The sequence below is a fragment of the Klebsiella scottii genome (genome assembly GCF_036561945.1).
GTDB lineage: Bacteria > Pseudomonadota > Gammaproteobacteria > Enterobacterales > Enterobacteriaceae > Klebsiella > Klebsiella scottii.
In genome coordinates this window covers 228,444-284,838 of record NZ_JARXNI010000020.1, presented here as the reverse complement: position 1 = coordinate 284,838, position 56,395 = coordinate 228,444, and the positions used below count along the sequence as shown (strand labels likewise).

Here is a 56,395-nt window from a genome sequence, read left to right as displayed (position 1 = left end):
AAACGGCAAAATGGTATCCGCCGTTTCGTCGGTTGCGCCGATAGTCAACGTGCCCTGCAGGCTGCTGAACATTAGCGACATGCAGGCTTCATCATTAAAGCGCAGAATTTTCCGCGCATAGCCGAGCAGCTGAATGCCCTGCTCAGTTAATAACTTATTCCGCCCGTGGCGGGCAAAGAGCTCTTTTCCGACCAGCTGTTCCAGCCGCTGCATCTGCTGGCTCACCGCAGACTGGGTACGGCATACCGCGGTTGCTGCGGCAGCAAAAGTACTCAGATCGGCGACGGCAACAAACGTTCTCAGCAGATCGAGGTCGAGATTTAGTATTGGACGATTTGCATTTATCATGTTGCTTCACTCACAGGTGGCTATCGCTTACCTGCCTTGTTGATGCTGTGCTCCAGGTTTCCGGCTATTCCTTGAGCCTCGTGTCATCCGCAAAATGGAAACGGGTGACAGCTGGAAGAACGTTATTGCATTTGAAAGTACTCGTCCGCGTCAATTGTGCGGAACCTCTGAGTCATATTTTGTTCGTACGCCTAAGCTTTTTCTAATTACGGTGACCCGCTTTATGTGACCTGATTCAAAAAAGCCATCAATAGCGCTGCCCTGCACATCAATACGCAGTCAGCCTCTGCCAACGCTCGCTGAACGACAAACAAAAAGCCTGCAATAACAATATATTAATAAGAAAAACCGCATTATTTACGAGGTTTATTTGATATTAACAACGACATCCTAACCGAAAACAGAATTATTTATAAGGGCAAATTAGTATTATTAAAGATAATTTTAAGCATTTTTTCAGGACTTTAATTAAATTAACAAAACCAGGATTATTCATTGTCAAAAAATAAGGGTCATTAATCTCTTAGATGTTTTTATTAAGTATATTTAACATTACCGCTACAGTCTTCCACTATCAGTTAAAAGCATAGTGCTTTTTTGTGAGCAAAAAAGTATCAACGCAGGCCCTTCCCGCAGCTTCAAACCAGATAAAGATTCATCATATAGCGATAAAACCACGATATTTGACCAATAAAATACAACTTAAAGGCATATTCTATAAAGACAAAAGCCAATCAACAGATAAATCGATTACCCTAAAAAAAGAGTAATAGCAAAATCTTCTCCTGTTAACCCTTCAAAACAGCGGGGATGAAGAGTACATTGTTCCGAGCTGACTTCCACGGCAGGGAGTGGCGATAACAGCTAAAAAGGTCAAAGATTCATGTCCCCTATCGAAAAATCCAGCAAGTTAGACAACGTCTGTTACGACATCCGCGGCCCGGTTCTGAAAGAAGCGAAGCGCCTTGAAGAAGAAGGCAATAAAGTCCTCAAGCTGAACATCGGCAACCCGGCACCGTTTGGCTTCGATGCCCCGGATGAAATCCTCGTTGACGTCATTCGTAATTTACCGACCGCGCAGGGCTACTGTGACTCTAAAGGCCTCTACTCGGCGCGTAAGGCTATCATGCAGCACTATCAGGCTCGCGGCATGCGCGACGTGACGGTTGAAGATATTTATATCGGCAACGGCGTATCGGAACTGATTGTCCAGGCCATGCAGGCGCTGCTGAACAGCGGTGACGAAATGCTGGTCCCGGCGCCGGATTATCCTCTGTGGACGGCGGCGGTATCGCTCTCCAGCGGTAAAGCAGTGCACTATCTTTGCGATGAGTCCGCCGACTGGTTCCCGGATCTCGACGATATTCGCGCAAAAATCACCCCGCGCACCCGCGGGATCGTGATTATCAACCCCAACAACCCGACCGGCGCGGTCTATTCAAAAGAGCTGCTGCTGGAGATCGTCGAAATTGCTCGTCAGCATAATCTGATCATCTTTGCCGATGAAATCTACGACAAGATCCTCTACGACGAAGCCCAGCACCACTCGATCGCCGCGCTGGCTCCCGATCTGCTGACGATCACCTTTAACGGCCTGTCAAAAACCTATCGCGTTGCCGGCTTCCGCCAGGGCTGGATGGTGCTCAATGGCCCGAAAAAGCACGCCAAAGGTTACATCGAAGGTCTGGAAATGCTGGCCTCTATGCGCCTGTGCGCCAACGTTCCGGCGCAGCATGCCATTCAGACGGCGCTTGGCGGCTATCAAAGCATCAGCGAGTTTATTGTTCCCGGCGGGCGCCTGTATGAACAGCGTAACCGCGCCTGGGAGCTGATTAACGAGATCCCAGGCGTCTCCTGCGTTAAGCCGAAAGGCGCGCTGTATATGTTCCCGAAAATAGACGCAAAGCGTTTTAACATTCACGACGATCAGAAGATGGTTCTCGACTTCCTGCTGCAGGAGAAAGTGCTGCTGGTTCAGGGCACCGCCTTTAACTGGCCGTGGCCGGATCATGTGCGTATTGTTACCCTGCCGCGCGAAGACGATCTGGAAATGGCCATTTCGCGGTTCGGCCGCTTCCTCTCTGGCTATCACCAGCTCTGATAAGTCGAACCCGCCGCCGGTATTTGCATCCGGCGGCAATCCCTGCGCACAATGGAACCCGATGTTGTCACTGATTAAGGGTCCTTATGAGTCAGAGTCATTTCTTTGCCCACCTCTCCCGCCTGAAGCTGATTAACCGCTGGCCGCTGATGCGCAACGTGCGCACCGAAAACGTGTCCGAACATAGTCTGCAGGTCGCTATGGTCGCCCATGCGCTGGCGGCAATTAAGAATCGCAAGTTTGCGGGCAACGTTAACGCCGAGCGGATTGCGCTGCTGGCGATGTATCATGATGCGTCGGAAGTATTAACCGGCGACCTGCCAACGCCGGTTAAATATTTCAACTCGCAGATCGCCCAGGAGTATAAGGCCATCGAGAAAATCGCCCAGCAAAAGCTGATTGATATGGTCCCCGACGAGCTGCGCGATATTTTTGCGCCGCTGATTGATGAACACCGCTATAGCGAAGAGGAAAAATTAATCGTCAAACAGGCGGATGCGCTCTGCGCCTATCTGAAATGCCTCGAAGAGCTGTCGGCCGGCAATAACGAATTTTTACTGGCCAAAGGCCGGCTTGAGAAAACGCTGGAATCCCGCCGCAGCGATGAAATGGATTACTTTATGCAGGTGTTTGTTCCGAGCTTTCATCTCTCTCTGGATGAAATCAGCCAGGATTCCCCGCTGTAAATCGACGCCAGCCCGGCCAGCGGCCGGGCCATGAGGAACCGGGGTTCAGAACGGGAACAGGACCGGGATCAGCAGCACGCAAACCACCATCACCAGCACGGTAAAAGGTACGCCGATCTTCACAAAATCGCTGAACGAGTATTTACCGGGGCCAAGCACCAGGGTGTTAACCGGTGAAGATACCGGGGTCATGAATGCCGCCGAAGCCGCCATCGCCACCACCATGGCAAAGGGATAAGGCGACACGCCCATTGAGTTCGCCGCCGCTAGCGCAATCGGCGCCATCAGCACCGCCGTTGCGGTGTTTGAAATAAACAGGCCAATTGTCGCGCACATCACAAACAGGCAGCCCAGCATTAAATATGGCCCTTTGCTGCCGGCAACGTCCATCAGTCCCTGGACCACTAAATCTACGCCGCCGGTTTTTTGCAGCGCCAGCGCAAAGGGCATCATCCCGACGATCAGAATAATGCTCGGCCAGTGAATCGCTTTGTAAGCGCTCTCGGCGTTGATACAGCGAAACTTCCCCATCAAAAGGCAGGAGATAATAGCGGCGATGGGATTGGGGATTTCATCGGTGAGCATCAGGGCCACCATCAGCACCAGGCAGAAAATAGCGTGCGGCGCCTGGCTGTGGGCCGGTGACGCATCGTTAACCTCGATCGGCATATTTAACACAACGAAATCACGCCCGCGTTTCGCCAGCAGGGCAATCTGCCGCCAGTTGCCGACGACCAGCATGATATCCCCAAGCTGCAGGGACTCATCCACCACCGCTCCATCGAGGGCTTTACCATCCCGCTTCAGACCGACAATATTGAGCCCAAAGCGGGTGCGGAAGGCAATTTCACGCACCGTTTTGCCGATAAGCTCCGAGTCGGGGATCAGCGTCACCTCCGCCATGCCGACATCCAGCGCCTGGTCGGAGAAATACTCCCCGCGAAGCACCATCGGCTCAAGCATTTGCTCTCCGCAGAACTGGCGTAAATCGACGTCCGATGCCGACATGTCAATCAGCAGGACATCGCGGGCGCGGAACTCGGATACCCCGTTAACGTTCACAATCACCCGCCGAAAACGGCGCCAGCGCTCCACGCCGATAACGTTAGCGCAGTAGCGCTCGCGTAGCTTAAGGTCGTCCAGCCGCTGGCCAATCATCGGTGAGCCGGGGCGGATCGCCAGGCGACGCGCCCTGCCGGTTAAATGGTACTCTTTGATTAAATCGCGAAAGGTGCTTTTCTTACGCCCGTCGCGCGCCAGCTCGCTCTCATCGCCTTTCAGCATAAAGCGGACCGCCAGCATATAGAACACGCCCAGAACCAGAACCACGAGGCCAATTGGCGTCACGCTAAAGAAGCTAAACCCCTGGAGCCCTTCGCGTATCAGCTCGCTGTTCACCACCAGGTTGGGCGGCGTTGCCACCAGGGTCATCATGCCGCTGATCAGTCCGGCAAAGCTCAGCGGCATCATCAGGCGCGACGGGGAGGTATTCATACGGGCAGAAACGCTCAGCACGACCGGGATAAAGATCGCCACCACCCCGGTTGAGCTCATAAAAGCGCCAAGCCCGGCGACGGTCAGCATCAGGTAGACCAGCATTTTTGTTTCGCTGCTGCCCGCCACCTTCACCAGCCAGCTGCCGACTTTACTTGCCACCCCGGTGCGCACGAGGCCGTCACCGATGATAAACAGCGCGGCGATAAGAATAACGTTCGGATCGCTAAAACCGGAAAACGCTTCGCTAAGCGTCAGCGTATCGCTGAGGACAAAGGCCACAATCACCAGTAGCGCAATAGCATCCATGCGCACTTTTCCGGTAGCGAAAAGCACAACCGCAACGGCAAGAAGAGATAACACCCAAATCAGTTCACCGTTCACAACTTATCCTTGTCTGAAGATGGAGCCGGAATTGTGGCACAAAAAAGCCCCGGCAGCGCGGGGCTAAATCATGAGATTATGCTTTAAGCGTGACGCTAACGTTGCCGTCTGGCTGCCGGACAATGATCAGATCTTCGAGGCTGGTCAGCACAAAGTCTGCTTCATCGAGACGCGGTGCGTCGGCAGGCACGTTTACGGCAATCGTACGGCATCCGGCGCTCAGGCCGGACAGTAATCCCGCCGGCGCGTCCTCAACCACCGCACACTCCTGCGGGGCCAGCCCCAGCAGCTCGGCCCCGAGCAGATAGGCATCGGGCGCCGGCTTGCCGTGCCTGACCCGCTCCGCCGTGACGAAGATTTTAGCTTCGGGCAGGCCCCCCGCGCGATGGCGCGCATGGGCGACGGGCACCGAACCCGAGGTGACGATAGCCCACGGAATGCCTGCATTATCCAGCTGAGTCAGCAGCGCAACCGCTCCCGGCAGCGCCGTGATGCCGTCGGTGTCCTGTGCTTCTACCGTTTCCAGATAGCGGAATTCTGCCTGAATCTCCTCTTCGCTGCGCCCGGGTAAAAAATGGCGTAAAGAGGTTATCGCCTGCTTACCGTGGATAAAGTTCAGCACTTCATCATGCGGGATACCGAAACGATCCGCCCATGTACACCACGAGCGCTCCACCACCGGTAACGAATCGACTAACGTCCCGTCAAGATCGAACAGGAAACCTTTACACTGCACGGAAACCTCCATCAGGCATTGATAATTTGATTAATTTCGTTGCTGCTCAAATGGTACTGGCGCGGGCATGAGTGCCAGGCGGTGAGCATACGCTGATATTTTTCCCACATCGGCGTTTGCGAATTGAAGCCGTGGGTGCCGGCGTCAAAGTGGCTGTAGCGCCCCTCTACGTTGACGATAAAGCGCACGTAGCCGAGGAAACGCGCTTCGGTGGCCACGTCGAATCCCAGGAAGGTCACCCGACGTTCGTCGATTTCGCTGCCGTCCTTGAGGTTAGTCCAGGAGACGTGCATCGCATGATACATTTCCATGACATCGATAACGGTACGGCAGGTTTCTTCAGTCAGCTCACCAAACTCGCGGTCCAGTTCGCGCATCTGCAGCCCGTATCCACGCTCGATGATGGTCTGCAGACGGCGATAGCGCTCAGCGTTGTCCGGGTCGAGCATCGTCATCATCTTGTACTGATTTGACAAAATCAGGCGCTGCGCATTGGTCATTTCCATTTCTTGACTCCTGTGGCACTTTACGGCGTGAAAAAAGAAGGCGCATTAATCATGCGCCTTCTTTTATATGCGTTTTCACTGGGGAATTACAAATCATCAAGGAAAGTTTTATCCAGTTGTTTGAAGGCGCGCTTAAGCGTGTCAGCTAAAGCCTGGTAATCCGGCTTACCGTCAACCGGCGCCAGCGCCTGCCCCGCCTCCTGCAGTTTGCCGCGAACTTCATAAAACCAGTTCAAAACCGACGGCGGCAGCGGCGTCACCGAACGTTTACCCAGCCACCACAGTCCCTGCATCGGCAGACTCAACGCAAACAGCGCCGTGGCGACCGCAGGGCCCAGCTGGCCGCCGAGGGCAATTTGCCAGCACAGGGTAAAGACGGCGACCGGCGGCATGATACGAATCGCGTAGCGGGTAGCGCGAATAATGCGGTTTTCAATAAACACCGGGGCGAGGCGTTTATCTAAAGGCCAGGTCTTTGTGTAGTGCTGCCCGCGGCGAAACAAGCTGAAAAAGCTAACGGGACGATTCTCGGGTGTCGACATGGCTGTACCTCAACTTTACATATAAATCTTAAAATATTCGTGCAAAACACCAACTGTGCATGACAACGTTCAAAACATTTTGGCAATGGGTGCGGCAATCAGGTATCCTGTGCCCACCTGAAAGGGCGTTAGACCCTTTTACCAGGTTAGTCAAATTATCGCATATTCTGCCATTGTCTGAAAATTATCCAAAATGGCATAAAATCAAATGTACTTATCTCATCGTGCCCGGAAACAGAACAAGGCATGATGTTAATCATAAATGTCGGTGTCATCCTGCGCTACGCTTTGTGACACAATGACGTTTTTTTAGCCACGTATTATAAAAGGTACTTCCATGTCGAGTAAGCTAGTACTGGTTCTGAACTGCGGTAGTTCCTCACTGAAATTTGCTATCCTTGATGCTCTCAACGGTGACGAATATCTGTCCGGTTTAGCCGAATGTTTCCATCTTCCTGAAGCGCGTATCAAATGGAAAATGGATGGCAGCAAACAAGAAGCAGATTTAGGCGCTGGCGCAGCTCACAGTGAAGCGCTTAACTTTATCGTTAACACTATTCTGGCACAAAAACCAGAACTGTCTGCTCAGCTGACCGCAATTGGCCACCGTATCGTTCACGGTGGTGAAAAATACACCAGTTCCGTGGTGATTGACGATTCCGTCATTCAGGGCATCAAAGACTCCGCCTCTTTCGCACCGCTGCACAACCCGGCGCATCTGATCGGTATTGCTGAAGCGCTGAAATCCTTCCCGCATCTGAAAAACAAGAACGTTGCCGTATTCGACACCGCGTTCCATCAGACCATGCCGGAAGAGTCTTACCTCTACGCCCTGCCGTACAGCCTGTACAAAGAACACGGCGTACGTCGCTATGGTGCCCACGGCACCAGCCACTTCTACGTGACTCAGGAAGCGGCAAAAGTCCTGAACAAACCGGTTGAAGAGCTGAACATCATCACCTGCCATCTGGGTAACGGTGGTTCTGTTTCCGCGATCCGCAACGGTAAATGCGTTGATACCTCTATGGGTCTGACCCCGCTGGAAGGCCTGGTAATGGGTACCCGCTCCGGCGATATCGACCCGGCAATCATCTTCCATCTGCACGACTCCCTGGGCATGAGCGTTGATGCAATCAACAAAATGCTGACCAAAGAGTCCGGCCTGCTCGGTCTGACTGAAGTCACCAGCGACTGCCGCTATGTTGAAGACAACTACACGGATAAAGCAGACGCTAAGCGTGCTATGGACGTTTACTGCCACCGCCTGGCGAAGTACATCGGCTCCTACACCGCGCTGATGGACGGTCGTCTGGACGCGGTTATCTTCACCGGTGGTATCGGTGAAAACGCGGCGATGGTTCGTGAACTGTCTCTGGGCAAACTGGGCGTACTGGGCTTCGATGTTGATCATGAACGTAACCTGGCGGCCCGTTTCGGCAAGTCCGGCTTCATCAACAAAGAAGGCACCCGCCCTGCTCTGGTCATCCCGACCAACGAAGAGCTGGTTATCGCGCAAGACGCCAACCGTCTGACCGCCTGATTCCACACCGCCAGCGATAAGCCTAAATAATTCGGGTTACAGGAAGGCGGCGACGCAGCGAATCCCCGGGAGCGTATGAGTAGTACGTGACCGGGGTGAGCGACAAATCTGTCCGAAACAGATTTGATCGTGGTGTCGCAGCGGCCCGCAAGGGCGAGGCTCAAGGATGAGCCGGGTAACAAAGCCAACGCGCATGCAACCTGAAGTATGGCGGGAAGCTGGTGGTGCAGTTTTGCATCCCGCCTGATACTGGCGGTAACGAAAGAGGATATATCGTGTCCCGTATAATCATGCTAATCCCTACCGGAACCAGCGTAGGCCTGACCAGCGTCAGCCTCGGTGTTATCCGTGCTATGGAACGTAAAGGCGTTCGTCTGAGCGTCTTTAAACCTATCGCGCAACCGCGCGCTGGCGGCGATGCGCCTGACCAGACTACCGCTATCGTTCGCGCTAATTCCAACCTTCCGGCCGCAGAGCCGCTGAAGATGAGCCACGTTGAGTCGCTGCTGTCCAGCAACCAGAAAGACGTGCTGATGGAAGAGATCATCGCTAACTACCACGCCAGCACTCAGGATGCTGAAGTTGTGCTGGTAGAAGGCCTGGTTCCGACGCGTAAACACCAGTTTGCCCAGTCGCTGAACTTCGAAATCGCCAAAACGCTGAACGCTGAAATCGTCTTTGTGATGTCTCAGGGCACCGACACCCAGGAACAGCTGAACGAGCGTATCGAACTGACCCGCAACAGCTTCGGCGGCGTGAAGAACACTAACATTACCGGTGTTATCGTCAACAAGCTGAACGCGCCGGTTGACGAGCAGGGACGTACCCGCCCTGACCTGTCAGAAATTTTCGATGACTCTTCGAAAGCGAAAGTGGTCAAGATCGATCCGGCTCAGCTGCAGAACGGCAGCGCGCTGCCGATTCTCGGCGCGGTGCCGTGGAGCTTCGATCTGATTGCCACCCGCGCAATCGATATGGCGCACCACCTGAATGCCACCATCATCAATGAAGGCGACATCAATACCCGCCGCGTAAAATCCGTTACCTTCTGTGCGCGCAGCATTCCGCACATGCTGGAACACTTCCGCGCAGGTTCCCTGCTGGTGACCTCCGCCGATCGTCCTGACGTACTGGTTGCAGCCTGCCTGGCGGCGATGAACGGCGTAGAAATCGGCGCTCTGCTGCTGACCGGCGCCTACGAAATGGACGCCCGCGTGAGCAAGCTGTGCGAACGCGCGTTTGCCACCGGCCTGCCGGTATTCATGGTGAACACCAATACCTGGCAGACCTCTCTGAGCCTGCAGAGCTTCAACCTGGAAGTGCCGGTTGACGATCACGAGCGTATCGAGAAAGTTCAGGAGTACGTGGCCAGCTACATCAACGCCGACTGGATCGAGTCTCTGACTGCGACCTCCGAGCGCAGCCGTCGCCTCTCTCCGCCGGCCTTCCGCTACCAGCTCACCGAGCTGGCGCGCAAAGCGGGCAAACGCGTCGTTCTGCCGGAAGGCGACGAGCCGCGTACCGTTAAAGCAGCGGCAATCTGCGCAGAACGCGGTATCGCGACCTGCGTGCTGCTGGGTAACCCGGATGAGATCAACCGCGTTGCCGCCGCTCAGGGCGTAGAGCTGGGTTCTGGTATCGAAATCGTCGATCCGGAAGTGGTTCGCGAAAGCTACGTGGCTCGCCTGGTCGAACTGCGTAAGAGCAAGGGTATGACCGAAGCGGTTGCTCGCGAGCAGCTGGAAGACAACGTGGTTCTCGGCACGCTGATGCTGGAACAGGACGAAGTCGACGGCCTGGTGTCCGGCGCGGTACACACCACCGCCAACACCATTCGTCCGCCGCTGCAGCTGATCAAAACGGCTCCGGGCAGCTCTCTGGTCTCCTCCGTGTTCTTCATGCTGCTGCCTGAACAGGTTTACGTGTACGGCGACTGCGCGATTAACCCGGACCCAACCGCAGAACAGCTGGCGGAGATCGCTATTCAGTCCGCAGATTCCGCGATTGCCTTTGGCATTGAACCGCGCGTGGCGATGCTCTCCTACTCCACCGGCACCTCCGGCGCGGGTAGCGACGTCGAAAAAGTTCGTGAAGCGACGCGTCTGGCTCAGGAAAAACGTCCTGACCTGATGATCGACGGCCCGCTGCAGTACGACGCTGCCGTTATGGCTGACGTGGCAAAATCCAAGGCGCCGAACTCTCCGGTTGCCGGCCGCGCGACCGTGTTCATCTTCCCGGATCTGAACACCGGTAACACCACTTACAAAGCCGTACAGCGTTCTGCCGACCTGATCTCCATCGGGCCGATGCTGCAGGGTATGCGTAAGCCGGTGAACGACCTGTCCCGTGGCGCGCTGGTAGACGATATCGTCTACACCATCGCGCTGACCGCGATTCAGTCGTCTCAGCAGCAGCAGTAACACTCTCCGCTGGCGCCTGCGCCGGTTGGTGAAAAAAAAGGCGACCTCGATGGTCGCCTTTGTTATTTACAGCAGCTCTCTCGCCGCCGACACAATATCATGCGCCGTCAGGCCATACTCCTTCTGCAGGAAATCCTGGGTACCGACCTGGCCATAACGCTCCTTCACCCCCACGCGGCGCATCGGCACCGGGCAGGTTTCCACCAGCACCTCGGCCACGGCCGATCCCAGTCCGTTGTGAATGCTGTGGTTTTCGCAGGTCACAATGCGCCCGGTTTTCTCGGCATAATTTTTCACCAGCATGCGGTCGATAGGCTTGAGGGTAAACATATCGATTACCGCCGCGCTGACGCCTTCCTGCTCAAGCTGTCGCGCCGCCTCCAGCGCTTCCGCCACCATAATACCGTTGGCAATCAGGGTGATATCTTCGCCTTCTCGCAGGACGTAGCCCTTGCCGATGGTAAACGTCGAGCCCGGCGCGTAAACGCTCGGCGCCTGCTTGCGGATGGTGCGCACCCAGTAGAAACCGTTGAGCGTCATCAGCTGACGCAGGATATCGTCGAACATCACCGCATCGGTGACCTCCAGCACCACCGAGTGCGCAAGGCCGCGAACGATCCCCATATCTTCAAACGACATATGGGTGCCGCCGTTATGGCAGGCGGTAACGCCGGCGTCGGAGGCAATGACCTTGACGTTGTTACGCTGATAATCCAGCGCCATAAACAGCTGATCGAAGCAGCGGCGGCTGGCAAAGGCGGTAAAAGTATGCACAAACGGCCGGCGCCCGGTCAGCGACAGGCCGGCGGCGGTCCCGATAACGTTGGCCTCCATAATGCCGCAGTTGATCACGTGCTGCGGATAATCCCGCGCCACGCCGTCCATTGCCATCGAGCTCATCAGATCGGCTTCGAGGGCGATAATGTCGCTCCCGGCCTCAATCTGCCGGGCGACAAATCCGGCATACACTTTACGCATTTCCACTGCGTCTTTTTGTCCTGCGGGTGCGACGTTAATCATGTGCGGCCTCCAGTTGACGAATTGTCTCGTTCAGCGCCGCTGTCATCTCATCCGTCAGGCGCAGGTGATGGGAATTGCTGAGCTGCTCGAGATACGGCACGCCCTGCCCTTTAATGCTGTCGAGGATCACCACCCGCGGGCGCGCATCGGCAGCCGGAACGGGCTGTACAGCCGCCAGCAGCCCGACGATGTCGTCCCCCTTCACGGTGATGGCGTCAAAACCAAAGGCGCGGAACTTCTCCTCGAGGTTGAAGGCGCGGATAATTTCGTCGAGAGCGCCGTCGAGCTGCAGTTTGTTCCAGTCAACAAACACCGTCAGATTATTCAGGCGGTGGTGGGCGATAAACTGAAACGCCTCCCAGCACTGTCCCTCATTCAGCTCGCCGTCACCGACAATGCAGAATACCCGATTCGAACGCCCGGCCAGCTTATGGGAGAGCGCCATACCGCCGGCGATAGAAATCCCCTGCCCCAGCGAACCGGTGGTCGCATCCACTCCCCGCGTTTTCAGGCGATCCGGGTGGCTCGGCAGACGGGTCCCGTTATGGTTAAGCGTGCTGAGCTCTTCCATCGGGAAATAGCCCTTGATGGCTAAGGTGCTGTACAGCGCCGGTCCGGCATGGCCTTTTGACAGCACAAAGTAGTCGCGCTCCGGCCAGTCCGGGTCGGCGGGATCGATTTTCATCACCGCGCCGTACAGCACCGCCAGCGTTTCGACGACCGACATGCTGCCGCCGTAGTGGCCAAAACCCAGATTCGTCAGCGATTTAAGCGTGGCGACGCGAATGTCGCGCGCCAGTTGGGTCACTTCTTGTACATTCATGATTTGGCTCCGGTATTCTCCTGCGCGCCATTGCCCGCAGATTTCTTCTTCGCAAAGACGTTGTACGCGACCAGCAGAGCGAACAGCGCCACAACAAGACCCGTAATCGCAAACGGCGACAGATAGCGCGCCAGGTTGCCGAGCACGATACCGATCGCGCCGAAATCGGCGTCTGAGAAGGTGGTATTGGCAAAACCGATCGCCCCCAGAACCGGCAGCAGCAGCACCGGCAGGAAGGTGATCAGCAGACCGTTAGCAAACGCGCCAATCATTGCGCCCCGACGACCGCCGGTGGCGTTGCCGAAGACCCCCGCCGTCGCACCGGTGAAAAAGTGCGGCACGACGCCCGGTAGAATCAGCACCAGGTTCATTTGCCCAAGCAGGAACAGCCCCACCAGACCACCGAGGAAGCTAAACAGGAAACCGATCAGCACCGCGTTGGGCGCATACGGGTAAACCACCGGGCAATCCAGCGCAGGACGCGCGTTCGGCACCAGTTTTTCTGAGAAGCCGGTAAACGCCGGCACGATTTCCGCCAGGATCAGGCGCACCCCTTGCAGGATGATAAACACCCCGGCGGCGAAGGTAATCGCCATGATGATGGCGTAGACCAGATAGTTCTGGCCGCCGCTGAAGGTGCTTTCCACATACTCACGCCCGGCGCTCACGGCCATGATCAGGTAGATAATCATCATCGTCAGGGAGATAGAGATTGAGCTGTCGCGCAGGAAGCTTAGGTTCTTCGGCAGGTTCATCTCTTCGGTGGAGCGGGAGCCTTTTCCGCAGACGCTGCCAATCCAGCCCGAGAGCACGTAGCCCAGGGTGCCGAAGTGGCCGAAGGCGATATCATCGGTTCCGGTAATTCGCTTCATATAGCGCTGCGCCAGCGCCGGGAAGAACGCCATCACCAGGCCGAGGATCAGCGAACCGGTAAACACCAGCCCGACGCCTTCGAAGCCCGCCACGGTGAGGATCACGCCGATCATACAGGCCATATAGAAGGTATGATGCCCGGTCAGGAATATATACTTCAGCCGCGTAAAGCGGGCGACGATAATATTCGCGACCATACCAAAAGCCATAATCAGCGCGGTTGACGCACCGTATTTTTCGAGGGCAATAGAAACAATCGCCTCGTTATTTGGAATAATCCCCTGGATATTAAAGGCATGTTCAAACATTCCTCCCAGCGGATTCAGCGAGCCAACTAATACCGTCGCCCCGCCGCCCAAAACAATAAAACCAAGAATTGTTTTAATCGTTCCTTTTACGACGTCAGAAAATGATTTTTTTTGTGCGACCAGGCCGATCAGCGCAATTAACCCCACCAGCACCGAGGGCACTTTCAGAATATCAACAACAAAATTCAGCGTTTCAAGGATAAACATATCCGCCTCGCTATATCCCCGTCATACTTCAGGTTGCATGGGCGTTGGCTTTGTTACCCGGCTCATCCATGATCCTCGCCCTTGCGGGCCACCGCGACACCGCGTTCAAACCTGTTCCGGACAGATTTGTCGCTCACCCCAATCGCTTACTTCAGTAAGCGCCAGGGGACTCTCTGCGTCGCCGCCTTCTGCCACCCGAATTATTTAGGGTATAAATAGTTATTGTTTGGCGAACCACGCGCGCAGCTGCGCTTCGAGTTCATTGATGTCGATGATGTTGGTGATCACCACCAGCTGGCTTTCCGGAACGCTGGCGCTGGCGGCGATGTCTTTAGCCATCACAAATAAATCTGCCGCCCCAGGCGTTGCCGATGAGAGATCGGAGTGTTCAACTTCCGCTTCTATTTCGAGCTTTTTAAGCACCTTTTTAATATTCATTTCAACCATAAAACTACTGCCCAGGCCAGAACCACAAATCGCCATAATTTTCATTGTTATCACCTTTTTTGGGTACAGTTGCTCCGCATCACGTCGGGCGTAATGGGTTATAAATCAGGTTATGAATTAGGTCAGAATCGCGCGATTATCGTTTTAATCTCCTCCAGGGTTTTCGCCTGATGTAATTGATCCATATCTTCATCACTGGAAAATAATTCAGCCAGCGCGGAAATCATCTCGATATGACTATGCTTGTCGGGTGCTGCCAGCATAATAATAATATCGACCGGGTCGAACTCTGCTGAACCAAACGACACGCCCTGTTCCAGCTTCAGCAACGATAAACCCAGGCCTTTGGCTCCTTCCTCCGGCCGCGCATGCGGCATCGCCAGCCCCGGCGCCAGCACATAGTACGGCCCCAGCTTCACGTGCTGTTCCACAATCGCGGTCACATACTCGGGCGCAATAACGCCAGCGTCGAGCAGCGGCCCGGCGCAAATCTCCAGAGCCTGAGGCCACTCTTCCACGCTCTGCCGGAGCGTGATAGTGGAATCAAAGATCCATTTACTGAGCATTTTATCTCCCCCGTCTTTTAGCAAAAGATGGGCAAACTTTATTCAAGCGCACAGCAGTTAGCTGCGATGGCGATCACAAAGATAGCGCTACCAACAGATAACATTCAAAATTGTGATAGCGCTATCAATTCGTAATCATCATATGAAAACGCAGCAAAAATGTGGATTTAAGGCGTATACTCCCTGAAACGTAAAGTGATGGATGCAAATGAAAAGCGTCTGTTCAGCAGGAATGTGTATGTCTCTAACCCGAAAACGGCGTAGTACCGGTAAGGTGACGATCGCCGATGTTGCCCAGCTTGCCGGCGTGGGCACGATGACCGTCTCGCGTGCGCTCCGCACGCCGGAGCAGGTTTCCGATAAGCTTCGCGAAAAAATCGAAGCCGCGGTGCAGGAGCTGGGATATATGCCCAATCTGGCCGCCAGCGCGCTGGCTTCCGCCTCCTCAAGAACGATAGCTATGGTGGTGCCAAATCTTGCCGAAGCGGGCTGCTCCGCAATGTTTGCCGGGCTTCAGCAGGTTCTGCAGCCGGCGGGTTATCAAATCATGCTGGCGGAGTCGCAGCATCGCCTCGAACAGGAAGAGAAGCTGCTGGAAACGCTGCTGGCGTCGAACATCGCGGCCGCCATTCTGCTTAGCGTTGAACATAGCGATACCGTACGCCACTGGCTGAACAACGCGTCGATTCCGGTGATGGAGATGGGCGCCATGCGCGCCGACCCTATTGACATGAATATCGGCATCGATAACGTTGCCGCAATGTTCGAACTCACTGAAATGCTCATCCACCGCGGCTACCAAAATATCGGCCTGCTGTGCGCCAACCAGGAGCAGTGGATTTTTCAGCAGCACCTGCAGGGGTGGTACAAAGCGATGCTGCGCCACCATATGTCGCCGAATCGGGTGATTAACGCCGCGCTCCCCCCCAGTTTTTCCACCGGCGCTTCTCAGCTACCGGAGTTTTTGCTGGCGTGGCCGGAGCTGGATGCGCTGGTCTGCGTTTCGGATGAGCTGGCGTGCGGAGCGCTGTACGAGTGCCAGCGTCGACGTATTAAAGTCCCGGACGATTTGGCGGTAGTCGGCTTCGGAGATAGCGATGTCAGCCGGGTCTGCCAGCCGCCGCTAACCACGATGGCCGTACCGCATCACAAGATTGGTATTGAAGCTGGACGCGCCCTTCTGGAGCGCCTTAATGAAGGCAACTGGAGCGGCAGGAAACCCATCGTCTCCAGTTTATGCCTGCGGGATAGCTGCTAGGCGGCTACTCTTCCTCTTCCTGCTTTTCCGGCTTTGCCGACTCGTTGTTGGCATTGCGGGTCATCCACAGCGCCAGCGCTTTTAACGAGTCCGGGGTGAACTCATCGCAGCGGGCGGTGATCTCTTCCGGCGTCAGCCAGCACACTTCGCTGACCTCCTCTTCCTGCAAAGCAAAGGGGCCGTGCGACACGCAGCTAAACAGGCTTCCCCAGACGCGGCAGTGCTTATCCTCGTAGTAGAACTGACCGTGGTCGGCGAAGGGGACGCCAGCAATGCCCAGCTCCTCTTCGGCCTCGCGACGCGCTGAATCCAGCAACTGCTCGTCAGCCTGCACCACGCCGCCGGCGGTCGCATCCAGCATGCCCGGCTGAAAATCTTTTATTTCGGTACGACGCTGCACCAGAATTTTGCCCATGCCATCATGAACGACAATGTAGGTTGCGCGATGACGCAGACACTGCGCGCGCATTTGCTCGCGGCTGGATTGCGCTATCACCTCATTGTTTTCATTAACGATATCTACCCATTCTGTGCTTGCCAAATCGTTCTGTTCCGCCATCAGGAAACCTTACTTTTTAAAGCGCTCTTGCGGCGCGTCTTTACGGTTGGGGGTAAATTACGGGTTAATTGCCACCTCTGCAATAACCTGATGTTCATCGAGCGCTAAAACCTGCAGCCGATCCCCTTCAAGGAGGCCATAGCTGGCGGGAAATCCCCCTTTGGGGATGCTCACGGAACCGGGGTTAAAGAGAAAAATATCGCCGCGCTTCTCGGCTACCGGAATATGAGTATGACCATAAACCAGGACATCGCCAGCGCAGAGCGGCGGCAATTTTTCGGGGCTGTACAGATGCCCGTGAGTCAGAAACAGCCGATGTTGTTCGGTCAAAACCTGTTGCCAGGGCGCGGTAATGGGAAAGTTCAGCAGCATCTGATCGACTTCGCTGTCGCAGTTGCCGCGTACGGCAATGATGCGCGACGCCGCGCCGTTCAGCTTCCCGGCGACCTCTGCCGGCGCGTAGCCTTCAGGGAGAGCATTACGCGGCCCGTGGTTGAGCACGTCGCCCAGAATAATCAGCCACTGCGCCCCACTCTGCGCAAACCGTTCCAGCACGCGCTCTGCGGCGGGCAGAGAGCCATGAATATCCGATGCAAACATCAGCCGCATTTTTTTATCTCCACGCATTACGATGCCCTATGATAGCGGAACCGCAGACGCGAATCAGCCGGCGCGTTTGGCCGACAGTGCGGCATAGCGCTGAACGGATGCACGCTGCCACTGGAAGGCGGCGTAATCTGCCAGCCTCTCCGGCACCTCATCGCCGTTAAGCGCCAGCCGGTTGAGCATAAGCGCAAGATCGGTATCGGCAATAGACCATTCGCCGAACAAATTGGTGCCGCCGTGGGCCAGCAGCCCGGAAGCGGTCTCGAATAATTTTTCCGCGCTCCTGCGGCCCGCCGCGCTAAGCGCGGGTTTCTTTTGCCCGGCGAAAATCACGTCGGTAGAGCGCTCTTCGCGAATGGGCAGCAGATCGCTGCGCAGCCAGGCCTGAACCTGACGGGCACGGGCTCTCTTTTGCAGATCGTGAGGATAGAGCCGCTCCCATTCCGGCGGCGCAAAGCGCTCGTCGAGATATTCGCTGATAGCGGACGATTCGCTGAGGGCAAAATCGTCAACCTCCAGCAGCGGCACGCGCCGGGTGGCGGAGAATCCTTTCCAGCCCGCCTGCAGGTGCTCGCCGCTATCCAGATTGACGGTTTTAAGGGTGAAAGGCAGGCTCTTCTCCTGCAGGGAAACATACGCTGACATCACGTACGGAGAGAAAAAATCGGCATCGGACCACAGGGTAATAACCGGCTGGCTCATGGCATCCTCGACAAATAATGGGGCGATAAATCAACATATCCTGTCTTCTGAGGGATGTCACTTATCGCACCATGAGGATTTCGCACTAGCCGACGAGCAGCGTTTTCGGCTCCAGATAGGCCTGCATTCCCCATTTCCCCATCTCGCGCCCCACCCCGGATTGCTTGAACCCGCCAAACGGCGCCTGCGGCTCATGTTCGAGAGTGTTGACCAGCACGCGCCCGGACTCAATCGCCAGAGCCACCTCCGTACCGCGCTGACGATCGCCGCATAACACCAGCGCGCTCAGGCCGTACGCGGTGTCGTTGGCAATCGCAATCGCCTCGGCCTCATCCTGATAAGGAATAATGACCAGCACCGGGCCAAAAATCTCTTCCCGCGCAATACGCATCTGATTATGCACATCGCTGAACACGGTCGGCTTAACGCACCAGCCTTTTTCCATGCCCTGCGGCCGACCGACGCCGCCCGTCAGCAGCCTGGCGCCCTCCCGCTGGCCCAGGCGGATATAATCCTGCACCCGCTGCCACTGCTTATGGCTGACCATCGGGCCAATCGCGGTCTGCGGATCGCGCGGGTCGCCAGAAATATAGTCAGCCGCCACGGCCTGCACGATAGCCTGCTCAAACTCGGCCTGGCGCCGCGCGGGGAGCAAAATACGCGTCCCGGCAACGCACGCCTGCCCGCTGTTCATAAACCCGGCCGCCAGCGCCAGCGGAACCGCCAGCTGTATATCCGCATCATTAAGAATGACGGTGGGCGACTTGCCCCCAAGCTCCAGCGTCACGCGCTTCAGCGTTTGCGCCCCGCTTTCGATAATATGCTTGCCGACAGCGGTTGAGCCGGTAAATGAAATTTTCGCGATATCGGGGTGATGGTTGATAACGTCCCCCACGATCTCCCCGCGCCCGGTGACGATGTTAAATACGCCCGCCGGGATCCGGGCCGCGTGTAGCGCTTCGCTAATAATTTGCGTCTGCCAGGCGCTCATCTCGCTCGGCTTAATCACCGCCGTACAGCCTGCCGCCATCGCCGTCGCCAGCTTGCTGCAAATAAAACCGGCATCGCTGTTCCACGGCGTAATCAATCCCGCGACGCCGACCGGCGTCATCACCACCTGGGCTCGGCCGGCCTGCTCGACAAACTCAAAGCGCTCCAGCGTCGCCATCGCCTGCCTGATAGTTTGCGCCGGCCACGCCGCCATCCATTGCGAACGAGAAGCCGGCGCGCCGTATTCCGTCACAATGGCTTCCAGCAAATCGGCTTCCCGCGCCTGAACGGCCTGATACATACGTTCCAGCACGGCCAAACGCTCCTCTTTCGTCGTCCGCGACCACGCCGGAAATGCCGCTTTTGCCGCGGCAATCGCCCGCTCTGCATCCTGTTCATCGGCCAGCCGCACCAGGCCAATCGCCTCTTCGGTCCTCGGGTTAAACAGCGCAAACTCTTCGCTACCGTGCGGCGTGACAAACTGGCCGTTGATATAAATTTGATCGATGTTGTGCATAATGATTTCTCCATCCTGCTTGATACCCGGGAGTATAGAGTCGTCTTATTGCCGCGATAAGAGGGTATAATCAGCACAACCTGTTACGAAAATCGGGATAATTATGCAGCGTAGCGGTATTACTGAACTCGAAGTCCTCCTCGCCGTCGCGCATCGGCAAAGCTTTCGCGCGGCTGCCCGGGAGCTGGGGATGTCGGTTACCGCCGTCAGCAACGCCGTTGCCGGGCTGGAGGCTCGCCTCAACGTGCGCCTGTTTAATCGTACGACCCGCAGCGTCGCGCTGACCGACGCCGGACAGCGTTACGTTGAGCGTATAGCGCCCGCCGTGGCTGAAATCCGACGCGCCTCGGAGGAAGTCGCCACCCAGCCTGAAATGCCGAGCGGAACCCTGCGGATCAACGCGCCGCGCGAAAGCGTTGCTCTGCTGTTTGATATTTTCGAGGCCTTCCTCAAACGCTATCCGGTAATGCGCCTCGACATCACCACCGAATCCCGGCTGGTGGATATCGTTGCCGAAGGCTATGACGCGGGGATCCGCCTCGCAGAATCGCTGCCGCAGGATATGATTGCCGTCGCCCTGACGCCCGACGCGCGGATGCTGATCGTCGCAACCCCGGACTACTTTGCCCGACACGGCGTTCCGCACGGTCCGGACGATCTTATGCGTCATCAGGGGATTGGCATGCGCATGTCGCATGGCGGAATTTATCGCTGGGAGCTGGAGCGGGATGGGCAAAAAGTAGCGCTTAACGTCCCGCCGCGCATTATTCTGAGCGAGATGCAGGCCATCCACCGCGCGGCGCTGGCGGGTATCGGACTGGCGTTTATCTCTGACTGGTTTATCCAGGACGATCTTGCCAGCGGCAGGCTCATCAGCGTGATGGGCGACTGGTGCCCTTCATTTGGCGGCCTGTCCCTCTACTATCCGGGCCGCCGCCATATTCCGCCCGGACTGCAGGCGTTTATCGCGCTGGTGCGCGAAATGGGAGTTCCCCCCACAACAACGCGCTGAATTTATCCCCCTACGCTCCCGCAATACGCCAGGTCGCCTATACTCGAAAAATTGGCGACCCACGACGGCGGGAGACATCATGATCGATCTTTACTACGCACCCACCCCAAACGGCCAAAAAATCGTTCTGTTCCTCGAAGAGGCTCAGCTGGCCTATCGGCTGATTCGGGTCGATATCACCAAAGGCGAACAGTTCCGCCCGCAGTTTCTCAGCCTCTCACCCAATAATAAAATCCCGGCGATAGTCGACCACGTTCCCGTTGACGGCGGCGCGCCGCTGAGCCTGTTCGAATCCGGGGCCATTCTGCTCTATCTCGCCGAGAAATCGGCAAAGCTGCTGAGCGGCGAGCTGCGCGAGCGCCACGTTACGCTGCAGTGGCTGTTCTGGCAGGTGGGCGGACTGGGGCCGATGCTGGGGCAAAATCAGCACTTCAACCATTCGGCACCGCAGACGGTTCCCTATGCCATTGAGCGCTATCAGGTGGAAACGCAGCGGCTATATAGCGTACTCAACCGGCGTCTGGAGGTCAGCCCGTGGCTCGGCGGCGAGCGCTACAGCATTGCCGATATCGCCTGCTGGCCGTGGATTAACGCGCATCAGCGCCAGCGTATCGATCTCGCAAATTTCCCGGCGGTACATAACTGGTTTGAGCGTATTCGCCAGCGCCCTGCAACCGCCGAGGCGTTGCTGAAAATTCAGCAATCTTAACCCCCTGCTCGCACGACCTGCTTTCATGTATGATTGCGGAAATTACAACACGGAGGAAGCCTGCAATGTCTCAGCCAGACGCCATTATTCGTATAAAGAACCTACGCTTGCGTACTTTTATTGGTATTAAAGAGGAAGAGATTGCTAACCGTCAGGATGTGGTGGTAAACGTCGCCATTCACTACCCGGCGGATCAATCCCGCAACAGCGAAGATATCAACGATGCGCTGAATTACCGCACCATCACCAAGCGCATCATCAGCCATATTGAGAATAACCGCTTCTCCTTACTGGAAAAATTAACTCAGGATGTGCTCGATATCGCATGCGAACATCACTGGGTCACTTATGCTGAAGTTGAGATCGATAAACTTTATGCACTCCGCTACGCCGACTCGGTATCAATGACCATGAGCTGGCGGCGGTAGGCTTCTTAGGGAGGCGCTATGAAGATTCTGCTTACTGGCGGTACCGGCCTGATTGGTCGGCATCTCATCCCCCGGCTTCTGGAGCTGGGGCATAACGTAACGGTCTCCACGCGCAGCCCGGAAAAAGCCCGGTCCCGGCTCGATCCCCGCGTCACGCTGTGGCGCGGCTTTGACAATCGCCAGCATCTCAACGAAATTGACGCGGTTATCAATCTGGCGGGCGAGCCGATCGCCGACAAACGCTGGACGGCGGAGCAAAAACAGCGCCTGTGCCACAGCCGCTGGGATATCACGCAACAGCTGGCCGCGCTCATCAACGCCAGCGACACCCCGCCTGCGGTGCTGATTAGCGGCTCTGCGGCAGGTTATTATGGTGACCTGGGGGAAGTCGTCGTCACCGAAGAAGAGCCGCCGCACAATGAGTTCACCCACAAACTCTGCGCCCGCTGGGAACAGCTGGCCTGCGAAGCGCAAAGCGACCGCACCCGCGTCTGCCTTTTACGCACCGGCGTCGTGCTGGCATCGAGAGGCGGCATCCTTGCCAAAATGACTCCGGCGTTTAAGCTCGGCCTCGGTGGCCCTATCGGCAGCGGCAGGCAGTATCTGGCATGGATCCATATCGACGATATGGTTAACGGTATTCTGTGGCTGCTGGATAACGACCTGCGCGGCCCCTTTAACATGGTTTCGCCTTATCCGGTACGTAACGAACAGTTCGCCCACGCGCTTGGGCAGGCGCTAAATCGCCCGGCAATTTTTCGCGTCCCGGCGGCGGCGATACGCCTGCTAATGGGTGAATCGTCGGTACTGGTACTCGGCGGCCAGCGTGCGTTGCCAAAACGCCTGGAAGCCGCCGGCTTTGGCTTTCGCTGGTACGATCTGGATGAGGCGTTAAAAGACGTCCTCGGGTAAACGCGCCGCATTTTTAATCCCAGGGGATTTGCCAGTCTCCTGGGACTCCCCTGATGGCCTGTCGCCCGTGGAAGCCATCTCGCAGTAATCCAATCTCCTGCCGCTGTTCCCTTATCACCGTGAAGCTCATTCCAGCTTCCTTTCCCGCTCTCTGTCATAACGTCCCGGTGTCTGTTTTTTCAGCACAACACTGTTGACAACCGTCAACACAACGTTCAGTATCAGAGGACGCATTGATGAAGGAACATCCGGATAAACACATCAGAGCCGCCATCGAATATGCCCGCACACGGGGGTGGATTTTTATCGCTGGCGGGAAGAGCGCGCACTGCTTCGGACGACTCAGGTGCGGGACGGCTAATCATCGTGAACATATGATGAGCATCTGGTCGACCCCTGCCGTTCCCGAGAATCACGCCAGGCAAATTATCAGGATGGTCGACCGCTGCCGTTCAACGTCGGCGGCTCGGTTTAATCATAAGGAGCGCAAACTATGACCCTCTATAACTTTACCCTAACGCTATCAGGCGTTAGCGCCCATACGCCAGGTCTTGAGGACGCGCTGCATCACGCCGGTTGTGCTGACGCACTGGTTTGTTTTTACGCCACGGCGGTGTATCTGGAATTCGATCGCGAAAGCGAATCGCTCGAACAGGCGATTCTGTCTGCCATCGATAACATCGAATCCGCATCGGAGCTGAATGCCCGGGTCGAGTCCGTCGACGCTACGCTGGTAGGCTTAAGCGACATAGCCGAACTCACCGGTCTTTCACGACAGGCCGTTGCCCTGCTAAAAGACGGGGCGCGAGGCTCCGGCAAATTTCCCGGCCCCGTACAGCGCGTAAAAGGCAACTCGCCGCTGTGGCGCTGGAAAACCATTGTCGGCTGGCTGGTCGCGGAAGCGAGAATTGCGGCGGACTCGCCGCTGGTGGCGCACGCAGAGGTCCTCGACAGCCTGAATCTGGCCCTGCAGCTGCGGGCCTCTCGCCAGAGCGAAACCGTGCTGCACTATTTTCACGGGCTCGACAAGCCGCTACCGACCTCACCAGCCGCCGGATAACCGCCGCCACGATCGGTACAGGATCATGTTATCCGGTACTTTCTGGTGTTAAGGTGAACCCACGATCCACCGTAATGGCCCGCTTATGATTACGCTAACCACCCCGCGCCTGCTGCTCTCTCCGTTCACCGAATCCGACTGGCCCTTTTTCCTGCGCCTGCGTAGCGATCGCCAGGTGATGCGCTTTATGGGCCCCATTCTTGACGAGACGGCGCTGCGAAACGTGTTCGATGCGCGCCGTGAAGCATCCGGCGTATTCGTGTTACGCGATAGCCGCGGCGAGGCTCTTGGCGATATCGGCCTGCGCATCAGTAGTAAGAATCCGCACGAAGCCGATGTCGGCTATGCCCTGCTGCCTGAGGCGCAGGGGAAAGGCTATGCCAGCGAAGCGCTGAAGGAGATTTGCCGCTACGGATTTACCCGGCTCGGCATCAACGCGATTAATGCGTGGGTCATCGGGGATAATTCAGGCTCTTCGCGGCTGCTGGAAAGACACGGTTTCCGGCGGATCCAGATCCTGGAGAAGGCGTGGCATCTGGACGGCGTTGACTACGATGACTGGATCTATCGCCTGGAGCGCTGATCCTGCCCCGGCAGAGTATATCTACCCCGCCGGGGAGAGCGCGAAATTTACTTCAACGAGCCTTTGAGGAACTGCTGCAAACGCGGGCTTTTCGGATTACCGAAAACCTCATCGGGATGACCTTCCTCTTCAATCTTGCCCTGATGGAGGAAAATAACGTGCGAGGAGACGTGGCGGGCAAAGCCCATTTCATGCGTCACCACCACCATCGTTTTCCCCTCTTCCGCCAGCTGCTGCATGATGCGCAGCACTTCTCCCACCAGCTCAGGGTCGAGCGCGGAGGTCGGTTCATCGAACAGAAGGACTTCAGGCTCCATCGCCAACGCACGCGCAATGGACACGCGCTGCTGCTGACCGCCAGAGAGATGCACCGGATATTTGATCTGCTGACGCTCGTCGATGCCGACTTTCGCCAGGTACTTTTCTGCCCGTACCCGCGCTTCCTGCTTACTTAGTCCCAGCACCTGGATGGGCGCTTCCATGACGTTTTCCAGCACCGTCATATGGCTCCACAGGTTGAAATGCTGGAATACCATCGTCAGACGGGTGCGCAGCAGGCGCAGCTGGTTTTTATCCGCCACCTTGAGCTGACCATCCTTGTCGCGAACCAGGCCAATATTCTGCCCGCTAACAACAATCGTGCCTTCGCTCGGTTTCTCAAGAAAGTTAATACAGCGCAAAAAGGTACTTTTACCGGAACCCGATGAGCCGATGATACTGATAACGTCCCCGGCTTCTGCCCGCATCGAGACACCTTTCAGTACCTCATGCTCGCCGTAACGTTTATGGAGATCGATAACGTTTAATTTATTGTCGGACATGGCGTTCTCAGTGCGTCGAAGAAGGTTTTATATGCTGCAGCCAGCGCTTTTCCGCCTTGCGGAACAGGCTAATCAGCACATACGAGATAATTAAGTACAGCACCGCGGCAATGCCGAAGGCGGTAAACGGCTGATAGGTCGCCGAGTTAATATCACGAGCAATTTTCAGCAGATCCGGCACCGTGGCGGTAAAGGCCAGCGCGGTGGAGTGCAGCATCAGAATCACTTCATTACTGTACGCCGGCAGCGCGATGCGCAGCGCGGAGGGTAGAATAATGCAGCGATACAGTTTGGCCGATGAAAAACCATACGCCCGCGCCGCCTCAATCTCTCCGGCGGGGACCGAACGAATCGCCCCGGCAAAAATCTCCGTCGTATAGGCGCAGGTATTCAGCGTCAGTGCCAGCACCGTACAGTTCAGCCCGCTGCGGAAAAAGGCGTTCAGCAGCTCGGTGCCTTTGACAATTTCCAGCGTGTACATACCGGAGTAAAACACCAGCAGCTGCACGTAGAGCGGCGTACCGCGGAAAATATAGGTAAAAAGCCAGATCGGAAACTGAATGTATTTATTGCTGGAGACGCGCCCGATGGCGAGAAAAATCGCCAGCACGCCGCCCATAACCACCGAGGTGATTAACAGCCACAGCGTGATTGCGACGCCGGTAAAGCGGTAGCCGTCGGTCCACAGCAGGGATTTCCAGTACTCCTGAATAATCTCAATCACAGGTCAGCCCTCTTCACGCCCACGGTATAACGGCGTTCAAGCAGCAGCAGCACACCATTGGAAATCGTTGTAAATACGAGATAAATCAGGCCGCAGACGATGGCAAAATAGAAGGGCTGCCAGGTACTTTTCCCCGCCAGCTGCGTCGCTTTAACCACATCCTCCAGCCCCAGCAGCGAAACCAGCGCCGTGGCTTTCAGGATAACCTGCCAGTTGTTGCCGATCCCCGGCAGCGCATAGCGCATCATCGCCGGGAACAGAATACGCCGGAACGTCTGCCCGCCGCTAAAACCAAAGGCGGTCGCCGCTTCGATATGTCCTTTCGGTACCGCGAGGAAAGCGCCACGAAAGGTTTCCGTAAAGTACGCGCCGTAGATAAAGCCCAGAGTGATAATGCCCGCAATCATCGGGTCGATATCAAACTGCGACATACCTAGCGCATCGGTGAGAGCGTTCAGCGCGATCTGCAGCCCGTAGAAAATCAGCAGCATCAGCACCAGATCCGGCACGCCACGAATTAAGGTGGTGTAACCTTCAAATACCAGCGCCAGCGGTCGATTGCTCGATAGCTTCGCGCCAGCGCCAGCCAGACCAATCAGGACCGCCAGCACAACCGAACTAAGGGCCAGCTCCAGCGTGACAAGAGCGCCCTGCAATATTACCTGTGAAAACCCGTACAGCATGCTGTCTGCCCTGTCTATCATCGACCACCGCGCGCTAAAATACGCGCGGTGGCGTACGCGTGATGGTTAGTCGCCGTACACGTTAAAATCGAAATATTTTTTCGCCAGCTTGTCGTAGGTGCCATCTTTGCGCATTTCAGCGAAGGCTTTGTTCAGCGCTTCGCGCAGCTCGTTGTCCTCTTTACGCAGGCCCATGCCGGTGCCGACGCCAAACAGCTTTTCGTCCTTAATGGACGGGCCGCCGAACTGATAGTCTTTCCCTACCGGCTGCTTGAGGAAGCCTTCACTTGCGGCCACTTCATCCTGGAACGCAGCGTCAATGCGGCCGGCGGTCAGGTCGGAATAGATATTGTCCTGACCCTGATAGGAGACAATCTCAATCCCTTTTGGCGCCCAGTGTTCGTTGCCGTAAGTTTCCTGCGTTGTGCCCTGCAGCACGCCGATACGCTTGCCCTTCAGGAGGGTAAGATCCGGCGTAATATCGCTGCCCTTTTTCACCACCAGGCGGGAATCGGCGGCATAAAGTTTGTCGGTGAAGGCAATTTCCTGCTGGCGTTTTTCAGTAATAGAAAGCGAAGACATAATCGCATCGATTTTCTTCGCTTTTAAAGATGGGATCAGCGCATCCAGCGGGTTTTCAATGAAGGTACATTGCGTATTGATGCGCTTACACAGCTCTTTGGCCAGATCGATGTCAAAACCAATCAACTCACCCTGGGCATTTTTCGATTCAAACGGGGCATAAGTTGGATCTGTACCGATACGAACCTTTTGCGGAATGGCTGCGAATACCGTGGAAACGCTGGAAAGGGCCAGCGCTAAAGAAAGAGACAACGCCAGTTTTTTCATAACTATCCTCAACAAACTGTCATTCTAATGGGTTTATTAGAAGTACTTAAGCCAGTTATCGTGCCACTTTTCTCCCCGATAAGGCAAAACATTCTGCGCCGGGGAGCAAATTTTTTCGCATCAGAAACGCTTAACTATGCAATTTTTGCACCAAAATGAGACGACGAGACGACCAATGCACCAATAAGGGGCATAGATAGCTATCGCGAATCTAAAAGGCCCGGTATACCGGGCCAGCAGCACGCTTAGTCACCGTAAACGTTAAAGTCGAAGTACTTCTTCGCCATCTTGTCGTAGGTGCCGTCTTTACGCATTTCACCCAACGCTTTGTCGAAGGCGGCTTTCAGCTCGCCGTCCGTCTTGCGCAGGCCAATGCCGGTGCCATCACCGAAGAACTGTTTGTCTTTTACGGAAGGACCGGCAAACGCGAAATCTTTGCCGGCAGGCTGTTTGAGGAACCCTTCGCTGGCGGCCACTTCATCCTGCAGCGCGGCGTCGAGGCGACCGGCGGCGAGGTCAGAGTAAATCAGGTCCTGGTTCTGATAGGCCACCACATCAACGCCTTTGCTGCGCCAGCGTTCGTTGCCGTAAGACTCCTGAGTCGAGCCCTGCAGTACGCCAACGTGTTTGCCTTTCAGCGATTCCAGCGTCGGCTGGATGGTGGAGCCTTTCTGCGCAATCAGGCGGGAGTCTGCGGCATAAAGCTTGTCAGAGAAGGCAATCTCCTGCTGACGTTTTTCGGTAATCGATAATGAAGAGATGATGGCGTCAATTTTCTTCGCCTTCAGCGACGGGATCAGTGAATCAAAATCACTCCCTACCCAGGTACATTTTACCTTGATACGCGAACAGAGTTCATTGCCCAAATCGATGTCAAAGCCGACGAAATCACCTTTGGCATCCTTAGAGGAAAATGGCGCGTAGGTGGCATCGGTGCCGATGCGGATGCTTTGCGGCAGAGCTGCAAAGACGCTGGAAGCACTGCTAATTCCCATAATTAAAGAGAGGGCCAGGATCGTCTTCTTCATACAATACCCTTAAGTGTCGTGATGTTGTTATGCGGTGCGTTGTTTAGTTATGTGTAGTGCCGACGTATCCTGCAGTTTTTGTGCCATTTTCTCAGTGCGTGCTGGAAACAGCGTTAAATTTGTTAATATAAAGTTGCAGAATTGTCTTGAAAGGGAAGATAGCAGTATTAACGGAGAAACCGCAGCGTCGAAACGCAAAAAAACAAATTAAATGTTGAGGATTTGATCGGGGCGACAAAATTGCACCATCGGGGCGCAAAGAATCATAAAGCGCACTATTTTAGCGCGCGCCTATGCCCCTTGCCAGCGAGCGAACAGGTCCTGCGGCAGAGTGATATCGAACTGATCGATGACGCGATTGACCGTCTGGTTGATAACGTCGTCCAGGGTTTGCGGACGATGGTAGAAGGCCGGAACCGGCGGCATGATAACCGCGCCCATTTCCGCCGCCTGGACCAGAAGGCGCAGGTGTCCGAGGTGGAACGGCGTTTCGCGCACACAGAGCACCAGCGGGCGGCGCTCTTTCAGCACCACGTCCGCCGCCCGGGTCATCAGGCCATCGGTGTAGCTATGAACAATGCCTGAAAGCGTTTTCATCGAGCAGGGTAAAATCACCATCCCGGCCGTTTTAAACGAGCCGGAAGAGATGCTGGCGGCGATATCGCGGGCATCATGGACAACGTCAGCCAGCCCCTGAACTTCACGCAGCGAATAGTCGGTCTCAAGGGCCAGAGTCTGCCGCGCCGCCTGGCTCATGATCAGATGGGTTTCAACATCCGCGACATCGCGCAATACCTGGAGCAGCCGCACGCCGTAAACGGCACCGCTGGCGCCAGAAATTCCAATGATAAGTCGTTTCACGATGATTGCCCCTTCTGCTTAGTGTCGCAGACTTTGCCGGATTATAGCACCGGACGCAAGTTCGGTGGCCCGCTAACCGGGGCCCGAAAAACAAAAAGCCCGCAGTCTGACGACGGCGGGCTTTGACAACAAAGGCGTGGTTTAGCCTTCGTTATGCATCTCTAAGTTTTCCACTTCGTTCTGACGCTGCACCGCTTTAGCATCGTCGTTACGCAGGGAGTCGAGATAATCGAGGTACTGCTGATCGACGTCCTTAGTGACGTACACACCGTTAAATACCGAACATTCAAACTGCTGAATATCTGGATTCTCGGCCCGCACGGCGTCGATCAGATCGTTCAGATCCTGGAAGATTAGGCCGTCAGCGCCGATGATCTGCCGAATTTCGTCAACTTCACGACCGTGGGCAATCAGCTCGGTGGCCGTCGGCATATCGATGCCGTAGACGTTCGGGAAGCGAATCTCCGGCGCAGCGGAAGCCAGATAGACCTTCTTCGCGCCCGCTTCGCGCGCCATCTCGATAATCTGTTCCGAGGTCGTGCCGCGAACGATGGAGTCATCGACCAGCAGGACGTTTTTATCACGGAACTCGGCGCGGTTAGCGTTGAGCTTACGACGTACTGATTTACGACGCAGCTGCTGGCCCGGCATGATAAAAGTACGGCCGACATAGCGGTTTTTGACGAAGCCCTGACGATAAGGCTTGTCGAGAATACGGGCAATTTCCAGCGCGATATCGCAGGAGGTTTCCGGAATCGGGATGACCACGTCAATGTCCAGATCTTCCCATTCGCGGGCAATTTTCTCGCCCAGCTTAGTCCCCATATTCACGCGAGCGCTATAGACGGAGATCTTATCGATGAAGGAGTCCGGACGGGCAAAATAGACGTACTCAAACAGGCACGGGTTGCTGACCGGGTTCTCCGCACACTGGCGGGTAAACAGCTGGCCTTTTTCGGTGATGTACACCGCTTCTCCCGGCGCAACGTCGCGCAGGAACTCGAAGCCCAGAGTATCCAGCGCCACGCTTTCGGAGGCCACCATGTACTCGGTACGGCCGTCGCCAATATCACGCTTGCCCAGTACCAGCGGGCGAATACCGTTCGGATCGCGAAACGCAACCATACCGTGGCCGATAATCATCGCCACGCAGGCATAGGCGCCACGAATCTGCCGATTGGTCGCAGCAATTGCCGCAAAGATATTGTCGGCTTCCAGCGGATAATGGCGGAAGTTATCCAGCTCGCTGGCGAAAATATTGAGCAGAATTTCAGAATCGGAGGTGGTGTTGATGTGGCGGCGTTTTTCTTCAAACAGCTTTTTACGCAGCTCGTGAGCGTTGGTCAGGTTACCGTTATGCGCCAACGTAATGCCATACGGCGAGTTAACGTAGAAAGGCTGAGCCTCGGAGGCGCTGGAGCTGCCAGCCGTAGGGTAACGGACGTGGCCGATCCCCATGTTGCCCTGCATACGCTGCATGTGGCGAGCCTCAAAAATATCGCTCACCAGCCCGTTTGCCTTACGCAAGCGGAAGCAATTATTTGCATCAATGGTGATGATGCCTGCGGCATCCTGGCCACGATGCTGAAGCACCGTTAACGCGTCATAAATCGACTGGTTTACCGGCATAACACCGGCGATACCGACAATACCGCACATACGTCTTTTCCTCGTTCAGCTACATCCCAACGCTTATGCTTTGGGCAAGAAACTTGACGAGCTCTGCAGATAGTCAAAAAACCATCTGATAACGAAACTGAACTGCGGGATAAGCTCCGACTTTTGCCAGTCTTCGCTTTTCGCCATACCGGTAAAACTATCGAGAAAGAACAGGATCGCAGAGACAATCAGCACGCCACGAAGGGCGCCGAAGCAGATCCCTAACACCCTGTCGGTACCCGACAGGCCGGTTTTCTCTACCAGTGCGCTAATCACGTAGTTAACGATAGCGCCGACGATAAGCGTTGCGATAAACAGTATCGCGATAGCAATCCCATTGCGGACCATTTCGTCTTCAAAGCCCGTGAACCAGACAGCCAGGTAAGTGTAGTAATGACTGGCAACAAAGAAAGCACATCCCCAGGTTACCAGCGATAACGCTTCACGAACAAAGCCGCGGATCAGGCTTACCAGACAGGAAAAACCAATCACCGCAATAATGGCGTAATCAATCCAGACCATATACATCCTACGATTTTACGCCCTGTCGTCCGGTTCGGGGCGCATTCTAACAGAAAAAGAAAACGTTTGCGTAGGGATTTCCGTGCCCTACAGAAATAAAAATGGCGCTGAAAAAACATTCAACGCCATGCTACCTTTTGCCTCTGCAGGGCGCGTCAGGTAAGGGATTCAGCCCCCCGTTCACCGCCAGCGAGCCCGACGCCCGCTGACCTGTCCGACCTTAACTGCGCCAGGGCGATCGTCTCCCGACCCTGCATCAATATCGGCGTTCTCCAGCGCTATCAGGCTGAATAGCAAGGCTAGTTTGGACTGTATCCCATCACCACACCGCTCAGACCTGACAGCTGCTTCAGATCGCCAAGCTGGCCTTTCAGCTTATCTTTCGACGCATCAGGGCCAACCAAAATTCGGGTGATTTTCCCCTGCACCGGCGTCGAAGGCGACGTGTAAACCTTGAACCCGGAGGAGCGCAGCTTACCGACAATTTCATTTACCTTGTCCGCATTCTTCAACGCCCCCAGCTGCACCACGTAGGCTCTGCCGGTTGGCGCAGGAATTTCAGCAGGCTTCGGCGCCGGCGTCTGGGCGGCAGTCTGCTGCTGCTGCGGCGGCTGAGGCTTATCGACCGGCTTAGGCTGCGGCTGCGGTTGCGGCTTCGGCTGAACCTGAGGTTTTGGCTGCGGCTTGGGCGCGACAACCGGCTCCTGAACATCATCGAAGCTGTTACTGTTCACCGGGATGCGCGACGGATCCAGCGACGGCGCCGCCGCATTGCCGGCCCTCACCTCTTCTGCCGCCCCTTCCGGAGGCTGAGCAGGCAAGGCCTGAGTTGCCGCCGGTAGCATGTCAGGCTCATCGCGATCGCCCGGCTTCGGCACCAGCGGGATCGCCGCAAACTCATCCTGATAGTGTTTTTTCTGACCGTCAAGCAGCCCTGGAAGGATAATGACTCCCAGCGCCACCAGCACAATCGTCCCGACTAAACGGTTCTGAAACTTACTCGCCACCGATTCTCCCCGCGTCTATTTCTTCCATTACATGCGCCACCGTGTGGAATGAACCACACACCAGCACCGTATCTTCCGGTCCGGCATCGGCCATGGCCGCATGCCATGCCTGAGCGACGTCCGCGCAGGCTCGCCCTGTACGCAAATGCTCCAGCAGCTGTTCCGCCGTTGCCCCACGCGGCCCTTCCAGCGGCGCGCAGTACCAGCAATCGACTTCAGCCGTCAGGTTTGCCAGCGTACCGGCAATATCCTTATCATGCAGCATACCAATAACCGCCAGCACGCGCCCCGTTTTCGGCAGGCTTTTGAGACGTCCGGCCAGATAGGCCGCCGCATGTGGGTTATGGGCAACGTCGAGGATCACGCGCGGCGTTTCGCCAATTATCTGGAAACGCCCGGGTAGCATCGCCTGCTTAATGCCGTCGCGAATCGCCCGTTCGTTCACCGCCAGCCCGCTGGCGCGCAGCGCGGCCAGCGCCGTAGCCGCATTCGGCATTGGCACCTGAGGCAGCGGCAGCCCTGCCAGCGTCCCCTGCTCGTCGCTGAAATCCCACGCCTGCTCGCCGGTAACATAGCGCCAGTCAAGGTCACGACGGCGCAGCAGCGCGCCTTTTTCCGCCGCAACGTCGGCAATGGTATGAGGCATATCCGGCTCACCGACGATAGCCGGCTTGCCTGAGCGGAAAATACCGGCCTTTTCGCGGCCGATGCTTTCGCGATCCGGCCCCAGCCAGTCGGTATGATCGAGCGCAATGCTGGTCACCACCGCCACGTCGGCATCAACGATATTTGTCGCGTCAAGGCGACCGCCCAGCCCAACCTCAAGGATAACAACGTCCAGCTGCGCCTGCTTAAACAGCCACAGTGCGGAGAGCGTACCGAACTCAAAATAGCTCAGGGATATTTCGCCGCGCGCCGCTTCGATTTCAGCGAAAGAGGCGGTATGCGCCGATTCTGCCAGCTCCTCTCCCTGCACGCGTACGCGTTCGGTATAGCGCACCAGATGCGGTGAACTGTAGACGCCGACCCTATAGCCCGCCGCCATCAGCACCGACTCCAGCGTACGGCAGGTGGTCCCCTTACCGTTGGTGCCCGCCACCGTAAATACGAACGGCGCAGGTTTCACTACCGCCATCCGCCCGGCAACCTCGTTCACGCGCGTCAGCCCGAGATCGATAGTTTTGCTGTGCAGATGCTCCAGATAAGAAAGCCACGTAGCCAGGGGCGACGTGGCCTGAGGAATAGGTTCTTTTTCCATGATGTCCGCAAGAGTTAACGGTAAATACGCTCATCTGTCAGCACGCCGCGATGCGGCCAGGTCAGGATGATGTCGCGTAGTTATTTGAATATAAAAAAAGGGCAGCACCGTCAGGCCTGCCCTCTGCACTATCAGGCCTCTGGTTCCTGATCCGGTACCGGCGGCACCGCGTCGCCTTCATGAGAAACCTCCGGGCATGGCGCCGGGAGATTCATCAGCTTCGCCAGAATACTGGCCAGCTTCAGGCGCATTTCAGGGCGACGTACGATCATGTCGATCGCCCCTTTTTCAATCAGGAACTCGCTGCGCTGGAATCCTGGCGGCAGCTTTTCGCGTACGGTTTGCTCGATAACGCGAGGGCCGGCAAAGCCGATCAGCGCTTTCGGTTCCGCGATGTTCAGATCGCCGAGCATCGCAAAGCTCGCCGATACGCCGCCCATCGTCGGGTCGGTCAGCACGGAGATATACGGTAAACCGCGCTCCTGCATTTTCGCCAGCGCGGCTGACGTTTTCGCCATCTGCATCAGCGACATCAGCGCTTCCTGCATGCGCGCGCCGCCGGACGCTGAGAAGCAAACCAGCGGGCAGTTGTCTTCCAACGCCTGCTCAACGGCACGTACGAAGCGCGCGCCCACCACCGAGCCCATCGAACCGCCCATAAAGGCGAATTCAAAAGCAACGGCGACAACCGGCATGTCGTACAGCGTGCCCTTCATAACCACCAGCGCATCTTTCTCACCGGTCTCTTTTTGAGCCGACGCCAGGCGGTCTTTGTATTTTTTCGAATCGCGGAACTTCAGCACATCTTTCGGCTCGAGCTCGCTTCCCAGCTCCACAAGGGAACCTTCGTCCAACAGGCTATGCAGGCGATTACGCGCCGACATACGCATATGGTGATCGCACTTAGGGCAAACCTCCAGGTTGCGCTCCAGCTCTGCGCGGTACAGTACCTGACCGCAGCTGTCGCACTTGGTCCATACACCCTCAGGAATGCTTGCCTTGCGGGTGGGAGTTATATTGCTTTTAATTCGTTCAATCCAGCTCATTGATAACCTTTCTGCCTGAACCTGGTCGATGCCAGTTTTGTCGTAAGGGGCGCATAATGCCATTTTTGACCCTTACAGACCATGAATGTTGCACATTAAATCATAACATCCCGTCACATGGGATAAAAAAGTGGTCGTACCGCTCACACTTCAATCTGCGGGCGGAGGCGCTCCCCCCCGCAGAAGATTACGCTACAGAGGCTATTTCGACTGCTTCGCCGCCGCGCGCTTGTGGCGAATGATTTCAATCACCCCCGGCAGCACGGACAGGAGAATAATCGCGACAATCAGCAGCTTCAGGTTTTCCTGGACGATCGGCAAATCGCCAAACAGGTAGCCTGCATAGGTGAACAGCAGCACCCACAGCAATGCGCCAACCACGTTATAGGCCGCAAAATGACGATAGGACATGTGGCCCATTCCCGCCACAAATGGCGCAAAGGTTCTGACAATCGGCACGAAGCGAGCGAGGATAATGGTTTTGCCGCCGTGACGCTCGTAGAACGAGTGGGTCTTGTCCAGATAGCTGCGGCGGAAGATTTTAGAATCAGGATTACTGAAGAGCTTTTCACCGAACAGCCGCCCGATGGTGTAGTTCAGGGCATCGCCGACAATCGCCGCGATAACCATCAGCACCACCATCAGATGCACGTTCAGATCGTTAGTCGGCAGCGCTGACAGCGCGCCGGCAACAAACAGCAGCGAATCTCCCGGCAGGAACGGTGTGACCACCAGACCCGTTTCGCAAAACAAAATCAAAAACAGAATGGCATAAACCCAGATACCGTACTCGGCAACCAGTTCGGCCAGGTGTACATCTATATGCAGGATGAAATCAATTAAAAAGCGAATCAGGTCCATACCGTTTGAGTCCTTAATAGCAATACGTAAAATCCTTCACGGCGTATCCAGGCGGCCGAACGGTAGCTCCCGGGCCACCTCAAGAGGCAAGCCCGGGGAAACCAGCGCGGCCGGCAGCGCGGCAGCCTGAAGGATGAGGCGTATACGTCAGTCCGCCAGAAACAGCGGGCCCATCGGCATCACCGGCAGATCGAAATGGGCCGGATAGTCGACCGACACCAGATACAATCCTTCGGCTTTTGCCGTCGCGGCGGCTAGCTTCCTGTCTTTTGCCGCCAGAAGTTCTGCAATCCAGCTCTCTGGCTGGTTACCGGCCCCCACTTCCATCAGGCTGCCGACAATGTTCCTTACCATATGATGTACAAAGGCGTTTGCTTTGATATCGACCACCACATATGCGCCATAACGGGTGACGCTAATGTGCTTAATGTTGCGCCAGGGCGTACGCGACTGGCACTGCAGCGCGCGGAACGAGGTAAAATCATTCTCGCCCAGCAGGCACTGCGCCGCACGCTGCATCCGTTCGGCATCCAGAGGCTGGTGATAATGAGTCACCCCCTGGCTTAACACCGCCGGGCGCAGCCGATGATTATAGATAACGTAGCGGTAGCGGCGCGCCGTTGCGCTGAAGCGCGCGTGGAACTCTTCCGGCACATGTTTAACCCACCGCACGGCAATGTCACCAGGCAGATTCGCATTCACGCCCAGCGTCCAGGCCGCGTCTTTACGCAGCGCACGCGTTTCAAAATGCACCACCTGTCCGGTGCCATGAACGCCGGCGTCGGTGCGGCCCGCGCAGAAGACGTTAATCGGTTCATTCGCCACCTGCGAGAGCGCCTTTTCCAGCTTCTCCTGCACGCTACGCACTTCGTTCTGCCGCTGCCAGCCGTAATATTTACTGCCGTCGTACTCGATGCCCAGCGCGATTTTACAGACCGGCTGCTGCTCCATCTCAGACATCAGTAAAAATACTCCTGCACCAGCCTCTCAGCGGTTTTCACCGCCATCAGCGCGCCGCCGAAGCGGACGTTGTCGGCAACGGACCAGAACTGAATCTGCTCCGGCATCCCGTAATCGTTACGCACGCAGCCGACGGAGAGTTGGCTGGTGCCGGAAGCGTCGCCAACCTGAGTCGGAAACTCGCTCGCTTCGGACAGCTCGATATCTTCGCCGCGTACGAAGGCATCGCGCGCCTCTTCTGCGGCCAGCGGACGCATGGCTTCGAAATTAACCACCTGCGCATGGCCGTAGAATACCGGCGACTGGACCACGCTTGCGGAGATCATCAGCCCTTCATCCTGGAGGATCTTCCGTACTTCGTCGACGATACGCCGCTCTTCCAGCACGCTGCCTTCACGATCGGGCAGAATGGGCAGCATGTTGAACGCCAGCTGACGACCAAAGTAATCATCTTCATCAATCGGCATGCCGTTGAGCAGCTTAGCGCTCTGCCCCGCCAGCGCGCTGACGGCTTTTTTACCTTGGGCGGAGACGGAGAGCAGGCTGGTGACCTGAATACGCGACAGGCCGCCTTCATCAATCAGCGGCTTCAGCGCGGCCAGCAGCTGGCTGGTCAGGCTGTTGGCAACGGCAATAACGTTACGATTGCGATAATCAGCCAGCACAAATGGGTTAACTTCCGGAACCACCAGCGGGACGTCCGGCTCCAGCGCGAACAGGCCACTCAGGTCGATAACCAGACAGCCAGAGTTAGTCGCCTCATCAACGTAGGCCGCCGTGGCCTCGACGCCGGCGGCGAAAAAGGCCAGCTGGGCCTGAGTCCAGTCAAACTCCGCGGCATCCTGTACGATGACCGACTTACCGTTAAAACGCAGATGTTCGCCCGCGCTTTCGTTACGCGCCAGGGCGTAAATATCACCCACCGGGAACTGACGTTCAGCAAGGGTTTCGAGCAGGGCTTCGCCGACGGCGCCCGTTGCGCCTAGTATGGCAATATTCCAGCCTTCAGACATGGTGGTTTACTCCAGGAAAAAGCGACCCTGCAGGAGTATCCAACAGGGTCATTAAGAAGATATTAACGAACAGGGTGATGTATGGCATTAAAGCCGAGCTGCCGCAACAGCGTCGCCGCCTGCTCATCGCTGCACTGTACGTATAGCGAAGACCATTCACGGCGTTCCTGGTAATTTTTGCGCAGCTTGTCAAATTCGCCCGCAGCACCGGCCACTTTTCGCAGCGGCGCATCGTCGCGGCGCACATCATACACCAAATGGACCAGCCTTTTCAGAGTTGCCTGATCGAGCGCGCCGTGCAGGGTGATACGGCCAAACTCCGGCGCCGGCAGCAGGGTATCCAGCGCCACCTGCTGCGGATGACCGATAAACGCGCTGTAGGCTTCAAACACCTGGGTCGTCCCGCGCGCTTTCCCTTCAAGGGTATAGCCCGCAATATGCGCGGTACCGATATCCACGCGATCCAGCAGCTCAAGGTTAAGATCCGGCTCCGGCTCCCAGACGTCAAGCACGACGCTCAGCGGCTGCCCGACCTGCAGGCATTTCAGCAATGCGCCGTTATCAACCACCGGACCACGGCAGGCGTTAATTAACACCGTTCCCGGCTTCAGGCGGCCGATCAGCGCCTCATCCGCGAGGTGCAGCGTCTTGTATTGCCCTTCTTTATATAAAGGCGTGTGGAACGTCAGCACATCGGCCTGTTGAACCAGCTCGTCAAGGCTGCGGAAATCGCCTTCATCGCCGCGATCCGCGCGCGGCGGATCGCACAGCAGCGTTTTGATCCCCAGCGCTTCAAGACGTTTTTGCAGGCGTCCGCCGACGTTGCCCACCCCCACGATCCCGACGGTACGATCGGTCAGCGCAAAGCCATCGCGCTCGGCCAGCATCAGCAGCGCCGAGAAAACATACTCAACCACCGCAATAGCGTTACAGCCCGGTGCGGCGGAAAAACCGATCCCCGCCTGCTGCAGCCACGCCTGGTCGACATGATCGGTACCCGCGGTCGCGGTTCCGACAAACTGAATAGCCTTGCCGGCAAGCAGCGCTTCATTGACTTTAGTGACGGAACGGACCATCAGCGCGTCGGCATCGGTCAGCGCTTCAGCCGGAATTGGGCGGCCGGGGACCGCCCTCACCTCGCCCAAACGGCTAAAAAGCTCACGGGCATAGGGCATATTTTCATCAACGAGGATTTTCACGGTTCAGTACCTGTCTGAGAACGAGAGTAAACCGGGGAAGTGTGCCATAATCTCGCCGCCAGGAACATCATCACCGGCCTCAGTACAGTAATACGGAAAGGATTAATCATGACACAACCCGTTTCAGGTATGTCCGATCGCCCTCCGGGGACGGCTCCCTCCGGCGCTTCCGTCGCCGGGGAGCTGTCGCTTACCACCCAGCAACGCACCGTTCTCGAGCGATTGATAACGCGCCTGGTGGCGTTAACATCGCAGCAGAACGCGGAAGTGTGGGCCGGAATCAAGCACGATCTGGGACTCAAGGGCGATGCGCCGCTGCTGGCATGCCACTTTGCCGCCGCCGAAAGTCACCTGAACCAGCGCCTGACCGTTGCGCAGCAAAACCATCACCATCGTCAGACTCTGGCGCAGCTCGGCGAGCTGCTGAATCAGGGCAACAATCGTCAGGCGGTGAGCGATTATATTCGCCAGCACTATGGGCAAACCGCGCTACACGCGCTGACCCAGCAGCAGCTTGAGAACGTGCTGCAGCTGCTGCAGAACGGCCGGCTGTCGATTCCGTCGCCCCAGCAGCGTCAGCCTACGCTGCGCCCGCTGCTGCCGGCGGAGCACAACACGCTGAACCAGCTGGTGACCCGTCTTGCTGCCGCAACCGGCGAGCCAGGTAAGCTTATCTGGCAGTCGATGCTGGAGCTGTGCGGCGTGAAAACCGGCGAGCTGATCCCGGCAACGCATTTTACCCCGCTCTCCTACTGGCTTCAGGCGCGGCAAACGCTAAGCACCCAGGCCAGCCCGACGCTCAACTCGCTGCAGGCCGCGCTGAAACAGCCGCTTGAAGCGCAGGAGTGGCAGAAGATCGCCGATTTTGCCCGCCACAGCTGGCACGTGACGCCGCAATCGGTGCTGAGCTCCAGCCAGATACTGACGCTGTTGAACAAAGTCTTCGTGCTGCGCGTGGCGCGAGCCCAGGAGACGCTGGCTATCCCATCGCTGCGGTCGGAACCCACTCCGCTCTCCGCACGGCTCAAAAAACCGTGGTTTATCCTGCTGGCGCTGGCAGCGGCGGCGCTGCTGTGGCTGATGATTGCATAGCTCTTAGCGCAAGAAAAACACCGCCGATACGCTGCGTAAGGCGTTAAAGACGCTGGAGGAGGATGGTTTAATTGAGCGCCGTCACGGATCCGGGATCCTGGATCAGAAATAAACATTTTCAGGCCTCGGTCACGCATTTAAACAGTTTTACTAAAATAGCCCGGAATGAAGGTAAAACGCCCTCCAGTCAAATTATCAAATTTGCATTACAGTCGGCATCAGAGGAAATAGCTAAAGGCCTGCAGCGACAGCACGGAGAGCCCGTCTATATAAAAAGGCTACGCTTTATCGACAATATTGCGATGCAATTAGAAGAGACCTGGCTCTCGGCGACGCGTTTTCCTGACCTGACGATTGCCATATGAAAAAATCGAAGTTTGCGTATATTGAAAATGAATGCGGGATCAGAACAGACGGATGCTACGAATCCATAGTCCCCATTCTTCCCTGCCCCGTGCTGGCTAAACTGTTACATATCAGCATTAATGATCCCATCATCCGCATGCAGACCCAGCCGATAGACGAACAGCACCAGCCTATCGACGACTCAATCCTCTATACCAATATGTTTGAGTTTCAGGTGAAGTACTATCTTCCGCGCAAGGCGGCCGGCCCTCATTCACCGCGGGCCGAGCCATAAGCCTATTTTCGTAACGATACCAGGGTGACGACAATCCCCAGCGCGGCGCAGACGGCCGCCGCCAGGAAGACGGACGGGTAGCCCAGGGACGTCGCCAGCAGTCCGGCAAGCGGGCCGCTAATACCGTATGAGATATCCTGAAATGCCGCATAGCCGCCCAGCGCGGTGCCGCGCACCTGCGGCGGAACGCGTTTCACCACCTCCACGCCCAGCGACGGGAAGATAAGCGAGCAGCCGCAGCCGGTCAGCGCGGCGCCAGCTAAGGCGACCCAGGCATCCGGAGCCAGCCACAGCAGCGTCAGGCCCGCGGCCTCAATCAGCAGCGAGACCATCGCCACCTTCACCCCGCCGAAGCGATCGGGCATCCAGCCGAACAGGATACGCATCAGCACGAAGGCGCCGCCAAAAGCGGTCAACGTAAAGCCGGCCATCGCCCAGCCGTTGCTGGCAAAGTAGAGCGAGACGAAGGTGCCAATCACCGCAAACCCGACGCCCTGCAGGGCGAGGCCAATCCCCGGACGCCAGATCATACCGACCACGCTCCACAGCGACGGGCGCTCGCCGCCGTGAGCCGGAACCTTGCGGACCGTGCCGTTAATCGCGAGGGCCAGCAGCGGCAGCGCCATAGTGACGCAGGCCAGCACCGCAACGCCGTAGTGCGTGTAGATCAGCAGCCCCAGCGGGGCGCCAGCCGCCAGCGATCCATAGATGGCCATTCCGTTCCATGACATGACTTTTCCCGAACGCGTCGGCCCGACGAGGCCCAGCCCCCAGCTCAGGTTACCGGTTAGCAGCTGGCTCTCGCCAAAGCCAAGGATCAGGCGGCCCAGTACCAGCAGCGCGAATTTCGCCACAATCGACACCGGCAGCAGCGCCGCCAGCAGCCACGCGGCGCCGGCCAGCGCGCAGGCCAGCATGCCCTGCAGTACGGAGCGTTTAGCGCCGTACTGATCGGCGAGGCGACCGGCGTAACCTCGCGTCAGCACCGTCGCCAGAAACTGTATTCCGACGGCGATGCCGACCATCGTGTTGCCAAAACCGAGCTCATGGTGCACGAAAAGGGGGATCACCGGCAGCGGAAGGCCAACGGTCATGTAGGTCAGAAATACGGAGAACGTAATGCGAAATAGCGAAATATTCGCGGAAGAGGGATCTGTTTTTTCTGTCGCTGCGGACATGCTTTACTCCAGTTCGCAGAGTAAGACGAGGTGAGTGTGCCTCCCTGCGCCAGGCTCTCTCAATAATGCAAAAAAGGGAGCCAGCCGGCTCCCTTTTCAATTACTGACTGACTATGCGTCGTGTTTACGCATCACCAGGGTGGCATTGGTGCCACCAAAACCGAAGCTGTTGGACATAACGGTGGTCAACGCACGTTCAGTCGGCTTAGTCACGATGTTCAGGCCAGCGGCCTGCTCGTCCATCTCGTCGATGTTGATGCTTGGCGCGATAAAGCCGTGTTCCAGCATCAGCAGAGAGTAGATAGCTTCCTGTACGCCTGCGGCGCCCAGCGAGTGGCCGGTCATCGCTTTCGTTGCGGAGATAGCCGGGCTGTTATCGCCGAAGACTTCACGGATCGCACCCAGCTCTTTCACGTCGCCAACCGGAGTTGAGGTACCGTGGGAGTTCAGATAATCAATCGGGGTATCAACGCCCTGCATCGCCATGTGCATGCAGCGAACGGCACCTTCGCCCGATGGGGCGACCATGTCGGCGCCGTCGGAAGTTGCGCCGTAGCCGACGATTTCAGCATAGATGTGCGCGCCGCGCGCCAGAGCGTGCTCCAGCTCTTCAACCACAACCATCCCGCCGCCGCCAGCGATGACGAAACCGTCGCGGTGCGTATCATAGGTACGGGACGCTTTGTCCGGAGTTTCGTTATATTTGGTGGACAGGGCGCCCATTGCGTCGAATTCGCAGGCCATTTCCCAGCACAGCTCTTCGCCGCCGCCGGCAAAAACGATGTCCTGTTTACCCAGCTGAATCTGCTCTACGGCATTGCCGATACAGTGTGCGGAAGTCGCGCAAGCGGAGCTGATAGAGTAGTTAACGCCGTGGATTTTGAACGGTGTGGCAAGGCAGGCTGAAACGGCAGAGGCCATCGCTTTAGTCACGACGTACGGGCCAACGGCTTTCAGGCCACGCGGGCTACGCATCGCGTCTGCGCCAAACACCTGATATTTAGAAGAACCGCCAGAACCGGCGATCAGACCCACGCGCGGGTTATTTTGATAAACCTCTTCTTTCAATCCAGCATCTTCTACGGCCTGCTGCATTGAGAGGTAGGCGTAGATAGAAGCATCGTTCATAAAGCGAACCACTTTACGGTCGATCAGACCGGTGGTATCCAGCTTAACGTTGCCCCATACGTGGCTGCGCATACCTGAATCTTGAAATTCCTGAGAGAAAGTGATCCCTGAACGTCCTTCACGCAGAGATGCTAGGACTTCCTGCTGGTTGTTACCGATGCTGGAAACGATGCCCAAGCCAGTAATCACTGCACGTTTCATTCAATACCTCTGTAAGTCGCACTATTTTAAGTTTCGAGTCGCACAATAGCGTACACTTGTACGCCGAACAAGTCCGATCAGCCATTTTGTGTATAAATTTGCGCCTCCCGGCACACATCGTTAAGATCGTTCTACGCCTTGAGATTCGAGTAACTTACGTGAAACAAAACGCCATACAACCTGCCAACCTGGAATTCAACGCTGAGGGTACACCTGTTTCCCGAGATTTCGGCGACGTGTACTTTTCCAATGACAACGGTCTGGAAGAGACCCGCTACGTCTTTCTCGGCGGCAACCGCCTCGGTGAACGCTTTCCCACTCATTCACACCCGCTATTTGTGGTTGCTGAGAGCGGATTCGGCACCGGCCTCAACTTCCTCACGCTGTGGCAGGCGTTCGACGTTTTTCACCGTGACTCCCCCGAAGCTACCCTGCAAAGATTACATTTCATCAGTTTTGAAAAATTTCCGCTCACCGCCGCCGATCTGGCCCTGTCCCACCGGCACTGGCCGGAGCTGGCCCCGTGGGCGGAGCAGCTGCAGGCCCAGTGGCCGCTGCCCGTTGCCGGCTGCCATCGACTGCTGCTCGATGACGGCCGCGTGACCCTGGATCTATGGTTCGGAGATATCAATGAGCTGACCCTTGAGCTTGATGACTCTCTCAATCAGCAGGTCGATGCCTGGTTTCTCGACGGATTTGCTCCGGCAAAAAACCCGGATATGTGGACGCCTGAACTCTTCGCGGCTATGGCCCGGCTGGCGAAACCGGGCGGAACGCTGGCAACCTTCACCTCCGCAGGTTTTGTCCGTCGCGGCCTGCAGGAAGCCGGCTTTACCATGCACAAGCATAAAGGTTTTGGCCGCAAGCGAGAGATGCTTATCGGCGAGATGAGCCGCGAGCTGAACCTGCCCGCGCGCGCGCCGTGGTTCGCCCGCACCGCCGCCGATAAGCGCGAAGTGGCGATTATCGGCGGCGGGATTGCCAGCGCCCTGCTGTCGCTCGCGCTGCTGCGCCGCGGCTGGCAGGTGACGCTCTATTGCGCCGACGATGCGCCAGGCGAAGGCGCATCCGGCAATCGTCAGGGGGCCCTGTATCCGTTGCTCAGCCAGCACGACCCGGCTCTGGCCCGCTTCTTCCCCGCCGCATTTACCTTCGCGCGCAGAATATATGATGCGCTGCCGGTCACCTTCGACCACCAGTGGTGCGGAGTGACGCAGCTCGCCTGGGATGAGAAAAGCGCGCAAAAAATCGCCCAGATGCTTGAGCTCAATCTGCCGGCGGAAATTGCCGTTGCCGTCAGCGCCGAAACGGCGGCGCAGGCGACCGGCGTGGAGACCGGCTGCGGCGGGATCGCCTATCCCTCAGGAGGCTGGCTCTGTCCGCAGCAGCTGACGGCCGAACTCTTCGCGCTGGCGGCGACCCGCGGGCTGCGCGCGCGCTACGGTTTTAAGGTGGAGACGCTCACCGCCGATGGCGACGGCTGGCAGCTGAACCAGCGCCAGCAGCATGCGGTGGTGGTACTGGCGAACGGCCATCAGCTAACCACCTTCAGCCAAACCGCGCAGCTGCCGGCCTATCCGGTGGGCGGACAGGTTAGCCATATCCCGACGACGCCGGGGCTTTCTCAGCTGCGTCAGGTACTGTGCTATGACGGCTACCTGACGCCGCAAAACCCGCATAATCAGCGGCACTGTATCGGAGCCAGCTATCATCGCGGGCAGACGGAAACGGCTTTCAGCGCGGAGGATCAGCGGCAGAACCGTCAGCGTTTGATCGACTGTTTCCCCGATGCCGGGTGGGCCCAGGAGGTCGATACCAGCGCCAACGAAGCCCGCTGTGGCGTACGCTGCGCCACCCGCGACCATTTGCCGATGGTAGGCAACGTGCCGGACTATGATGCCACCTTGACCCGGTACGCTCTGCTTGCCGGGCAGAAGGAGGATGCGCCGTCTGCTCCGGTGCATCGCAATCTTTATCTTCTCGGCGCGCTGGGATCGCGCGGGCTGTGCTCCGCGCCGTTAACGGCGGAAATTCTGGCGGCGCAGATGAGCGGGGAACCGCTGCCAATGGATCGCGAAACGCTGGCGGCGCTCAATCCCAATCGGCTATGGGTGAGGAAACTGCTGAAGGGAAAAGCGGTGAAATAACCCGTAGAGGTCGCCCGGATGGCATTATCCGGGCGATTCCCCGACCTCGCGACGCTCGGCCGGGGCTATCGTGCAGGCGGTACGGGCTGTTTACCGTTTTGCCTGCTGGTACAAATTATCCCACATATCCTGAACGAGGATCTGGTCCGGCGGCGAGAGCTCTCCCGCGCCAATCGCTTTTTCCAGACTATGGACGACCCGGTCATTGATCGCTTGCGCCGAGTGATCGTCTCCACCTTCCAGCTCGGCTACCGCCAGCGTCAGGTGGCCACGCAGATAGCCGCCGGCAAACAGTTCATCATCACTGGCGTGGTCTACCATTTCGTCGATTAGCGCCAGAATGCGTGATTCAAACTCCGCGAGCATTGTCTTTCCTCTTCTAGTGTAAAGCGTGGCCTTAGTGCAGGTCTTCCGGCCACGGAAATTGTTCTGCCGTCAGTGGCGGCGTTTGATAATATTTTTGTAATGCCTGAATAAATCGCGCCGGACGTTCCGGGATCCCCTGCTCCAGATAGCTCATGACCTGGGCATGGACCCGCCGCTGAAAGGCAATGCGATCGGGCTCGACGTCCCCTTCCAGGTTGTCGCAGCTGACGTTAAACGGGAAGCCCGCCGCCACGCAAAACAGCCAGTCAAATGCCTGGGGTTTCACCTCGACGTCTTCAAACTGACGCTGCGTCATCGCATCGCGGCCATCCGGGCAGTACCAGTAGCCGAAATCAACCAGTTCACGACGCGCTTTCCCGGCAATGCACCAGTGCGAAATTTCGTGCAGGCCGCTGGCATAAAAGCCGTGGGCAAAGACGATACGGTTAAACGGTACGTCCTTATCAGCCGGAAGATAGATCGGTTCGTCGTCGCCTTTAATCAGACGGGTATTAAAATCGTCGGCGAAGCAGCCGTCAAAAATAGCGATCAGCTGCTGATAATGGTGTTGCTGTTGCATTAATTCATTCCCAACCACTGCAGGATTTCCGCCCCGTGGCTGTCATAAAGAAGTTTCGCGCTCATCACTGCGGACACGACCACGATCATCGGCCGAATCAGCGATTGCCCTTTGCTCAATACCAACCGTGAGCCAGCGCGGGCGCCAATAAACTGCCCTGCCAGCATCACGAATCCAGTGGCCCAAATCACTTTGCCGCCAATAATAAACAGCAGCAGCCCGCCAATATTGGAGGTCGCGTTAAGCACCTTCGCATGGGCGGTTGATTTTGCAAGATTGAACCCGGCCAGGGTAACAAAGGCCAGCGCGTAGAACGAGCCAGCGCCCGGGCCGAAAAAACCGTCATAGAAACCCACGCAGCCGCCGGCGACCAGCGCGAACGGCAGGCCGTATAAGCGACGCTGGCGATCGTCCTCGCCTAATTTTGGCATCAGCAGAAAATAGAGGCCAATGCCGATAATCAGCAGCGGCAAAATCTGTTTGAGGATATCGGACTGCACGTGCTGCACCAGCAGCGCACCGCCGGTGGAGCCGATAAACGTCATCAGAATATTAAGCTTCTGATCGGCGAGGTTCACCACCTTGCGGCGGATAAAATAGAGTGACGCGGAAAGCGAACCGCCGCAGGCCTGCAGCTTGTTGGTCGCCAGCGCCTGCGCCGGAGGGAGTCCCGCAGCCATCAGCGCCGGGACGGTCAACAGCCCGCCGCCGCCGGCCAGGGAATCGATAAATCCGGCGAGAATGGCGACGAAGAAAAGCACTACCAGTACCGTGGGCGAAACCATAAACAGGTCGATAAAACTATCCATTAAAGAACGTGCTCATCCAGTAGCGCCTGGCAGGAAGGCGGCAGCGGAGGCGGCGTCTTCTTCACAGGAGAGGTTGATCCGGGTTTCGGAGGTTCGAACCAGCTTTGCAACTCTGCACCGCAGCCATCGCCGGCAGGCGGCGGCGCCTGCTCTTCGCACTCCAGGCTTCCGGCAGGACAGCGCAGGCGAACATGCATATGCGCACGATGCTGGAACCACGGGCGAACTTTATGCAGCCAGTCGCGATCGCTTCCGGCATCGAGGCATAGCTGCTGTTTGATCGCCGGGTTAACGAAGATGCGCGTGACTTCGCTATCTTCTGCCGCCAGCTTGATCAGCTGGCTAATTTGCGGGCTCCACCGCGCCGGGACAACGCGCTTGCCGTCGGCGGAAACCAGGTCCAGCGCCTGCGGCTTCAGCAGCTGCGCCGGGCTCCAGCGCATCTGCGGCAGCTGGAGGAAAATATCGACATCCAGGCCGCTCTGATGGCTGGCGTGGCCGCCGTTAAAACGCCCGCCGGCGGGCATTCCCATATCGCCAATCAGCATCGTGCCCATTCCCCGACCGTGCACCTGATTGCTCAGGCGCTGGATAAACCGGACAAGATCGGGATGGCCGAAATAGCGGCGCTGGTCGGTACGCATCACCTGGTAGTTTGCCGAGTTCAGGGGCAGCGCCTGGGCTCCCACAATGCAGCCGTTGGCAAAAGCGCCGATCGACTGCGCGCTGCCGCCTATCGGCTGAGTGATTTTTTGCCACGGCGTTGCCGCAGAGCAGGCAGAGCTGGCCAGGAGCGCCAGCAGAGCGATAACGGTTTTTTTCATCGATTACCAGCGTGGAATTGATGTCGTCACGTCGCCGTTTTGCGCGCGTTGACGCATAAAGTGATCCATTAACACGATCGCCAGCATCGCTTCTGCGATCGGCACCGCGCGAATCCCCACGCACGGATCGTGACGCCCTTTGGTGATCATCTCAACTTCTTCGCCAAAGCGGTTAATGGTATGCCCCGGAACGGTGATGCTGGAGGTCGGCTTCAGCGCAATATTAGCGACAATCTGCTGACCGCTGCTGATGCCGCCGAGCACGCCGCCCGCATGGTTGCTCTGGAAACCGGCTTTGGTGATCTCATCGCGGTTTTCGCTGCCGCGCAGCTTAACCACCTCAAAGCCGTCGCCAATCTCAACGCCTTTCACCGCATTTATGCTCATTAGCGCGTGGGCAATGTCGGCATCCAGGCGGTCGAATACCGGCTCACCGAGTCCCGGAGGCACGCCATCGGCTACAACGGTGATTTTTGCGCCAATCGAGTCGCCCTCTTTTTTCAGGCCGCGCATCAGCTCATCAAGCGCTTCAATTTTATCCGGATCGGGACAGAAGAACGGGTTCTGTTCAACCTGCTCCCAGTCTTTAATGGCCAGCGGGATATCTCCCATCTGGGTCAGGCAGCTGCGGATGACGATGCCAAACTTCTCCGCGAGGAACTTTTTGGCGATCGCTCCTGCCGCAACGCGCATCGCGGTCTCACGCGCCGACGAGCGTCCGCCGCCGCGATAATCGCGCAGGCCGTATTTCTGCTCGTAGGTGTAATCCGCGTGGCCGGGACGAAAAACGTCTTTGATAGCGCCGTAGTCCTGCGAACGCTGGTCGGTATTCTCAATCAGCAGGCCAATGCTGGTGCCGGTGGTGACGCCCTCGAATACGCCGGACAGGATCTTAACCTGGTCCGGTTCGCGACGCTGGGTGGTATAGCGCGAGGTGCCGGGACGGCGACGATCCAGGTCGTGTTGCAGATCGGCTTCGGTCAGCGGGATGCCCGGCGGTACGCCGTCGACGATGCAGCCCAGCGCCAGGCCGTGCGACTCGCCGAAAGTGGTTACGCGAAAGAGTTGTCCAATTGTATTTCCTGCCATCACGGCTCCGTCATGTTTGCGTGTTGTTTTTAGTCTTTATAAATACCGAAATGCACCCGTGCGGCGATCAGCTGCGGTTTGGTCAGCATAAACACGCCGTCTCCGCCGTTATCGAACTCAAGCCAGGTGAACGGGACATCCGGGTACTGCTCAATCAGATGTACCATGCTGTTACCGACTTCACAAATCAGAATACCGTCATCGTTGAGGTAATCCGGGGCGCAGGCGAGGATGCGGCGGGTCAACTTCAGACCGTCGCTGCCGGAGGCCAGCCCGAGCACCGGCTCATGACGATATTCACCCGGCAAATCGGACATATCTTCTTCATCGACGTACGGCGGGTTGGTGACGATCAGGTCATATTGCACCTTCGGCAGGTCGCGGAACAGATCCGAGCGAATCGGCGTAACCTGATGAATCAGCCCGTGCTCTTCCACGTTTTGTTCGGCCACGGCCAGCGCGTCAGGGGAGATATCCACCGCATCGACTTCCGCTTCCGGGAAGGAATAGGCGCAGGCGATGGCGATACAGCCGCTGCCGGTGCACATATCCAGGATGTGCTGCGGCTGATGGTCGATCAGTCCGGCAAACTGGTTTTCGATAAGCTCGCCAATCGGAGAGCGCGGCACCAGCACGCGTTCATCGACGTAAAACTCATGGCCGCAGAACCAGGCTTTGTTGGTCAAATAGGCGACCGGAATACGCTCATTGACGCGGCGAATCACGCGCTCAACGATGCGGTGTTTTTCGCTGGAAGTCAGACGCGCAATGCGCATGTCTTCCGGGATGTCCAGCGGCAGGTACAATGAAGGCAGCACCAGCTGCACCGCTTCGTCCCACGGGTTGTCGGTGCCGTGACCGTACCAGATATTCGCCGCGCTGAAGCGGCTTACCGCCCAACGCAGCATGTCCTGAATGGTTTGCAGCTCATTGACTGCTTCATCAACAAAAATTTTATCCACGCCATCCTCCAGGACACGCTCTACTGTAAATTCGGCGGCTAGTTTGCCATGAAGACGGCGATAAATCAGCATTCTTACGTCAGGCTGAGGGGGAAAAGTACGTTTTGCTTGCCTGGATGTACTCCGGGTCGGGTAAACTAGCGCAAAGAAAAGATGAGAGTGGGCAATGAAAAAGAAAACATCGCTTAGCGTGGAGGATCAGACGCTGTTCCGTCAGCTCATGACCGGCACGCGTAAGATTAAGCAGGACACTATCGTTCACCGCCCGCTGCGCAAGAAAATTACCGAAGTGCCGCCGAAGCGTCTACTTCAGGAGCAGGCCGACAACAGCCACTACTTTTCGGATGAATTTCAGCCGCTGCTGAATACCGAAGGGTCGGTAAAATACGTCCGTGCGGACGTGAGCCACTTTGAGTTGAAAAAACTGCGGCGCGGGGACTATTCGCCAGAGCTGTTTCTCGACCTGCACGGTTTAACTCAGCTGCAGGCAAAGCAGGAGCTGGGCGCGCTGATTGCCGCATGCCGCCGGGAACACGTGTTCTGCGCGTGCGTGATGCACGGACACGGGAAGCATATTCTCAAGCAGCAGACGCCATTATGGCTGGCGCAGCATCCGCATATTATGGCCTTCCATCAGGCGCCAAAAGAGTACGGCGGGGACGCCGCACTGCTGGTGCTGATAGAGATTGAAGAGTGGCAACCGCCGGAGCTTCCGTAAACGTCGGCTCCGGGGGGTGATTAGATAGCTTTCGCCATCTTCAGGTTGCAGGGGCTCATCTGCCAGTTGAATTCGCCCTTGCCGTTGGCATCGAGCGTCACGCAGGCAATGGCCGATGTGGTGAACATCGGGGGCGTCTCTCCCGGGCACAGCTCTGAGACGAGGTACCCCACCAACGGCAGGTGAGAAACGACCAGCGCCGTTGCCACACCTTCATTTGCCAGCGCCTGAAGATAGGCGTTGACCATGCCAACATCGCCGCACGGCGTCAGCTCCGGCATGACGTCGACGTCCTTCGGCAGGTTCATGCACTCTCTTACGATATCCAGAGTCTGTTCCGCACGCAGATAAGGACTCACAAGAACCCGCTCAATATCTACTTTCTGACCTTTCAGCCAGGTTGCCATCAGACGTGACTCATCACAACCGCATGCGGTTAAGGGACGAACCGAGTCACTGGCTGCATCGAGGGCAGCGTCGCCGTGACGCATGATAAAAACTTGCATATTGCACCGCTTTTGTTAACCAGAAGCACCGTAGTCTTACCCGCGCAGATAATACGCAGTCGACCCGGTGGCCGGGCATTGTGCCTGATCCATCCAACGAATGAAACGCTGTTTTTTACCTCAGTGGCGTAAGTATAGTCAATGTTTGTTGACAAAATAGCCAACCGACAGCGTCATTCATCGTCGGATTTATCTTCTTTGACCAGAACTTAGGTCGTCCGTTCGCCAGCGGGCCAAAATGTTGCCCCCTGCTCGGCCATGCGCAATAAATTTTCACATGGCGTAAAACGCGGGCCGTACTGCGCGGCCAGGCGCTGCAAAATTGCAACCACTTCACCCGCACCAGATTTATCCATATAGCGGAATGGACCGCCAAGAAACGGCGGGAAGCCAATACCAAACACGGCGCCGATATCGCCATCGCGTGCGCTGCGAATAACCTGCTCATCGAAGCAGCGCGCCGCTTCATTGAGCATCATCATCACGCAACGTTCAGCCACCTGCTGCGCCGACAAGCGCGCCTGCGGGGCAGAAACCCCCAGTAGCGAATAAATTGCCGCATCGGGCCGTTTTTTGCTTGTACGCCCTTTTTTCTCATAAAGATAGAAACCGCGTCTATTTTTTCTGCCTTTGCGATCGTCATTCAAGATCGCGTTAATGATATTTGCAGGCGGGCTAAAACGTTCTCCCCATGCCGATTCCAGAACGGGAATAATTTTGGTGCCGGTATCGATGCCAACCTCATCGAGTAGCTGGATGGGACCTACCGGAAAACCGAATTTAACCAATGCGTTATCGATATGCTCAACGGGTTCGCCCTCCGTCAGTAAGCGCATCGCCTCGTTGATGTAGGGAGCGAGAATGCGGTTGACGTAGAAGCCGGCTTTATCCGCCACTACGATCGGCGTTTTGCCCTGCATTTTTGCCAGCCTGACCACCGTGGCGATGGCCTGCGGGTCCGTATGCTGATGCGGGATAACCTCAACCAGCGGCATTTTTTCAACCGGGCTGAAATAGTGCAGGCCAATCACCCGCTGAGGCCTGCTGGCCTGCGCCGCGATCCCGGCGATCGGCAGCGACGACGTATTGGAGGCAAAGATCGTCTCCGGGCCGCAATGTTGTTCTATTTCGGCGACCATTCGCTGTTTGAGCGCCAGGTCCTCGAATACGGCTTCGATCACCACGTCCCGGTGGGCAAATCCTTGATAATCCGTGGTCCCGGAGATCAGCGCCAGCTGGCGATCGCGCTCGCCGGCACGCATATAGCGGCGGCGTACCTGCTTATCCAGCAGCTCCCAGCTGTACTTCAACGCATGGTTAATCCCGCTGGCCTGAATATCCTTGATTCGCACCGGCAATCCGCCTTTGCTGGCGGTAACCCAGGCGATTCCCCCGCCCATCAGGCCGCCGCCGAGCACGGCGATGCTGTTTAAAGGTCCTGCTTCAGCATCGGCGCCGCGATCTTTCTTCAGCTCGGTGCTGGCGAAGAAAATGGAGCGTAGCGCCTGCGATTGCGGCGTCATCGCCAGCTCGCCGAAGGCCTTCGCCTCTTCGGCGTAGCCGCTGCTACAGCCATGTGCCAGCCCGTTCTCAATGACCTGCAGAATTCGCCTGGCGGCAGGATAGTTGCCCTGGGTCTTCTGCTGCGTCTTCTTCGCCACCAGGCGAAACAGCAGGCTACGTCCTAACGGGCCGGCGAGAACGCGCTCGCGCATTGGCATATTGCGACTCGCCGGACGCCCTTTCAGCGCCAGCTCCACTGCCGTTTGCAGTAAAATAGCGTGCGGTACCACATCGTCCACCAGCCCGGCCTTAAGGGCCTGTCGGGCGCGCAGCTGTTTACCGGTGAGAATCATCTCCAGCGCGCTGCTGACCCCAATCAACCGCGGCAGCCGCTGCGTGCCGCCGGAGCCCGGCAGCAACCCCAGCTGCACTTCAGGGAGGCCAAGACGGGTTTTATCATCATCGCTGCAAACTCGCCCGTGACAGGCCAGCGCCAGCTCAAGGCCCCCGCCGAGACAGGCGCCGTGGATGGCGGCGATCGCCGGAATAGCCAGCCCGTGGATCTCGGCCATAATCTGCTGCCCCTGACGAGCCAGCGCCTCCGCCTCTTCCGCGCTGGCGCAGCGGGCAATCATATTGATATCCGCCCCGGCAATGAAGTTGTCCGCTTTAGCAGAAATAATCACCACGCCGCGCAGGGATTTGTTATCGCGGATCTGGCGGATGATAGACCGGACCTGGCTGCCAAATTCGGCCTTCAGGGTATTCATTTTTTCGCCGGGGGTATCAATGGTGATCACCGCCACGTTGTCCGGACGAATATCGAGAGTAAACGCTGATGCAGGAGTCATCACTCCACCTCCAGAATCATGGCGGCACCTAAACCACCCGCCGCACAGGCGGTGACCAGCCCAAACCCGCCCCCTCTGCGCCGCAGCTCATGCAGGGTTTGCGTTATCATCCTCGCGCCGGTCGCGGCAAAAGGATGGCCGTAGGCAATCGAGCCGCCGAGGACGTTAAATTTGCTGTCATCCACTTCGCCGGTGGCCTGCGAGCGGCCAAGCACCTCGCGAGCAAAACGATCGCTGGCCAGACACTTCAGATTGGCCAGCGTTTGCGCGGCAAAAGCCTCGTGCATGTCGATAAGGGTTAAATCGGCGAGGGTCAGGCCCGCCCTTTCCAGCGCCAAAGGCGTCGACCACGCCGGCCCCAGCAGCATATCCTGCTTAACGTCAATGGCGGTGAAAGCGTAGCTGCGCAGATAGCCAAGCGGGGCTAATCCCAGCTCTTTCGCCCGGGATTCCGTCATCATAATCACCGCCGCCGCGCCGTCAGTTAATGGCGTGCTGTTGGCTGCGGTGACCGTGCCGTGCTTGCGATCGAAGGCCGGACGTAACTTTTGGTAATCAGCGAGGGTAGAATTCTTACGAATATTGTTGTCGCTTGCTACGGGCTCGCGGAACGGCGGCGCGTAGGCGGTCATCACTTCAGCGGAGAGTTTTCCCTCTTCCCAGGCTTTGGCCGCCAGCTGATGCGAACGAAGCGCCAGCACATCCTGCTGCTCACGGGTGATGCCCCAGCTTTTTGCCATCTGCTCGGCGGTATCGCCCATCCGCAGCCCGGTCGAGTATTCGGCCACGGCGGGCGGCACCGGTAACAGATCGCGCAGGCGCAGGCGAGAAAACAGCTTCAGCCGCTGGCCGAGGGTTCGCGCCTTACTGGCATCCACCAGGGTGCGGGCCAGCTTTTTACTCACGCCGATAGGCAGCACCGACGAGGAGTCCGCGCCGCCGGCAATACCCGCACGGATCGTCCCCGCCATCAGGCTTTCAGCAACGTTGGCGACGGCCTGAAAGCTGGTCGCGCAGGCGCGACTGACGCTGTAAGCATCGGTGTGCACGCTCATGCCGGTGCCAAGCACGATCTCGCGCGCAATATTCGGCGCTTCCGGCATCTGAACCACCTGGCCAAAGACCAGTTGTTCAATAATCTGCGGGGGAATATCGCTGCGAGCCAGCATTTCACTGATGACCATTTTTCCCAAATCAATCGCGGGAACGCCGTGAAATACCGTTGCCTGACGAGCAAACGGAGTACGTAAACCGCTGACGATGGCAATGCGATCGCCCTGACGGGTGACAAGCGGTAGTGCCTGACTCATAACTCTCCCCTGTTAACCGATAAAACCAAGTGGTCTGACCTGATAACAGTTTTAACTAATTTTTTACATTAAGCCAATCGGAGAAGCAAAAAAGTGGGAGCCAAAACACATTGAAAGGAGAAGATAACGCCCCGCAGAAAGGGGGCGTCAGAACGGAATTAACGCAGGCCAAGCTGGAAAATCAGGGTTTCCGCTTCGCAGCAGAAGACAAAATCGATATCCAGCTGCACGCCGCCTTCAACATCGCTAAAGGTCGGGGTAATTTTGCACGGTTCAGATTCCACGCCGCGGGCTCTTTCAGTCAACGCCGCCAGCGTTTCGTCTGCTTCAGCGCGGTTGGCAAACACGCGGCTGTAGGAGGCGGTGCAATCGGTGTTGTCCATAATGGTGCCAACATCCATACAGCAGCAAACCGGGGTTTCATCTGCACTAACTTTACTCATCGTAGATTTCCTCTGTATATGCACGCAAGGTGCCAGACAATTAATAGGCTTATTTTACGCCCGGCCGAGGAGTGCCTCCAGTCGTTAATGATGACAACGGCGCTAAGTGACCGAAATCACACTTAAAAATGATCCAAAACAAGAATTACCCGAATCGGACACCCGAGTTGAGGGCAATTTTGCCGACTGGATCGCGTTTTTCGTATCACAATTGAAAAATCTCATAAACAAACTTGCAACATTTCATCTGGTCAGACCTATACTCAGCGCACTGGTCTGATTTCTCTGTCGTAAAGCAGACCCTACACTTCGCGCTTCTGTTACGGCATGTAACATAGTTTGAATAAAAATAACTCAATGAGGTTATGGGCATGAGCCAGAAAACCCGCTTTACCCAATCTGCCCTCGCAGTGGCTGTAGCACTTGTTTCCACACAGGCCTGGTCAGCAGGCTTCCAGTTAAACGAATTCTCTTCATCAGGCCTGGGCCGCGCCTATTCCGGTGAGGGCGCAATTGCTGACGATGCGGGCAATGCCAGCCGTAACCCGGCATTGATTATGATGTTCGATCGCCCAACGATGTCTATGGGCGCCGTATTTGTCGATCCCGATGTCAACATCTCGGGCAAATCGCCGACGGGCAGAAGCCTGAACGCCAATAATATCGCGCCAACCGCATGGGTGCCTAACTTCCACTTTGTGTCGCCAATTAACGAGCAGTTTGGTTGGGGGGCGTCGATTACCTCTAACTACGGGTTGGCCACCGAATATAACGACGATTATGCCGCCGGCAGCATGGGTGGCAAAACCGATTTAACCACCGCCAACTTCAACCTGAGCGGCGCCTATCGCCTGGACAGCCACTGGAGCTTTGGCTTAGGGTTTGACGCGGTCTATGCGAAGGCGAAGATCGAGCGCTTCGCGGGCGACCTGGGGCAGATTGTTGCGGGTTCGGGCGCCCTGCCGCCGCAGCTGGCGGGTCCGGTATCGCAAATTCCTTCCGATACGCAAATTGCGCATCTGAACGGTAACGCCTGGGGCTTCGGCTGGAACGCCGGTATTCTTTATGAACTTGATAAGAATAACCGCTATGGCTTCACCTACCGTTCTGAAGTGAAAATCGACTTTGACGGTAACTACAAGAGCAGCCTGCCGTCAGCGTATAACCAAATTCTCGGTAATTTCGGCCTTCCGGCGGGGACCAACGGTCAGACCACCAAC

At 56.9% G+C, this 56,395-nt stretch carries 57 protein-coding genes and 1 pseudogene (2 of these 58 only partly in view); 17 read left to right on the top strand and 41 right to left on the bottom strand.

Annotated features, from left to right (window positions below; all coding sequences use genetic code 11):
• A protein-coding gene (locus QFI97_RS09185; protein WP_331834750.1) for a LysR family transcriptional regulator crosses the window boundary here: on the bottom strand, positions 1-348 show its 5' portion. The gene continues 579 nt to the left of window position 1, outside the view; only the first 348 of its 927 coding nucleotides appear in the window; it begins with the start codon at positions 346-348; its stop codon lies beyond the left edge, outside the window.
• Between the two features lie 883 nt (positions 349-1,231).
• On the opposite strand from QFI97_RS09185, the gene alaA reads away from it, so the two are divergent.
• Positions 1,232-2,449 carry an alanine transaminase AlaA gene (gene alaA / locus QFI97_RS09180; RefSeq protein ID WP_041146565.1) on the top strand — a complete coding sequence of 406 codons (1,218 nt, stop codon included), beginning with the start codon at positions 1,232-1,234 and terminating at the stop codon, positions 2,447-2,449.
• Between the two features lie 86 nt (positions 2,450-2,535).
• Complete coding sequence (gene yfbR, locus QFI97_RS09175) at positions 2,536-3,135, top strand: 5'-deoxynucleotidase (RefSeq protein ID WP_095100566.1); 600 nt, start codon at positions 2,536-2,538, stop codon at positions 3,133-3,135.
• A 45-nt stretch (positions 3,136-3,180) separates the two neighbouring features.
• On the opposite strand, the gene QFI97_RS09170 is transcribed toward yfbR, so the two are convergent.
• The 4 genes from QFI97_RS09170 to yfbV form a co-directional block, all read right to left on the bottom strand.
• Complete coding sequence (locus tag QFI97_RS09170; RefSeq protein WP_346430972.1) at positions 3,181-5,013, bottom strand: SLC13 family permease; 1,833 nt, start codon at positions 5,011-5,013, stop codon at positions 3,181-3,183.
• A gap of 76 nt (positions 5,014-5,089) precedes the next feature.
• Positions 5,090-5,749 carry a sugar phosphatase gene (locus tag QFI97_RS09165; RefSeq protein ID WP_095101339.1) on the bottom strand — a complete coding sequence of 220 codons (660 nt, stop codon included), beginning with the start codon at positions 5,747-5,749 and terminating at the stop codon, positions 5,090-5,092.
• Positions 5,750-5,760: 11 nt separating this feature from the next.
• Complete coding sequence (locus QFI97_RS09160) at positions 5,761-6,255, bottom strand: YfbU family protein (RefSeq protein ID WP_095100562.1); 495 nt, start codon at positions 6,253-6,255, stop codon at positions 5,761-5,763.
• A gap of 86 nt (positions 6,256-6,341) precedes the next feature.
• Positions 6,342-6,797, bottom strand: coding sequence for a terminus macrodomain insulation protein YfbV (gene yfbV, locus QFI97_RS09155; protein WP_041146569.1), 456 nt, complete (start codon positions 6,795-6,797; stop codon positions 6,342-6,344).
• A gap of 337 nt (positions 6,798-7,134) precedes the next feature.
• On the opposite strand from yfbV, the gene ackA reads away from it, so the two are divergent.
• Both ackA and pta read left to right on the top strand, forming a co-directional pair.
• Positions 7,135-8,337, top strand: a complete 1,203-nt coding sequence (ackA, locus tag QFI97_RS09150) for an acetate kinase (protein ID WP_331834753.1) — start codon at positions 7,135-7,137, stop codon at positions 8,335-8,337.
• Positions 8,338-8,612: 275 nt separating this feature from the next.
• Positions 8,613-10,757: a phosphate acetyltransferase gene (gene pta, locus QFI97_RS09145; protein WP_095101337.1), complete on the top strand. Its 2,145-nt coding sequence runs from the start codon at positions 8,613-8,615 to the stop codon at positions 10,755-10,757.
• Between the two features lie 66 nt (positions 10,758-10,823).
• Here the strand turns inward: pta and QFI97_RS09140 are convergent, their stop codons facing one another.
• From QFI97_RS09140 to QFI97_RS09120, 5 genes are all read right to left on the bottom strand, one after another.
• Positions 10,824-11,777, bottom strand: a complete 954-nt coding sequence (locus tag QFI97_RS09140) for a transketolase family protein (protein WP_346430971.1) — start codon at positions 11,775-11,777, stop codon at positions 10,824-10,826.
• Positions 11,770-12,600 carry a transketolase gene (locus tag QFI97_RS09135; protein WP_346430970.1) on the bottom strand — a complete coding sequence of 277 codons (831 nt, stop codon included), beginning with the start codon at positions 12,598-12,600 and terminating at the stop codon, positions 11,770-11,772. Before QFI97_RS09135 ends, QFI97_RS09140 begins: the two co-directional genes overlap by 8 nt.
• Complete coding sequence (locus QFI97_RS09130; protein ID WP_045856066.1) at positions 12,597-13,988, bottom strand: PTS ascorbate transporter subunit IIC; 1,392 nt, start codon at positions 13,986-13,988, stop codon at positions 12,597-12,599. The genes QFI97_RS09135 and QFI97_RS09130 overlap by 4 nt, the downstream gene beginning before the upstream one ends.
• A gap of 219 nt (positions 13,989-14,207) precedes the next feature.
• Entirely contained in the window at positions 14,208-14,480 is a 273-nt protein-coding gene (locus tag QFI97_RS09125; protein ID WP_041146575.1) for a PTS sugar transporter subunit IIB, read from the bottom strand.
• Positions 14,481-14,557: 77 nt separating this feature from the next.
• The gene (locus QFI97_RS09120) at positions 14,558-15,001 is read right to left on the bottom strand and encodes a PTS sugar transporter subunit IIA (RefSeq protein ID WP_095100556.1); all 444 of its coding nucleotides are present in this window, start codon (positions 14,999-15,001) and stop codon (positions 14,558-14,560) included.
• Between the two features lie 238 nt (positions 15,002-15,239).
• On the opposite strand from QFI97_RS09120, the gene QFI97_RS09115 reads away from it, so the two are divergent.
• Positions 15,240-16,259: a LacI family DNA-binding transcriptional regulator gene (locus tag QFI97_RS09115; protein WP_041146577.1), complete on the top strand. Its 1,020-nt coding sequence runs from the start codon at positions 15,240-15,242 to the stop codon at positions 16,257-16,259.
• Positions 16,260-16,263: 4 nt separating this feature from the next.
• Here QFI97_RS09115 and yfcD read toward each other — a convergent pair whose 3' ends face one another.
• From yfcD to QFI97_RS09095, 4 genes are all read right to left on the bottom strand, one after another.
• Complete coding sequence (yfcD, locus tag QFI97_RS09110) at positions 16,264-16,818, bottom strand: NUDIX hydrolase YfcD (RefSeq protein WP_095100554.1); 555 nt, start codon at positions 16,816-16,818, stop codon at positions 16,264-16,266.
• A 57-nt stretch (positions 16,819-16,875) separates the two neighbouring features.
• Positions 16,876-17,427 carry a phosphodiesterase gene (gene yfcE / locus QFI97_RS09105; protein ID WP_095100552.1) on the bottom strand — a complete coding sequence of 184 codons (552 nt, stop codon included), beginning with the start codon at positions 17,425-17,427 and terminating at the stop codon, positions 16,876-16,878.
• A gap of 54 nt (positions 17,428-17,481) precedes the next feature.
• Positions 17,482-18,126, bottom strand: a complete 645-nt coding sequence (gene yfcF / locus QFI97_RS09100) for a glutathione transferase (RefSeq protein WP_095100550.1) — start codon at positions 18,124-18,126, stop codon at positions 17,482-17,484.
• Positions 18,127-18,211: 85 nt separating this feature from the next.
• On the bottom strand, positions 18,212-19,633 hold the full coding sequence (locus tag QFI97_RS09095; RefSeq protein WP_346430969.1) for an aldehyde dehydrogenase family protein: 1,422 nt from the start codon (positions 19,631-19,633) through the stop codon (positions 18,212-18,214).
• A gap of 103 nt (positions 19,634-19,736) precedes the next feature.
• On the opposite strand from QFI97_RS09095, the gene QFI97_RS09090 reads away from it, so the two are divergent.
• From QFI97_RS09090 to QFI97_RS09060, 6 genes are all read left to right on the top strand, one after another.
• A complete protein-coding gene (locus QFI97_RS09090) occupies positions 19,737-20,645 on the top strand; it encodes a LysR family transcriptional regulator (protein WP_346430968.1) in 909 nt (302 codons plus the stop codon).
• A gap of 79 nt (positions 20,646-20,724) precedes the next feature.
• Complete coding sequence (gene yfcG, locus QFI97_RS09085) at positions 20,725-21,354, top strand: GSH-dependent disulfide bond oxidoreductase (RefSeq protein ID WP_346430967.1); 630 nt, start codon at positions 20,725-20,727, stop codon at positions 21,352-21,354.
• Between the two features lie 65 nt (positions 21,355-21,419).
• Positions 21,420-21,782 carry a dihydroneopterin triphosphate 2'-epimerase gene (gene folX, locus QFI97_RS09080; RefSeq protein WP_041146583.1) on the top strand — a complete coding sequence of 121 codons (363 nt, stop codon included), beginning with the start codon at positions 21,420-21,422 and terminating at the stop codon, positions 21,780-21,782.
• Positions 21,783-21,800: 18 nt separating this feature from the next.
• Positions 21,801-22,694 (top strand): TIGR01777 family oxidoreductase, encoded by an 894-nt coding sequence (locus tag QFI97_RS09075; RefSeq protein ID WP_095100542.1) that lies wholly within the window; start codon positions 21,801-21,803, stop codon positions 22,692-22,694.
• Positions 22,695-23,187: 493 nt separating this feature from the next.
• Positions 23,188-23,754, top strand: a complete 567-nt coding sequence (locus QFI97_RS09065) for a helix-turn-helix transcriptional regulator (RefSeq protein ID WP_346430966.1) — start codon at positions 23,188-23,190, stop codon at positions 23,752-23,754.
• Positions 23,755-23,839: 85 nt separating this feature from the next.
• The gene (locus QFI97_RS09060) at positions 23,840-24,337 is read left to right on the top strand and encodes a GNAT family N-acetyltransferase (protein WP_095100536.1); all 498 of its coding nucleotides are present in this window, start codon (positions 23,840-23,842) and stop codon (positions 24,335-24,337) included.
• Between the two features lie 47 nt (positions 24,338-24,384).
• Here QFI97_RS09060 and hisP read toward each other — a convergent pair whose 3' ends face one another.
• The 5 genes from hisP to argT form a co-directional block, all read right to left on the bottom strand.
• A complete protein-coding gene (hisP, locus tag QFI97_RS09055) occupies positions 24,385-25,158 on the bottom strand; it encodes a histidine ABC transporter ATP-binding protein HisP (protein WP_095100534.1) in 774 nt (257 codons plus the stop codon).
• Between the two features lie 7 nt (positions 25,159-25,165).
• Positions 25,166-25,882 carry an ABC transporter permease gene (locus QFI97_RS09050; protein WP_095100531.1) on the bottom strand — a complete coding sequence of 239 codons (717 nt, stop codon included), beginning with the start codon at positions 25,880-25,882 and terminating at the stop codon, positions 25,166-25,168.
• Positions 25,879-26,565: a histidine ABC transporter permease HisQ gene (locus QFI97_RS09045; protein ID WP_095100529.1), complete on the bottom strand. Its 687-nt coding sequence runs from the start codon at positions 26,563-26,565 to the stop codon at positions 25,879-25,881. The genes QFI97_RS09050 and QFI97_RS09045 overlap by 4 nt, the downstream gene beginning before the upstream one ends.
• 66 nt (positions 26,566-26,631) lie before the next feature.
• Positions 26,632-27,414: a histidine ABC transporter substrate-binding protein HisJ gene (gene hisJ, locus QFI97_RS09040; protein WP_095100527.1), complete on the bottom strand. Its 783-nt coding sequence runs from the start codon at positions 27,412-27,414 to the stop codon at positions 26,632-26,634.
• A gap of 245 nt (positions 27,415-27,659) precedes the next feature.
• Entirely contained in the window at positions 27,660-28,442 is a 783-nt protein-coding gene (gene argT, locus QFI97_RS09035) for a lysine/arginine/ornithine ABC transporter substrate-binding protein ArgT (protein WP_095100525.1), read from the bottom strand.
• Positions 28,443-28,491: 49 nt separating this feature from the next.
• On the opposite strand from argT, the gene QFI97_RS09030 reads away from it, so the two are divergent.
• A complete protein-coding gene (locus QFI97_RS09030) occupies positions 28,492-28,653 on the top strand; it encodes a hypothetical protein (RefSeq protein WP_189339865.1) in 162 nt (53 codons plus the stop codon).
• A gap of 80 nt (positions 28,654-28,733) precedes the next feature.
• Here QFI97_RS09030 and QFI97_RS09025 read toward each other — a convergent pair whose 3' ends face one another.
• The 10 genes from QFI97_RS09025 to pdxB form a co-directional block, all read right to left on the bottom strand.
• Positions 28,734-29,303 (bottom strand): UbiX family flavin prenyltransferase, encoded by a 570-nt coding sequence (locus tag QFI97_RS09025; RefSeq protein WP_095100523.1) that lies wholly within the window; start codon positions 29,301-29,303, stop codon positions 28,734-28,736.
• 141 nt (positions 29,304-29,444) lie between these two features.
• Complete coding sequence (purF, locus tag QFI97_RS09020) at positions 29,445-30,962, bottom strand: amidophosphoribosyltransferase (protein WP_045856095.1); 1,518 nt, start codon at positions 30,960-30,962, stop codon at positions 29,445-29,447.
• Positions 30,963-30,995: 33 nt separating this feature from the next.
• Positions 30,996-31,484 (bottom strand): colicin V production protein, encoded by a 489-nt coding sequence (cvpA, locus tag QFI97_RS09015; RefSeq protein WP_041147709.1) that lies wholly within the window; start codon positions 31,482-31,484, stop codon positions 30,996-30,998.
• 299 nt (positions 31,485-31,783) lie between these two features.
• Positions 31,784-32,491, bottom strand: coding sequence for a cell division protein DedD (gene dedD / locus QFI97_RS09010; protein WP_346430965.1), 708 nt, complete (start codon positions 32,489-32,491; stop codon positions 31,784-31,786).
• Positions 32,481-33,749 (bottom strand): bifunctional tetrahydrofolate synthase/dihydrofolate synthase, encoded by a 1,269-nt coding sequence (gene folC / locus QFI97_RS09005; RefSeq protein ID WP_095100519.1) that lies wholly within the window; start codon positions 33,747-33,749, stop codon positions 32,481-32,483. The genes dedD and folC overlap by 11 nt, the downstream gene beginning before the upstream one ends.
• 131 nt (positions 33,750-33,880) lie before the next feature.
• Entirely contained in the window at positions 33,881-34,795 is a 915-nt protein-coding gene (gene accD, locus QFI97_RS09000) for an acetyl-CoA carboxylase, carboxyltransferase subunit beta (protein ID WP_189339864.1), read from the bottom strand.
• Positions 34,796-34,996: 201 nt separating this feature from the next.
• Positions 34,997-35,656: a DedA family protein gene (locus tag QFI97_RS08995; RefSeq protein WP_095100515.1), complete on the bottom strand. Its 660-nt coding sequence runs from the start codon at positions 35,654-35,656 to the stop codon at positions 34,997-34,999.
• A 147-nt stretch (positions 35,657-35,803) separates the two neighbouring features.
• Positions 35,804-36,616: a tRNA pseudouridine(38-40) synthase TruA gene (gene truA / locus QFI97_RS08990; RefSeq protein WP_095100513.1), complete on the bottom strand. Its 813-nt coding sequence runs from the start codon at positions 36,614-36,616 to the stop codon at positions 35,804-35,806.
• Positions 36,616-37,629, bottom strand: coding sequence for an aspartate-semialdehyde dehydrogenase (locus QFI97_RS08985; RefSeq protein WP_095100511.1), 1,014 nt, complete (start codon positions 37,627-37,629; stop codon positions 36,616-36,618). Before QFI97_RS08985 ends, truA begins: the two co-directional genes overlap by 1 nt.
• A gap of 62 nt (positions 37,630-37,691) precedes the next feature.
• On the bottom strand, positions 37,692-38,828 hold the full coding sequence (gene pdxB, locus QFI97_RS08980; RefSeq protein WP_346430964.1) for a 4-phosphoerythronate dehydrogenase PdxB: 1,137 nt from the start codon (positions 38,826-38,828) through the stop codon (positions 37,692-37,694).
• A 108-nt stretch (positions 38,829-38,936) separates the two neighbouring features.
• On the opposite strand from pdxB, the gene flk reads away from it, so the two are divergent.
• On the top strand, positions 38,937-39,920 hold the full coding sequence (gene flk, locus QFI97_RS08975; RefSeq protein ID WP_095100507.1) for a flagella biosynthesis regulator Flk: 984 nt from the start codon (positions 38,937-38,939) through the stop codon (positions 39,918-39,920).
• A gap of 25 nt (positions 39,921-39,945) precedes the next feature.
• Positions 39,946-40,560 (top strand): annotated as a pseudogene (locus tag QFI97_RS08970) (GntR family transcriptional regulator); the annotation flags it as partial.
• Positions 40,561-40,562: 2 nt separating this feature from the next.
• On the opposite strand, the gene QFI97_RS08965 reads toward QFI97_RS08970, so the two are convergent.
• Together QFI97_RS08965 and fabB are read right to left on the bottom strand one after the other, a co-directional pair.
• Positions 40,563-41,738 (bottom strand): MFS transporter, encoded by a 1,176-nt coding sequence (locus QFI97_RS08965; protein ID WP_331834762.1) that lies wholly within the window; start codon positions 41,736-41,738, stop codon positions 40,563-40,565.
• A 111-nt stretch (positions 41,739-41,849) separates the two neighbouring features.
• Positions 41,850-43,067, bottom strand: a complete 1,218-nt coding sequence (fabB, locus tag QFI97_RS08960) for a beta-ketoacyl-ACP synthase I (protein WP_045856114.1) — start codon at positions 43,065-43,067, stop codon at positions 41,850-41,852.
• A 158-nt stretch (positions 43,068-43,225) separates the two neighbouring features.
• Between fabB and mnmC the strand changes: the two genes are divergently transcribed.
• Entirely contained in the window at positions 43,226-45,214 is a 1,989-nt protein-coding gene (mnmC, locus tag QFI97_RS08955; protein ID WP_189339863.1) for a bifunctional tRNA (5-methylaminomethyl-2-thiouridine)(34)-methyltransferase MnmC2/FAD-dependent 5-carboxymethylaminomethyl-2-thiouridine(34) oxidoreductase MnmC1, read from the top strand.
• 90 nt (positions 45,215-45,304) lie between these two features.
• Here mnmC and QFI97_RS08950 read toward each other — a convergent pair whose 3' ends face one another.
• Genes QFI97_RS08950 through prmB form a run of 6 tightly spaced genes read right to left on the bottom strand, consistent with a single transcriptional unit; the run spans position 45,305 to position 49,844 of the window.
• Positions 45,305-45,580 carry a YfcL family protein gene (locus tag QFI97_RS08950; protein ID WP_095100503.1) on the bottom strand — a complete coding sequence of 92 codons (276 nt, stop codon included), beginning with the start codon at positions 45,578-45,580 and terminating at the stop codon, positions 45,305-45,307.
• A 31-nt stretch (positions 45,581-45,611) separates the two neighbouring features.
• The gene (locus QFI97_RS08945; RefSeq protein ID WP_095100501.1) at positions 45,612-46,160 is read right to left on the bottom strand and encodes an elongation factor P hydroxylase; all 549 of its coding nucleotides are present in this window, start codon (positions 46,158-46,160) and stop codon (positions 45,612-45,614) included.
• Positions 46,160-46,969 (bottom strand): sulfite exporter TauE/SafE family protein, encoded by an 810-nt coding sequence (locus tag QFI97_RS08940; RefSeq protein WP_095100498.1) that lies wholly within the window; start codon positions 46,967-46,969, stop codon positions 46,160-46,162. Before QFI97_RS08940 ends, QFI97_RS08945 begins: the two co-directional genes overlap by 1 nt.
• Complete coding sequence (gene mepA / locus QFI97_RS08935; RefSeq protein ID WP_331834764.1) at positions 46,969-47,793, bottom strand: penicillin-insensitive murein endopeptidase; 825 nt, start codon at positions 47,791-47,793, stop codon at positions 46,969-46,971. The genes QFI97_RS08940 and mepA overlap by 1 nt, the downstream gene beginning before the upstream one ends.
• 3 nt (positions 47,794-47,796) lie before the next feature.
• Complete coding sequence (gene aroC, locus QFI97_RS08930) at positions 47,797-48,882, bottom strand: chorismate synthase (protein WP_346430963.1); 1,086 nt, start codon at positions 48,880-48,882, stop codon at positions 47,797-47,799.
• 29 nt (positions 48,883-48,911) lie between these two features.
• Positions 48,912-49,844 carry a 50S ribosomal protein L3 N(5)-glutamine methyltransferase gene (gene prmB, locus QFI97_RS08925; protein ID WP_095101335.1) on the bottom strand — a complete coding sequence of 311 codons (933 nt, stop codon included), beginning with the start codon at positions 49,842-49,844 and terminating at the stop codon, positions 48,912-48,914.
• 166 nt (positions 49,845-50,010) lie between these two features.
• On the opposite strand from prmB, the gene smrB reads away from it, so the two are divergent.
• On the top strand, positions 50,011-50,562 hold the full coding sequence (gene smrB, locus QFI97_RS08920) for an endonuclease SmrB (protein WP_095100493.1): 552 nt from the start codon (positions 50,011-50,013) through the stop codon (positions 50,560-50,562).
• Positions 50,563-50,582: 20 nt separating this feature from the next.
• On the opposite strand, the gene sixA is transcribed toward smrB, so the two are convergent.
• The 4 genes from sixA to QFI97_RS08900 all read right to left on the bottom strand — a co-directional run bounded on the left by sixA (position 50,583) and on the right by QFI97_RS08900 (position 55,175).
• Positions 50,583-51,068 carry a phosphohistidine phosphatase SixA gene (gene sixA, locus QFI97_RS08915; protein ID WP_331834765.1) on the bottom strand — a complete coding sequence of 162 codons (486 nt, stop codon included), beginning with the start codon at positions 51,066-51,068 and terminating at the stop codon, positions 50,583-50,585.
• Positions 51,069-51,277: 209 nt separating this feature from the next.
• Entirely contained in the window at positions 51,278-53,422 is a 2,145-nt protein-coding gene (gene fadJ, locus QFI97_RS08910; RefSeq protein ID WP_346430962.1) for a fatty acid oxidation complex subunit alpha FadJ, read from the bottom strand.
• The gene (gene fadI, locus QFI97_RS08905; RefSeq protein ID WP_095100487.1) at positions 53,422-54,732 is read right to left on the bottom strand and encodes an acetyl-CoA C-acyltransferase FadI; all 1,311 of its coding nucleotides are present in this window, start codon (positions 54,730-54,732) and stop codon (positions 53,422-53,424) included. Before fadI ends, fadJ begins: the two co-directional genes overlap by 1 nt.
• A 158-nt stretch (positions 54,733-54,890) precedes the next feature.
• Entirely contained in the window at positions 54,891-55,175 is a 285-nt protein-coding gene (locus tag QFI97_RS08900; RefSeq protein ID WP_095100486.1) for a YfcZ/YiiS family protein, read from the bottom strand.
• Positions 55,176-55,540: 365 nt separating this feature from the next.
• Here QFI97_RS08900 and fadL point away from each other — a divergent pair, with 365 nt between their 5' ends.
• Positions 55,541-56,395 carry the 5' portion of a long-chain fatty acid transporter FadL gene (gene fadL, locus QFI97_RS08895; protein ID WP_095100484.1) on the top strand. The gene runs 474 nt beyond the window's last position, so 855 of the gene's 1,329 nt are visible here — the first part of the coding sequence; it begins with the start codon at positions 55,541-55,543; its stop codon lies off the right edge, out of view.

Excerpts from the sequence above, each read along its gene's own strand:
- alaA (WP_041146565.1), top strand. The coding sequence starts at position 1,232 with ATGTCCCCTATCGAAAAATCCAGCAAGTTAGACAACGTCTGTTACGAC.
- yfbR (WP_095100566.1), top strand. The coding sequence starts at position 2,536 with ATGAGTCAGAGTCATTTCTTTGCCCACCTCTCCCGCCTGAAGCTGATT.
- QFI97_RS09160 (WP_095100562.1), bottom strand. The coding sequence starts at position 6,255 with ATGGAAATGACCAATGCGCAGCGCCTGATTTTGTCAAATCAGTACAAG.
- yfbV (WP_041146569.1), bottom strand. The coding sequence starts at position 6,797 with ATGTCGACACCCGAGAATCGTCCCGTTAGCTTTTTCAGCTTGTTTCGC.
- ackA (WP_331834753.1), top strand. The coding sequence starts at position 7,135 with ATGTCGAGTAAGCTAGTACTGGTTCTGAACTGCGGTAGTTCCTCACTG.
- QFI97_RS09140 (WP_346430971.1), bottom strand. The coding sequence starts at position 11,777 with ATGATTAACGTCGCACCCGCAGGACAAAAAGACGCAGTGGAAATGCGT.
- QFI97_RS09135 (WP_346430970.1), bottom strand. The coding sequence starts at position 12,600 with ATGAATGTACAAGAAGTGACCCAACTGGCGCGCGACATTCGCGTCGCC.
- QFI97_RS09130 (WP_045856066.1), bottom strand. The coding sequence starts at position 13,988 with ATGTTTATCCTTGAAACGCTGAATTTTGTTGTTGATATTCTGAAAGTG.
- QFI97_RS09125 (WP_041146575.1), bottom strand. The coding sequence starts at position 14,480 with ATGAAAATTATGGCGATTTGTGGTTCTGGCCTGGGCAGTAGTTTTATG.
- QFI97_RS09120 (WP_095100556.1), bottom strand. The coding sequence starts at position 15,001 with ATGCTCAGTAAATGGATCTTTGATTCCACTATCACGCTCCGGCAGAGC.
- QFI97_RS09115 (WP_041146577.1), top strand. The coding sequence starts at position 15,240 with ATGTCTCTAACCCGAAAACGGCGTAGTACCGGTAAGGTGACGATCGCC.
- yfcD (WP_095100554.1), bottom strand. The coding sequence starts at position 16,818 with ATGGCGGAACAGAACGATTTGGCAAGCACAGAATGGGTAGATATCGTT.
- yfcE (WP_095100552.1), bottom strand. The coding sequence starts at position 17,427 with ATGCGGCTGATGTTTGCATCGGATATTCATGGCTCTCTGCCCGCCGCA.
- yfcF (WP_095100550.1), bottom strand. The coding sequence starts at position 18,126 with ATGAGCCAGCCGGTTATTACCCTGTGGTCCGATGCCGATTTTTTCTCT.
- QFI97_RS09095 (WP_346430969.1), bottom strand. The coding sequence starts at position 19,633 with ATGCACAACATCGATCAAATTTATATCAACGGCCAGTTTGTCACGCCG.
- QFI97_RS09090 (WP_346430968.1), top strand. The coding sequence starts at position 19,737 with ATGCAGCGTAGCGGTATTACTGAACTCGAAGTCCTCCTCGCCGTCGCG.
- yfcG (WP_346430967.1), top strand. The coding sequence starts at position 20,725 with ATGATCGATCTTTACTACGCACCCACCCCAAACGGCCAAAAAATCGTT.
- folX (WP_041146583.1), top strand. The coding sequence starts at position 21,420 with ATGTCTCAGCCAGACGCCATTATTCGTATAAAGAACCTACGCTTGCGT.
- QFI97_RS09075 (WP_095100542.1), top strand. The coding sequence starts at position 21,801 with ATGAAGATTCTGCTTACTGGCGGTACCGGCCTGATTGGTCGGCATCTC.
- QFI97_RS09065 (WP_346430966.1), top strand. The coding sequence starts at position 23,188 with ATGACCCTCTATAACTTTACCCTAACGCTATCAGGCGTTAGCGCCCAT.
- QFI97_RS09060 (WP_095100536.1), top strand. The coding sequence starts at position 23,840 with ATGATTACGCTAACCACCCCGCGCCTGCTGCTCTCTCCGTTCACCGAA.
- hisP (WP_095100534.1), bottom strand. The coding sequence starts at position 25,158 with ATGTCCGACAATAAATTAAACGTTATCGATCTCCATAAACGTTACGGC.
- QFI97_RS09045 (WP_095100529.1), bottom strand. The coding sequence starts at position 26,565 with ATGCTGTACGGGTTTTCACAGGTAATATTGCAGGGCGCTCTTGTCACG.
- hisJ (WP_095100527.1), bottom strand. The coding sequence starts at position 27,414 with ATGAAAAAACTGGCGTTGTCTCTTTCTTTAGCGCTGGCCCTTTCCAGC.
- argT (WP_095100525.1), bottom strand. The coding sequence starts at position 28,442 with ATGAAGAAGACGATCCTGGCCCTCTCTTTAATTATGGGAATTAGCAGT.
- QFI97_RS09030 (WP_189339865.1), top strand. The coding sequence starts at position 28,492 with ATGTGTAGTGCCGACGTATCCTGCAGTTTTTGTGCCATTTTCTCAGTG.
- purF (WP_045856095.1), bottom strand. The coding sequence starts at position 30,962 with ATGTGCGGTATTGTCGGTATCGCCGGTGTTATGCCGGTAAACCAGTCG.
- cvpA (WP_041147709.1), bottom strand. The coding sequence starts at position 31,484 with ATGGTCTGGATTGATTACGCCATTATTGCGGTGATTGGTTTTTCCTGT.
- folC (WP_095100519.1), bottom strand. The coding sequence starts at position 33,749 with ATGGAAAAAGAACCTATTCCTCAGGCCACGTCGCCCCTGGCTACGTGG.
- accD (WP_189339864.1), bottom strand. The coding sequence starts at position 34,795 with ATGAGCTGGATTGAACGAATTAAAAGCAATATAACTCCCACCCGCAAG.
- QFI97_RS08995 (WP_095100515.1), bottom strand. The coding sequence starts at position 35,656 with ATGGACCTGATTCGCTTTTTAATTGATTTCATCCTGCATATAGATGTA.
- truA (WP_095100513.1), bottom strand. The coding sequence starts at position 36,616 with ATGTCTGAGATGGAGCAGCAGCCGGTCTGTAAAATCGCGCTGGGCATC.
- QFI97_RS08985 (WP_095100511.1), bottom strand. The coding sequence starts at position 37,629 with ATGTCTGAAGGCTGGAATATTGCCATACTAGGCGCAACGGGCGCCGTC.
- flk (WP_095100507.1), top strand. The coding sequence starts at position 38,937 with ATGACACAACCCGTTTCAGGTATGTCCGATCGCCCTCCGGGGACGGCT.
- QFI97_RS08965 (WP_331834762.1), bottom strand. The coding sequence starts at position 41,738 with ATGTCCGCAGCGACAGAAAAAACAGATCCCTCTTCCGCGAATATTTCG.
- fabB (WP_045856114.1), bottom strand. The coding sequence starts at position 43,067 with ATGAAACGTGCAGTGATTACTGGCTTGGGCATCGTTTCCAGCATCGGT.
- QFI97_RS08950 (WP_095100503.1), bottom strand. The coding sequence starts at position 45,580 with ATGCTCGCGGAGTTTGAATCACGCATTCTGGCGCTAATCGACGAAATG.
- QFI97_RS08945 (WP_095100501.1), bottom strand. The coding sequence starts at position 46,160 with ATGCAACAGCAACACCATTATCAGCAGCTGATCGCTATTTTTGACGGC.
- QFI97_RS08940 (WP_095100498.1), bottom strand. The coding sequence starts at position 46,969 with ATGGATAGTTTTATCGACCTGTTTATGGTTTCGCCCACGGTACTGGTA.
- mepA (WP_331834764.1), bottom strand. The coding sequence starts at position 47,793 with ATGAAAAAAACCGTTATCGCTCTGCTGGCGCTCCTGGCCAGCTCTGCC.
- aroC (WP_346430963.1), bottom strand. The coding sequence starts at position 48,882 with ATGGCAGGAAATACAATTGGACAACTCTTTCGCGTAACCACTTTCGGC.
- smrB (WP_095100493.1), top strand. The coding sequence starts at position 50,011 with ATGAAAAAGAAAACATCGCTTAGCGTGGAGGATCAGACGCTGTTCCGT.
- sixA (WP_331834765.1), bottom strand. The coding sequence starts at position 51,068 with ATGCAAGTTTTTATCATGCGTCACGGCGACGCTGCCCTCGATGCAGCC.
- fadJ (WP_346430962.1), bottom strand. The coding sequence starts at position 53,422 with ATGACTCCTGCATCAGCGTTTACTCTCGATATTCGTCCGGACAACGTG.
- fadI (WP_095100487.1), bottom strand. The coding sequence starts at position 54,732 with ATGAGTCAGGCACTACCGCTTGTCACCCGTCAGGGCGATCGCATTGCC.
- QFI97_RS08900 (WP_095100486.1), bottom strand. The coding sequence starts at position 55,175 with ATGAGTAAAGTTAGTGCAGATGAAACCCCGGTTTGCTGCTGTATGGAT.